Origin of the sequence: Psychroflexus salis, from assembly GCF_014640175.1 — a bacterium.
GTDB lineage: Bacteria > Bacteroidota > Bacteroidia > Flavobacteriales > Flavobacteriaceae > Psychroflexus > Psychroflexus salis.
Genome location: NZ_BMGL01000002.1, coordinates 230,687 through 288,357, shown reverse-complemented (window position 1 = coordinate 288,357; position 57,671 = coordinate 230,687). Strand labels below are relative to the sequence as shown.

At 32.6% G+C, this 57,671-nt stretch carries 54 protein-coding genes (1 of these 54 cut by a window edge); 34 read left to right on the top strand and 20 right to left on the bottom strand.

Annotation, left to right across the window (positions count from 1 at the left end; genetic code table 11):
* Positions 1-89 carry the 5' portion of an ATP-dependent helicase gene (locus IEV63_RS02545; protein ID WP_188405182.1) on the bottom strand. It extends 2,230 nt beyond the left edge of the window, so 89 of the gene's 2,319 nt are visible here — the first part of the coding sequence; it begins with the start codon at positions 87-89; its stop codon lies off the left edge, out of view.
* Between the two features lie 136 nt (positions 90-225).
* Here IEV63_RS02545 and IEV63_RS02540 point away from each other — a divergent pair, with 136 nt between their 5' ends.
* On the top strand, positions 226-744 hold the full coding sequence (locus IEV63_RS02540; RefSeq protein ID WP_308419922.1) for a DUF7935 family protein: 519 nt from the start codon (positions 226-228) through the stop codon (positions 742-744).
* A gap of 18 nt (positions 745-762) precedes the next feature.
* On the opposite strand, the gene rfbC is transcribed toward IEV63_RS02540, so the two are convergent.
* The 6 genes from rfbC to IEV63_RS02510 form a co-directional block, all read right to left on the bottom strand.
* On the bottom strand, positions 763-1,317 hold the full coding sequence (gene rfbC / locus IEV63_RS02535) for a dTDP-4-dehydrorhamnose 3,5-epimerase (RefSeq protein WP_188405181.1): 555 nt from the start codon (positions 1,315-1,317) through the stop codon (positions 763-765).
* Positions 1,318-1,409: 92 nt separating this feature from the next.
* Positions 1,410-3,512, bottom strand: coding sequence for a M1 family metallopeptidase (locus IEV63_RS02530; RefSeq protein ID WP_188405180.1), 2,103 nt, complete (start codon positions 3,510-3,512; stop codon positions 1,410-1,412).
* Positions 3,513-3,557: 45 nt separating this feature from the next.
* Complete coding sequence (locus IEV63_RS02525) at positions 3,558-4,556, bottom strand: ABC transporter ATP-binding protein (protein WP_188405179.1); 999 nt, start codon at positions 4,554-4,556, stop codon at positions 3,558-3,560.
* Positions 4,549-6,204: an ABC transporter permease gene (locus IEV63_RS02520; protein ID WP_188405178.1), complete on the bottom strand. Its 1,656-nt coding sequence runs from the start codon at positions 6,202-6,204 to the stop codon at positions 4,549-4,551. Before IEV63_RS02520 ends, IEV63_RS02525 begins: the two co-directional genes overlap by 8 nt.
* Positions 6,185-7,225, bottom strand: a complete 1,041-nt coding sequence (locus IEV63_RS02515) for a Fe(3+) ABC transporter substrate-binding protein (RefSeq protein WP_188405177.1) — start codon at positions 7,223-7,225, stop codon at positions 6,185-6,187. The genes IEV63_RS02520 and IEV63_RS02515 overlap by 20 nt, the downstream gene beginning before the upstream one ends.
* A 73-nt stretch (positions 7,226-7,298) precedes the next feature.
* On the bottom strand, positions 7,299-7,640 hold the full coding sequence (locus IEV63_RS02510; protein WP_188405176.1) for a DoxX family protein: 342 nt from the start codon (positions 7,638-7,640) through the stop codon (positions 7,299-7,301).
* A 202-nt stretch (positions 7,641-7,842) separates the two neighbouring features.
* Here IEV63_RS02510 and IEV63_RS02505 point away from each other — a divergent pair, with 202 nt between their 5' ends.
* Genes IEV63_RS02505 through IEV63_RS02495 form a run of 3 tightly spaced genes read left to right on the top strand, consistent with a single transcriptional unit; the run spans position 7,843 to position 9,627 of the window.
* Entirely contained in the window at positions 7,843-8,559 is a 717-nt protein-coding gene (locus IEV63_RS02505; RefSeq protein ID WP_229737156.1) for a DUF481 domain-containing protein, read from the top strand.
* 33 nt (positions 8,560-8,592) lie between these two features.
* Positions 8,593-9,372 (top strand): PhzF family phenazine biosynthesis protein, encoded by a 780-nt coding sequence (locus IEV63_RS02500; protein ID WP_188405174.1) that lies wholly within the window; start codon positions 8,593-8,595, stop codon positions 9,370-9,372.
* A gap of 27 nt (positions 9,373-9,399) precedes the next feature.
* Positions 9,400-9,627, top strand: coding sequence for a putative signal transducing protein (locus IEV63_RS02495; protein WP_188405173.1), 228 nt, complete (start codon positions 9,400-9,402; stop codon positions 9,625-9,627).
* A 73-nt stretch (positions 9,628-9,700) separates the two neighbouring features.
* On the opposite strand, the gene rpsA is transcribed toward IEV63_RS02495, so the two are convergent.
* Positions 9,701-11,530: a 30S ribosomal protein S1 gene (rpsA, locus tag IEV63_RS02490; protein WP_188405172.1), complete on the bottom strand. Its 1,830-nt coding sequence runs from the start codon at positions 11,528-11,530 to the stop codon at positions 9,701-9,703.
* A 406-nt stretch (positions 11,531-11,936) separates the two neighbouring features.
* Between rpsA and IEV63_RS02485 the strand changes: the two genes are divergently transcribed.
* The 7 genes from IEV63_RS02485 to IEV63_RS02455 all read left to right on the top strand — a co-directional run bounded on the left by IEV63_RS02485 (position 11,937) and on the right by IEV63_RS02455 (position 23,845).
* Positions 11,937-18,740 (top strand): T9SS type B sorting domain-containing protein, encoded by a 6,804-nt coding sequence (locus IEV63_RS02485; protein ID WP_188405171.1) that lies wholly within the window; start codon positions 11,937-11,939, stop codon positions 18,738-18,740.
* Between the two features lie 6 nt (positions 18,741-18,746).
* Positions 18,747-19,688, top strand: a complete 942-nt coding sequence (locus IEV63_RS02480; RefSeq protein ID WP_188405170.1) for a PorP/SprF family type IX secretion system membrane protein — start codon at positions 18,747-18,749, stop codon at positions 19,686-19,688.
* Between the two features lie 28 nt (positions 19,689-19,716).
* Positions 19,717-22,044, top strand: coding sequence for an OmpA family protein (locus tag IEV63_RS02475; RefSeq protein WP_188405169.1), 2,328 nt, complete (start codon positions 19,717-19,719; stop codon positions 22,042-22,044).
* A gap of 81 nt (positions 22,045-22,125) precedes the next feature.
* Positions 22,126-22,659, top strand: a complete 534-nt coding sequence (gene idi, locus IEV63_RS02470) for an isopentenyl-diphosphate Delta-isomerase (RefSeq protein ID WP_188405168.1) — start codon at positions 22,126-22,128, stop codon at positions 22,657-22,659.
* Between the two features lie 4 nt (positions 22,660-22,663).
* Positions 22,664-23,074: a 6-pyruvoyl trahydropterin synthase family protein gene (locus IEV63_RS02465; protein ID WP_188405167.1), complete on the top strand. Its 411-nt coding sequence runs from the start codon at positions 22,664-22,666 to the stop codon at positions 23,072-23,074.
* 1 nt (position 23,075) lies between these two features.
* Positions 23,076-23,531, top strand: coding sequence for a peroxiredoxin (locus IEV63_RS02460; RefSeq protein ID WP_188405166.1), 456 nt, complete (start codon positions 23,076-23,078; stop codon positions 23,529-23,531).
* Between the two features lie 50 nt (positions 23,532-23,581).
* Positions 23,582-23,845, top strand: coding sequence for a hypothetical protein (locus IEV63_RS02455; protein WP_188405165.1), 264 nt, complete (start codon positions 23,582-23,584; stop codon positions 23,843-23,845).
* Between the two features lie 55 nt (positions 23,846-23,900).
* Here IEV63_RS02455 and IEV63_RS02450 read toward each other — a convergent pair whose 3' ends face one another.
* The 3 genes from IEV63_RS02450 to IEV63_RS02440 are packed head-to-tail and all read right to left on the bottom strand — an operon-like array spanning position 23,901 to position 26,849.
* Positions 23,901-24,656, bottom strand: coding sequence for a DUF4369 domain-containing protein (locus IEV63_RS02450; protein ID WP_188405164.1), 756 nt, complete (start codon positions 24,654-24,656; stop codon positions 23,901-23,903).
* Between the two features lie 6 nt (positions 24,657-24,662).
* Positions 24,663-25,991: a DUF819 family protein gene (locus IEV63_RS02445; RefSeq protein WP_188405163.1), complete on the bottom strand. Its 1,329-nt coding sequence runs from the start codon at positions 25,989-25,991 to the stop codon at positions 24,663-24,665.
* Between the two features lie 45 nt (positions 25,992-26,036).
* Complete coding sequence (locus tag IEV63_RS02440; RefSeq protein WP_188405162.1) at positions 26,037-26,849, bottom strand: Cof-type HAD-IIB family hydrolase; 813 nt, start codon at positions 26,847-26,849, stop codon at positions 26,037-26,039.
* 93 nt (positions 26,850-26,942) lie between these two features.
* Here IEV63_RS02440 and IEV63_RS02435 point away from each other — a divergent pair, with 93 nt between their 5' ends.
* Positions 26,943-27,725 carry a S1/P1 nuclease gene (locus IEV63_RS02435; RefSeq protein WP_188405161.1) on the top strand — a complete coding sequence of 261 codons (783 nt, stop codon included), beginning with the start codon at positions 26,943-26,945 and terminating at the stop codon, positions 27,723-27,725.
* A gap of 43 nt (positions 27,726-27,768) precedes the next feature.
* Here IEV63_RS02435 and metK read toward each other — a convergent pair whose 3' ends face one another.
* A complete protein-coding gene (gene metK, locus IEV63_RS02430) occupies positions 27,769-29,025 on the bottom strand; it encodes a methionine adenosyltransferase (protein ID WP_188405160.1) in 1,257 nt (418 codons plus the stop codon).
* 226 nt (positions 29,026-29,251) lie between these two features.
* On the opposite strand from metK, the gene IEV63_RS02425 reads away from it, so the two are divergent.
* A complete protein-coding gene (locus tag IEV63_RS02425; protein ID WP_188405159.1) occupies positions 29,252-29,677 on the top strand; it encodes an OsmC family protein in 426 nt (141 codons plus the stop codon).
* A gap of 85 nt (positions 29,678-29,762) precedes the next feature.
* On the opposite strand, the gene IEV63_RS02420 is transcribed toward IEV63_RS02425, so the two are convergent.
* From IEV63_RS02420 to IEV63_RS02410, 3 genes are all read right to left on the bottom strand, one after another.
* Positions 29,763-30,494: a T9SS type A sorting domain-containing protein gene (locus tag IEV63_RS02420; protein WP_188405158.1), complete on the bottom strand. Its 732-nt coding sequence runs from the start codon at positions 30,492-30,494 to the stop codon at positions 29,763-29,765.
* 12 nt (positions 30,495-30,506) lie between these two features.
* Positions 30,507-31,088 carry a hypothetical protein gene (locus IEV63_RS02415; RefSeq protein ID WP_188405157.1) on the bottom strand — a complete coding sequence of 194 codons (582 nt, stop codon included), beginning with the start codon at positions 31,086-31,088 and terminating at the stop codon, positions 30,507-30,509.
* 279 nt (positions 31,089-31,367) lie between these two features.
* A complete protein-coding gene (locus tag IEV63_RS02410) occupies positions 31,368-32,564 on the bottom strand; it encodes an exo-beta-N-acetylmuramidase NamZ family protein (protein ID WP_188405156.1) in 1,197 nt (398 codons plus the stop codon).
* Here IEV63_RS02410 and IEV63_RS02405 point away from each other — a divergent pair, their 5' ends adjacent.
* The 7 genes from IEV63_RS02405 (at position 32,565) to IEV63_RS02375 (ending at position 40,327) form a co-directional block, all read left to right on the top strand.
* Positions 32,565-33,800, top strand: coding sequence for an ABC transporter permease (locus tag IEV63_RS02405; RefSeq protein WP_188405155.1), 1,236 nt, complete (start codon positions 32,565-32,567; stop codon positions 33,798-33,800).
* A gap of 77 nt (positions 33,801-33,877) precedes the next feature.
* Entirely contained in the window at positions 33,878-35,707 is a 1,830-nt protein-coding gene (locus IEV63_RS02400; protein ID WP_188405154.1) for a tetratricopeptide repeat-containing sensor histidine kinase, read from the top strand.
* A complete protein-coding gene (locus tag IEV63_RS02395; protein ID WP_188405153.1) occupies positions 35,704-36,330 on the top strand; it encodes a response regulator in 627 nt (208 codons plus the stop codon). Before IEV63_RS02400 ends, IEV63_RS02395 begins: the two co-directional genes overlap by 4 nt.
* The gene (locus IEV63_RS02390) at positions 36,330-37,256 is read left to right on the top strand and encodes a 2-hydroxyacid dehydrogenase (protein ID WP_188405152.1); all 927 of its coding nucleotides are present in this window, start codon (positions 36,330-36,332) and stop codon (positions 37,254-37,256) included. Before IEV63_RS02395 ends, IEV63_RS02390 begins: the two co-directional genes overlap by 1 nt.
* Positions 37,257-37,532: 276 nt before the next feature.
* Positions 37,533-38,915: a sugar transferase gene (locus IEV63_RS02385; RefSeq protein WP_188405151.1), complete on the top strand. Its 1,383-nt coding sequence runs from the start codon at positions 37,533-37,535 to the stop codon at positions 38,913-38,915.
* Positions 38,916-38,921: 6 nt separating this feature from the next.
* Positions 38,922-39,707, top strand: a complete 786-nt coding sequence (locus tag IEV63_RS02380; RefSeq protein ID WP_188405150.1) for a hypothetical protein — start codon at positions 38,922-38,924, stop codon at positions 39,705-39,707.
* Between the two features lie 5 nt (positions 39,708-39,712).
* Positions 39,713-40,327, top strand: coding sequence for a deoxynucleoside kinase (locus IEV63_RS02375; protein WP_188405149.1), 615 nt, complete (start codon positions 39,713-39,715; stop codon positions 40,325-40,327).
* A gap of 3 nt (positions 40,328-40,330) precedes the next feature.
* Here the strand turns inward: IEV63_RS02375 and IEV63_RS02370 are convergent, their stop codons facing one another.
* Positions 40,331-40,720, bottom strand: a complete 390-nt coding sequence (locus IEV63_RS02370) for a pyrophosphohydrolase domain-containing protein (protein ID WP_188405196.1) — start codon at positions 40,718-40,720, stop codon at positions 40,331-40,333.
* Between the two features lie 36 nt (positions 40,721-40,756).
* On the opposite strand from IEV63_RS02370, the gene IEV63_RS02365 reads away from it, so the two are divergent.
* From IEV63_RS02365 to IEV63_RS02355, 3 genes are all read left to right on the top strand, one after another.
* Positions 40,757-40,945 carry a hypothetical protein gene (locus IEV63_RS02365; RefSeq protein ID WP_188405148.1) on the top strand — a complete coding sequence of 63 codons (189 nt, stop codon included), beginning with the start codon at positions 40,757-40,759 and terminating at the stop codon, positions 40,943-40,945.
* 62 nt (positions 40,946-41,007) lie between these two features.
* A complete protein-coding gene (locus IEV63_RS02360; protein ID WP_188405147.1) occupies positions 41,008-41,301 on the top strand; it encodes a Bor family protein in 294 nt (97 codons plus the stop codon).
* 331 nt (positions 41,302-41,632) lie between these two features.
* On the top strand, positions 41,633-42,613 hold the full coding sequence (locus IEV63_RS02355; RefSeq protein WP_188405146.1) for a PLP-dependent cysteine synthase family protein: 981 nt from the start codon (positions 41,633-41,635) through the stop codon (positions 42,611-42,613).
* Positions 42,614-43,103: 490 nt separating this feature from the next.
* On the opposite strand, the gene IEV63_RS02350 is transcribed toward IEV63_RS02355, so the two are convergent.
* Positions 43,104-44,690: a peptide chain release factor 3 gene (locus IEV63_RS02350; RefSeq protein WP_188405145.1), complete on the bottom strand. Its 1,587-nt coding sequence runs from the start codon at positions 44,688-44,690 to the stop codon at positions 43,104-43,106.
* A gap of 549 nt (positions 44,691-45,239) precedes the next feature.
* Here IEV63_RS02350 and IEV63_RS02345 point away from each other — a divergent pair.
* The 10 genes from IEV63_RS02345 (at position 45,240) to IEV63_RS02300 (ending at position 53,387) form a co-directional block, all read left to right on the top strand.
* Entirely contained in the window at positions 45,240-45,596 is a 357-nt protein-coding gene (locus IEV63_RS02345) for a DoxX family protein (RefSeq protein ID WP_188405144.1), read from the top strand.
* Position 45,597: 1 nt separating this feature from the next.
* A complete protein-coding gene (locus IEV63_RS02340; RefSeq protein ID WP_188405143.1) occupies positions 45,598-46,182 on the top strand; it encodes an alpha-ketoglutarate-dependent dioxygenase AlkB family protein in 585 nt (194 codons plus the stop codon).
* On the top strand, positions 46,182-46,469 hold the full coding sequence (locus tag IEV63_RS02335; RefSeq protein ID WP_188405195.1) for a TIGR03643 family protein: 288 nt from the start codon (positions 46,182-46,184) through the stop codon (positions 46,467-46,469). The genes IEV63_RS02340 and IEV63_RS02335 overlap by 1 nt, the downstream gene beginning before the upstream one ends.
* 403 nt (positions 46,470-46,872) lie before the next feature.
* The gene (locus IEV63_RS02330) at positions 46,873-48,654 is read left to right on the top strand and encodes an AMP-dependent synthetase/ligase (RefSeq protein ID WP_188405142.1); all 1,782 of its coding nucleotides are present in this window, start codon (positions 46,873-46,875) and stop codon (positions 48,652-48,654) included.
* 105 nt (positions 48,655-48,759) lie between these two features.
* On the top strand, positions 48,760-49,302 hold the full coding sequence (locus IEV63_RS02325; RefSeq protein ID WP_188405141.1) for a DUF1599 domain-containing protein: 543 nt from the start codon (positions 48,760-48,762) through the stop codon (positions 49,300-49,302).
* Positions 49,303-49,306: 4 nt separating this feature from the next.
* The gene (locus tag IEV63_RS02320) at positions 49,307-50,404 is read left to right on the top strand and encodes a BT_3928 family protein (RefSeq protein ID WP_188405140.1); all 1,098 of its coding nucleotides are present in this window, start codon (positions 49,307-49,309) and stop codon (positions 50,402-50,404) included.
* A 6-nt stretch (positions 50,405-50,410) separates the two neighbouring features.
* Positions 50,411-51,481, top strand: a complete 1,071-nt coding sequence (locus tag IEV63_RS02315; protein ID WP_188405139.1) for an ABC transporter permease — start codon at positions 50,411-50,413, stop codon at positions 51,479-51,481.
* Positions 51,482-51,492: 11 nt separating this feature from the next.
* On the top strand, positions 51,493-52,245 hold the full coding sequence (gene tpiA, locus IEV63_RS02310) for a triose-phosphate isomerase (RefSeq protein ID WP_188405138.1): 753 nt from the start codon (positions 51,493-51,495) through the stop codon (positions 52,243-52,245).
* A complete protein-coding gene (gene prmA / locus IEV63_RS02305; protein WP_188405137.1) occupies positions 52,246-53,076 on the top strand; it encodes a 50S ribosomal protein L11 methyltransferase in 831 nt (276 codons plus the stop codon).
* A 35-nt stretch (positions 53,077-53,111) separates the two neighbouring features.
* The gene (locus IEV63_RS02300; protein ID WP_188405136.1) at positions 53,112-53,387 is read left to right on the top strand and encodes an ATP-dependent Clp protease adaptor ClpS; all 276 of its coding nucleotides are present in this window, start codon (positions 53,112-53,114) and stop codon (positions 53,385-53,387) included.
* Positions 53,388-53,455: 68 nt separating this feature from the next.
* On the opposite strand, the gene azu is transcribed toward IEV63_RS02300, so the two are convergent.
* The 3 genes from azu to eno all read right to left on the bottom strand — a co-directional run bounded on the left by azu (position 53,456) and on the right by eno (position 56,737).
* Positions 53,456-53,986, bottom strand: a complete 531-nt coding sequence (azu, locus tag IEV63_RS02295; RefSeq protein WP_188405135.1) for an azurin — start codon at positions 53,984-53,986, stop codon at positions 53,456-53,458.
* A gap of 22 nt (positions 53,987-54,008) precedes the next feature.
* The gene (locus IEV63_RS02290) at positions 54,009-55,289 is read right to left on the bottom strand and encodes a citrate synthase (RefSeq protein ID WP_188405134.1); all 1,281 of its coding nucleotides are present in this window, start codon (positions 55,287-55,289) and stop codon (positions 54,009-54,011) included.
* A 155-nt stretch (positions 55,290-55,444) separates the two neighbouring features.
* Positions 55,445-56,737, bottom strand: a complete 1,293-nt coding sequence (eno, locus tag IEV63_RS02285; protein WP_188405133.1) for a phosphopyruvate hydratase — start codon at positions 56,735-56,737, stop codon at positions 55,445-55,447.
* Positions 56,738-57,125: 388 nt separating this feature from the next.
* On the opposite strand from eno, the gene IEV63_RS02280 reads away from it, so the two are divergent.
* On the top strand, positions 57,126-57,638 hold the full coding sequence (locus tag IEV63_RS02280) for a fasciclin domain-containing protein (protein WP_188405132.1): 513 nt from the start codon (positions 57,126-57,128) through the stop codon (positions 57,636-57,638).
* Positions 57,639-57,671 lie beyond the last annotated feature (33 nt).

Genomic DNA, 57,671 nt, shown 5'->3' with positions numbered 1-57,671 from the left:
CCTGCACCCGCAATAACAATCATCGGACCGTCTTTTTGTAAAACAGCTTCTCTTTGGGCTTCATTAAGTTGAGCTAAATATTCTTGCAATTTTTTGAATTTTATGGTAGAATTCCAAAATTAGCAAAAAATGATGGAGTAAACTTGATAAACTAAAAAGTGTTTTTATACAGAATAGATTATAGTATGTATATTTGAAATCTTTAATTTAAAATTGAAAATAAGCGTGGAAAATGTATTAGATTATTTTGCTTATGTCTTGCCAAGTATTGTTGTAGCTGCAATTGCTTATTATTTTTTTAAAACACACACGCAGCATTTTGAACAATTAAAGCACTTTGAAATTAATGCAACACTAAAAAAAGATGCGTTACCGCTTAGGTTACAAGCTTATGAACGTTTAGCCCTTTTTTTAGAACGCATTTCTCCAGGGAATTTGTTGCCTCGTATTCAGCCTTTTAGTGAAGATAAACGCCAATATGAAGAATTACTTATAAAAACAATCGAACAGGAATTTGAGCATAATTTGGCTCAACAAATCTATGTAAGCAAAAAGTGTTGGAGCATAATAAAAGCTTCAAAAAATGCTACCATTAATTTAATTCGGCAAATTGGAATGAAAGAACACGTAACCAATGCTCAAAAACTAAGGGAAGAAATTTTAACTCAATTAATGGACCAAGAATGCCCAAGCGATACAGGTTTAGCTTATTTAAAAAATGAAGTTGGGCAAATGTGGAGATAAATAATTTTGATTTCAAGCTTAAAAGATCCCACTAACAAATGTTTTCCATTTTGGGTTTTTTACATCTTTATCAGATAATTTTGCTTCTCCTTTTGCCAGACCCCAATCTATCGCTAAATCTTCATCTAAAGGATAAACGCCTATTTCACTACTCGGGAGATAAAATTCATCACATTTGTAGGTAAAAATTGTTTCATCTTGCAATACCGAAAAACCGTGCAAGCAACCTTTAGGCACAAAAATTTGATATTTATTGTATGCACTAATTAAAGATGAATAAACTTCTCCAAAACTAGGTGAGTCTTTTCTAGCATCTACAATTACATCGAGTACTTTACCTTGCACAACTCGTATCAATTTCGCTTGGGCAAATTTACCTTGTTGTGCGTGCAAACCGCGAATTACTCCATAATTTGACATGGATTCATTATCTTGTATAAAGTTTGTTTTTATGTGGGTTTGCTTTTCAAATTTTTCTTGATGAAAGGACTCGAAAAAATAACCGCGTTCATCTTTAAAAACCTTTGGTTTAATTAAAAAACAATCCTTTATATTAGTTTTTTCTACAATCATTATATGTTTCAATTTAATTCACTTAACCTGTGGTTATTTTTTATTTTACTAAATACTTGCTAAAATACTTAACAAATTTAAAAGCATTACTTTCATTGATGCATGAATTCTTCAATTAGTTCTTGTTTTTCATTCGAAAGCGTAGTACTTAATCTCTCAATTTGATTTTTATGTTCATCATATATCAACAATTGCTTCAACAACTCTCGAGCAAATTTTCTAAAGGTCCAAAGCTGATGTAAACAAGCATCGATTAAATTTAAATAAGCTTCATCGCTAAATCGATCTACTTGATACAAATAATTGAAACTGTTTTCTCTAATTTGAAAATTATATTTAGATGAAGTAAATTGATTGAATTCTTTAAAATATTGCATTGCCATTTCTGGCCGATGTTCTGGTGTAACCATACTTAAAAATCGCCAAAGCAAATCCATGTTTTGATCTTTAAATCCGTAAATTTCTTTTGTGTTTTCTAAGTAATCTGAACGTTTTTCTGGAAAACTAAGCCACATTTTTAGCAACAAGTTTTCTAACAAAGTATAAGATTGGGTTTGCACTAATAAAGTTTCAAACTCTTTTTGAAACTTTTGGGGTATAGCTGGTATTTCGGCTATTAAGGCTTGTTGCGCTAACACAAAATCCGAGTCAATGAGTTGCTTCACTAAAGTTTCAGCATCAGAATTTTCTATGTGGGCAGAGAGTTGCAAAGCAATTTCTTCAACAATATATCTATTGGATAACTGATTTATTTTCCGTTGAAAAATAGGTAATTTTACATCGATTGGCTCTTCTCGCAGAGCAATAATACTAAGCAATTCTTGTATAAAAGGTGATTTTTTTAAAGTTGCCAAAGCTTCTTCTGCTTGAAAAGCAGTCTGCAAAAGCCAATTCCGCTTAAATGTTTGTATATCTATAATTGAAACGGCTTCTATTTCATTTAAAAAATCATCGGTACTTACATTTTGAAAAGCATACTTTTTTAAGTAATTTTTTACAGCTAACCGAAAAGCTGTATCGCCTATTTTTTCTTTTAAAACATGTAAAGCCCAAGCTCCCTTTTGGTAAAAAGTAAGCGAACTCGCTTTGGGATTCATAACCGCTTCACCTTTGCCTTTATCGCTTTCTGCTTTTAAACGTTCGGCTGAATTATACAATTTATTATAAAAATAATCATCTCCAAACAATTGTTTTTCGGCTAATAAAGCATAATAAGTTGCAAAACCTTCGTGCAACCAATGGTGTTTAGCTTCGGTTTCAGTAACTAAATTTCCAAACCATTGGTGCGAAAGTTCGTGTGCATTTACGTTTACATAATTAAAATCTTCAAAACCGAGAGAATCGACCATAAATTGATTCGAAAAAATGGTTAAGCTGGTATTTTCCATACCTGAATATAAAAAATCGCGAACTGGTACTTGCTTATAGTTTTGCCAAGGATAAGCAATACCAATTTCTTCTTCAAAAAAATTGAAAATAAAATTAGTATGTCGATAAGTGGGTTCAACTAATACAGAGTCTGTAATTTCATAATAATTATATATAGGAATTCCTGTTGATGTGAATTCTTTTTTATAATGGTAATTACCAGCAGCTAATGCTACTAAATAACTACTCATAGGCTTTTGCATTTTGTATTCCCAAACTTTAGTTGAAGCATTTCTCGTTGCATTTACTTTTTTTCCGTTAGCAATCAGATTAAGGTAATCTGGAGCTTTAATGGTTAAATTAAAAACAATTTTGTCGTTCATGTCGTCTATACTAGGCAACCAATGCGAAGTATATTTCCCTTGTCCTTGTGTCCAAATTTGGTGATATTCCTTAGCAAAATCGAAACCTAAAAAGTATAAAGCTTGCTTGGGTTCGGCTTCAAAAGAAATGGATACTGAATAAGATTGATCTGCTTTAAATTTTCCTTTTAAAATGAAATAAGCTGGTGTAGTTTTTAAACTGGCTCTTTTAAATGAAGCATTAATTAACTCAGCTTTCATATTTTTAGCATCTAAAAAAACAGAATCCGTTGCTTTTAAAATTTGAAATGTATATTCAATTTCACCTTTTACTTTTTTTTCTTGGGGAAGCAACTCTATAAAGGCATTTGCTTCTAAAAAATCGACTGCATCAACCTGAGTTTGTTGCGCATTCAATTGAAAAGCAAAACACAACAAAAACAAAAGACTAAAATAAAATTTCATAACAAGCTTAATTATAAGCGGAAAGGTAGGAAAAGAAACTAAAATTTATTCATCGAAAGCCAATATATCATTCGAGTTAAAACCTATTTTCAACTCGTCTCCCAAAACAGCTTCGTTGGTAACTACACTTAAATTTTCGCCATTATCGAGTTTTAAAAGCAACTGCGAATGTGTTCCTAAAAAAGTTCTTTTAATAATTTTAGCGGTAGTAACAAACTCGCAGTCTGAAACATTAATGCTAATATTTTCATTGCGAATTGCATGGCAGCAATCTTCCTTTAAAGGACATCGAAATGCATTTTTTAAACCTTTATTTAATTGAACGGTATTACCAAACAAAGATGCTACATAAATAGATTGTGGTTTATGGTATAATTTTGAAGCTTCGTCTTTTTGAACCAACTTCCCGTTCTGAAGTATTAAAATTTCGTCGGCTACTGCTAATGCGTCTTGTGTGTCGTGGGTAACAAAAATAGCTGTAACTCCTGTTTTTTTAATAATATTGAAAATTTCATTTCGCAGTTGTGTACGCATCATAGCGTCTAAATTACTAAAAGGTTCATCTAAAATTAACAACGAAGGTTCTGGAGCTAAAGCACGAGCTAAAGCTACGCGCTGTTGTTGGCCACCAGATAACTCGTGAGCATAACGCTCTTTATATTCTTTTAAACCCACTAAAGCTAAAACTTCTTCCGCCCGTTGCTTTTTGTCCTTTCGTTTTGCTAAACCATACATTACGTTTTCTAATACATTTAAATGCGGAAATAAAGCATATTCCTGAAACACCATGCCTATGTTTCGTTTTTCTGGCACCAAAACTTTTTTAATGGAAGAAACTTCTTTGCCTTTAATTATAATTTTGCCTTGATCTGGGTTTTCTAAACCTGCTATTAAACGAATTAGTGTAGTTTTTCCGCTTCCACTCTCGCCAACAACTGCACAAATATCGCCCTGATTTACGTAAAAATCTACTTGATCTATTGCTTGTGCCTTACCGCCATCAAAACTTTTAGACAAATTTTTTATTTCTAGAATTTTATTCATTCTTCAAAAGTAATTTATTCAGAAAAATTACAGGGATTAAAGCTGTTAATATAATGCATAACGATGGAATTGCTGCTTGCATAACCATCTCGTCACTTGCAAACTCGTATGCCTTAACCGCCAACGTGTTTACATGATAAGGTTTAAGTATAAGTGTTAAAGGCAGTTCTTTTAAAGTATCGATAAAAACTAAAATAAACGCACTTAGCATTCCTGCGCGAATTAATGGAAATTCAATTTTATAGAAGGTTTTAAAGTTTCCCATTCCCAAAATTTTTGAAGAATCGGGTATAGAATTATTCACTTTTAGTGAAGAAGATTCGAGTGGCTGATATGCCACAGCTAAAAAACGAACCACATAAGCATAAACCAAGGCAATTAAAGTACCATTGATAAGAAATTGTGTAATCAAACCTTGATTTATAAGCCATTTATCAATTAACAACGTAGGCATCATAATTCCTATAGCTACAACCGCTCCAGGTATTGCATAACCCAAAACGCCTAATTTAGAAGCATTTTTAATGAATGTAATTTTATTCCACTTCGAGAAATAGAGCAAAACCAAGGCAAATAATACAGTAAAAAATGCAGTGATAAAGGCAATTCCAAAACTTTGTAAAGAAAGCCAAAATAAGGATGGGTTTAATACTTGTGTAAAAGTTTTAAAAGCCCAAATTAACAATTGCCAAACAGGAACAAAAAAACCTAAAACCACAGGAATTAAAACTGTAAAGCAAATAAGAAACTGTTGCCATTTTGGTAAAATAATTTTTTTATTAGGTTTTGTATTAGCAGATTTTATAGACGAATATTGAATTTTTCTGCGTTGCCATTTTTCAATTAAAATTAAACCAAAAACTAAAATAAGTAATAGTGCTGATAAGTAAATAGCAGTTTCGGGTTCTTCTAACGAAAACCACGAACGAAAAATACCAGTGGTAAAAGTGTTTACTCCAAAATATTTAGCAGCTCCATAATCGTTTAAAACTTCCATAAGCACCAAGACCAAACCAGCAACTACAGCGGGTCTAGCTAAAGGAATAATTAATTTAACAAAAGATTTCCGCTCGCTAACACCCAATAAACGGGAAGCTTCTAATAAACTAATTGCTTGATTTAAAAAAAATGCTCTGGCGCTTACATACACATATGGAAAGAGCGAAATGCTTAGGACAAATGCCAAGCCAAACACATTCATAATATCGAGTTTAGCGTTGGCAATTTCAAAAACTTCAAAAAAACTTGCGTATATACCACCATAATCAAAAAAGCCAGCATAAGCGTAAGCTACTATATAGCTAGGTATGGCAAGTGGAATAATAAGTAACCATTCTAAAGCTTTACGAAATGGAAAATGGTAACGTGTAACTAGCCAAGCAGAACTTACACCAAAAAGTATGGTAATTATACTACAAAGAATGGCTAGGTAAAATGAATTCTTTAAATAACTGGGCAACAAATAATCTGAAATATGTAACCAACTTTGTCCTGGGCCATCAAAGAGTTTAATTCCGATTGTAAAAACAGGAACAGCAATAATTAATAAAATAAACAAGGTGGCAAAAGACCACCTGTTTATATCGCGTTTTAACTTAAAAAAGCTTTCTAATAAAGAATTAATATGCTTACTTCCAGCCTGCTTCATCAAACAATATTACAGCTTTCTTATTAAGCTCTCCCAACTTACTCAGGTTAAGCTGGTCTTCTTTAAAACTTCCCCAAGATTTTAATACTTCAGCATTTTCTACATTCGGATTTACAGGATATTCATAATTAGAAGAAGCAAATATTTTTTGTGATTTTTCGCTTAACAAATAGGTTATAAATTGAATCGCAGCTTCCTGATTAGGTGCATATTTTGCAACTCCTATTCCACTTACATTAATATGTGTGCCCCGGTCTTCTTGATTGGGAAAAAAAACTTCAACTGATTGAGCAGCATCTAATTCAGCTTGATCTTTAGAATTTAACATTTTTCCAATATAATAGGTATTTACAATGGCTAAATCGGCTTCTCCTCCTGCAACTGCTTTTACTTGGTCTCGGTCGTTGCCTTTTGGACTACGAGCCATATTGTTTACTAAGGCTTCAGCCCACATTTTTGCAGCATCTTCCCCATCATTTGCAATAATGGAAGCCATTAAAGATTGGTTATAGATATTTGAAGAGCTTCTTACCACAATTTTATTTTTCCATTTTTCATCTACCAAATTTTCGTAAGAAGAAAGCTCCATAGGGTCTACTCTATCTTTTGCATAAACAATTACCCTTGCTCTTTTGGTTAAACCAAACCAATAGTTTTCTTTATCTTTTAAATGTGAAGGAACAATAGAATCGATTTTAGAATTTGTGATGGGTTGAAGCAAATTTTTTGCTTTAGCACGATGCAACCGACCAGCATCAACTGTTATTAATACATCAGCGGGAGATTGTTCTCCTTCTAAAACCATTTTTTGAATTAACTCATCTGCACTTGCATTAATTACATTTACTTTAATGCCTGATTCTTCTTCAAAAGCTTTAAATAATTCTTGATCAGATTCGTAATGCCGATGTGTATAAACATTTATTTCTTTTAAAGTTGATGCATCCTTAGTCGATTTTTTATCATTTTCACAAGAAAAAAAGGCAACTATAACTAACAATAAGTATAAGGTATTTTTCATATTTAAAATTTTATGGCAAATATAAGGAGATAAAGCTTATTTAGATTTAATTTTAATAAAGAATTCGTAGAATTTATAATTTCTGTATACTTAAGAAAAGGATGTACGTATTTACTAGCAAAAAAATAAAAGATGGCAACGACTGCCAAAATGGATCTTTAATATAAATTCTGGTACCAAAGCCCAATAACATTAATAAACTTAGGCCAGCAGCAGAAATAATTAATAACGGAAGATACAACAGACCAAGAAGTAAACCCATCCCACCTATTATTTCTAAACTGCCTGTCAATATTCTAAACTGAGTTAAACCGTAACGTTTAAATTCATTTTTCATAGTTTCAGTAGTTAAGGATCGGTAACCGTATAACAGGAAAGAAATAGCCGAAAAAAGCACTAAAGCAGATAATGTCATTAATTTTTGAAGCAAAGAAAATGATTAAAGATGAAGTCTTTGCGTCTTTTATAGAAAGTTTTGGATTGATTATTAAAAACACCTTGTATTTTAAATTTGGTTTCTACATTTGTAAGCCTTTTTAAAATAGATTGAAGAACTAATTATTTATTAATATATGAAATTGCACTTTCTATTTCTATTTTTAGTTCCATATTTTGCAATGGCACAAATTAACGAAAGCGACACCTTAAATGTAAAAGCTAGTCTTTCTTTAACGGGTTTATATCAGGGTGGAAATGTAGAAACTATAATTTTTAGAGCAAAATCAGATTTTAGTGCCAAACTTTGGAAAAACTGGGTATACAAAAACCAAAATTCGTATGTATATCAAGCATTCAACAAAGAAAAAGCAGACGAAGATATTTTAAGTCTTAACTTTTTATACCTCAACCCAAATCGAAAAATTTATCCTTTTGTTTTGGGTTTTGCGAGCACGAATTATCGCCGCGAAATAAATCTGCGGTATTTAATAGGAACAGGAGTAACTTTTCAAGTTTTGAATAAAAATAAAAATTGGCTTAAATTATCCATCTCGGGTGAATATGAAAATACAGATTACGACCAAGCCATATTTAATTATGATACATTCAACGGAAACGAATCTATAAATACATTTCGGGGTACAATTTGGATGAATGGCAAATACCATGTTTTTAAAGACAAAATTATAGTAAACCATGAAATTTACGTACAACCTTCTTTAGAACAAGAAAAAAATTACCGCTGGCAAGGCGATATTGGGGTAGAGTTTCCTATATGGAAATATTTGAATTTCAAAATTAACTACCGACATACATTTGAAAGTTTAGTTATTCTTAATCAAGAGCAAGATGACCGATTTCTAACTTTTGGTTTTACCTTAAAATCATTTGAATAAAGCAAATAAAAGCCTAAATTATAAACTAAAAGTATGAAACTAAAAATATATCAAATAGATGCTTTTACCCAACAGGTTTTTGGCGGAAATCCTGCAGCAGTAATCCCGCTAGACAACTGGCTAGATGATCTTGTTTTACAACAAATTGCAACAGAAAATAACCTATCGGAAACTGCGTTTTTTGTTATGAAGAAAGAATTTATAGAACTACGCTGGTTTACTCCTGTAGCTGAAGTAAACTTATGTGGTCATGCTACATTAGCTGCGGGTTTTGTAATATTTGAAGAATTAAAATGGAGTACTGAAGTTATTTCGTTTTCAACCAAAAGTGGATTACTTCATGTACGAAAAAGAAAAAATACATTCGAATTAAATTTTCCAGTTGATGCCATTGAAGAAATAGATAAAAAAACTTACAACAACCTATTTAACCAAGAACCTACTGAAGTTTGGCATGGAAAAGAAGACTTATTATTTCTGTTTAAATCTGAAAAAGAAGTAAGAAGTTTAAAACCCAACCTACATAAAATTAGTCAAGTTCCATATCGTGGTGTTATTGCAACATCAATAGGTGAGAATGTAGATTTTGTTTCTCGCTTTTTTACACCACAACTTGGCATTAATGAAGATGCGGTTACGGGCTCAGCTCATACCACGCTAACTCCATTTTGGTCTAAAAAATTAAATAAAAATAATTTTAATGCTAAACAAATTTCTAAACGTGGTGGCGACTTAATTTGTTGGCTTAACAAAAATAAGGTTCATATTTCTGGCCATGCCATATGCTATTTAAAAGGAGAAATTGTAATTTAGTTGATTAAGAAAAATAACACATTAATTATGGACGAATCAAACTACGAAAAAATATATGCTGGTGGGGAAACAGATAGCCTAGCAGTAAAAGACGCTTTACATCAAAATGATATTAAATTTATCGAAAAAAACAATATAGAATCGGGTTTACGAGCTGGTTTTTACGGTGGCACAAAAGGAGTTGAAATTTATGTTACTGAAGAAAATGCTTCAAAGGCTAAGGAAATTATCAATCAAATTTTTGATAATCAATAAAAGATTATTAACTATACAATAAAAAAACTCCGATTTTCATCGGAGCTTTTTGTTTATAAGACGTAAAGAAAGATTATTTCCCTTCCATTTTATCTTTTAAAGCTTGAAGTTCTGCATTAGCATCACCTAAAGTGGTTTTTTGCTGATCTTCTTTAGCTTTCTTAGCAGCATTTTTAACAATTTTCTGCTCTTCTTCTCTATATACAGAAGTGTGAGAAGCAACAACTCGCTTAAATTCTTTATTGAATTCAATTACAATAAACTCTGCTTCTTCACCTTTTCCTAATTTAGTTCCGTCTTCTTTTTCTAAGTGACGTGTAGGAATAAATGCTGTTACATCTTCATTAAAGTCGATTGTTGCACCTTTATCTACCATTTCAGTAATAGCAGCAGTATGTTTCGTACCTACTGCAAATTCAGTAGCGTATTTATCCCATGGGTTTGTTTCTGTTTGTTTGTGTCCAAGGCTTAATTTTCTACCTTCAACATCTAACTCTAAAACAACAACTTCAAGGTTATCTCCTACTTTACAGAATTCTGATGGATGCTTAATTTTCTTTGTCCAAGACAAGTCTGAGATATAAATTAAACCATCGATACCTTCTTCAAGCTCAACAAAAACGCCAAAATTAGTAAAGTTTCTAACTTCACCTTTGTGTTTAGAACCAACAGGATATTTAGAGGTAATATCAGTCCAAGGATCTGGAGTTAATTGTTTAATACCAAGCGACATTTTGCGCTCTTCTCTATCTAAAGTCAAAATTTTAGCTTTCACTTTATCTCCAACTTTAACGAAATCTTGCGCTGAACGTAAGTGAGTACTCCAAGACATTTCAGAAACGTGAATTAAACCTTCAACACCTTCTTCAACTTCAATAAATGCACCATAATCTGCAATTACAGTAACAACACCTTCTACTTCATCGCCTTCTTTTAGGCTTTCGTTAAGTGCTTCCCATGGATGCTTGCTTAATTGTTTTAATCCAAGTTGAATTCTAGTTTTGTCTTCGTCGAAATCTAAAATAACAACATTTAAGGTTTGATCTAATTCAACTACTTCATTTGGATGATTAATTCTAGACCAAGATAAATCGGTAATGTGGATTAATCCATCTACACCGCCTAAGTCTACAAAAACTCCATAAGAAGTTATGTTTTTAACTACACCTTCTAAAACTTGACCTTTTTCTAATTGACCAATAATTTCTTTTTTCTGTTCTTCGATATCAGCTTCAATAAGTGCTTTATGCGAAACCACAACGTTTTTAAATTCGTGATTAATTTTCACTACTTTAAATTCCATTGTTTTACCTACATAAGCATCGTAGTCTCGAATTGGTTTCACATCAATTTGCGAACCGGGTAAGAAAGCTTCAATACCAAAAACGTCTACAATCATACCACCTTTGGTTCTGCATTTTACAAGACCATTTACAATAGTACCATCGGCTTGTGCATCGTTAACACGTTCCCAAGCCTTAATTACTCTTGCTTTACGGTGTGATAAAATTAACTGTCCTTCTTCGTCTTCTCTTACATCAATTAAAACATCTACTTTATCGCCTACCTTTAAATCTGGGTTATAACGAAACTCATTTAAAGAGATAACACCTTCACTTTTAGCATTAATATCGATAATTGCATCTTGGTCAGTTAGGTTAACAACTTCACCTTTAACAACTTCATTATTAAGTGTTTCAACAAAATTCTCTTCAACTAATTTTTCAAATTCAGATAATTTATCGTCTTCAACTTCTTCGATACCTTCTTCGTAACGATGCCAATTAAAGTTTGATAAAAATTCTTCTGGGTTTTGTTGTTGCTCAGACGGAGCTACTTTTGGAGATTGATTTTCTTTGCTTTCAACTTCTTGTTGTTCAGCTTTTTTTGTTTCTTCAGCCATTGAAGATTAATTTTTGTATCCTACACATCTTGGAAAAATTAAGTAAAAAACGCATAGAAGATGTTTCTTTTCTATTTAATTGTCCTTCAAGCTTTTCCTTTGTTACACTTAAGGGACTGCAAAATTAGTTTTATTCTATTTAATAAACAAATATAACTTCTTGTTTTTTAGCACCTAATCCTATAAACCGTATAAACAAGCAAAACTCACCTTTTTATTAAACTTATTTTTGCAAAAAAAATAGTAATGTGTAATGCTATTGCTACAAATCACATATTAAATTAAATATAAATGTTTAATTTTCAATATTTTAATTTAAATAAATTAAGTATTAATATTTACAAAATTTTTTGCTAATTTGCGATTTAATTTATTTTTAATAAAAAGTAATAGCAACTAACAAAAAATGAAAAATCTACATATACTTTTATTTCTCATCCTTACTTTTTTAAGTTTCCAGAATTATAGCTATTCACAGTCTCCTTTAGAGATTTTCTTAGAAACTTTAAATACAGACACTTCAGCGATTGCAGGAAGAGTGTATTTAGATAGTAACGGAAATGGAACGCAAGATATAGGCGAACCTGGAATTGAAGACGTCACTATGTTAATTATAAATAGCAATAACACTGGGCAATTTGCTACTACTAACCAAGATGGAGATTGGTTAATAAATGTAATTCCAGGTACTACTCAAATATTTGCAGCTATAAATAGTCTTCCTGTTGGGGTTATTCAAACAGAAGGCACCAACCCTACTATAATTAATGTTCCTGAACCAAGTAGCGAAGAAGACCCACCAACTATTAATATAGGAAGTTACGGTTTTTTCTTAGTTGGAAATTTACAAGGAAAATTATATTTAGATGTTAATGGAAATGGAACACAAGATATAGATGAACCTGGTATTGAAGACGTGGAGATATTTCTTACTGATCAATTCGGGACTGTGCAGAGTGTTGTTACAAATGAACTTGGTGAATGGGAGTTTCAAATCGGTGCTGGTGAAGTTATTTCCGAGATTAACCAAAACGACCCCAACTTTCCAACAGGTGCTTTTCAAACGGAAGGAACCGACCCAACTACTACAACAATAAACCCAGGAGAAACTGTGTTTTCTGAAAATGATGGTTTTTTTGATGCTGGTATTATAGATGGTACATTGTATTTAGACGCGAATGGAAATGGCTCTCAGGACCCTGATGAGCAAGGCATAGCCAATGTTGATGTAGAAATTGAAACAAGCTTAAACACAATAATAATAGTTACTACAGATGCAAATGGAAATTGGTCTGTAACAACTGCAGTTGGAAACACAACTGTAAATATAGACGAAACTCAAACAAATTTCCCAACGGGCGCAGATCAAACACAAGGAACTAATCCTACTATTTACGATATTGAAACCGGCTTAACTTACCAACAAACTGACGGATTTTATGAATCAGGTAACTTAGAAGGAAGGGTTTATTTAGACGAAAATGCAAACGGAATACAAGATGCAACCGAACCGGGTATTGAAAACGCATCTATAGAAATTCTTAAAAGTACTGGCGAAACTGAAATTGTTACAAGTAATGTAGATGGCGATTGGTCCCTAGAAGTACCTATTGGAGAAACTACATCTACCATCGATACTTCTTCTCCTAATTTCCCTACTCTTTTTATTCAAACTGAAGGAACAAATCCTACAACTAATACTATTTTAACTAACCAAACCACTAGCGAATTCGATGGTTTTGTAGAAGCAGCTGAAATTAGCGGAACAGTATATGAAGATGCCAACAATAATGGAAATCAAGATCCCGAAGAAAATGGATTTAACGGAATCCAAATTTTAATTGAAGATGAATTTGGTAATACGCAAATTATAACTACAAATGCTGACGGAAGTTGGACAGCTTTAGTACTTGCTGGAAATACTACTATAAGCATAGATGAGAATCAACCCAATTTTCCAGATAATGCCATACTTACCGAAGGTAGTAACCCCGAATCAATACTTACGCTTCAAGGAGAAACATACACTGCTAATTTTGGCTATTTTATCTTAGATGAAGAAACTGCTGAAATTAATGGAAATATATATTTAGACAGCAATGGTAATGGAGCACAAGACGTTGGAGAAGCAGGAATAGCAAATGTTGAAGTTGAAATTACAGATGCTAGTAACATCCCTTTTATTGTTGAGACTGATGCTAATGGTAATTTTACTGCAATTGTTACAATCGATTTTACAGGCGAAGTTACTTATGCTATCAATGAAAATGACCCAGATTTTCCTATTGGCGCTATACAAACCGAAGGAACAAACCCAACAAATGTTGTTGTATCTGAAGGCATTTCAAATTTTGTAGGAAATAATGGTTATTTTGTTCCCGATCCAAATGACGAAGGCAGCTTAAATGCAAGAGTCTACTTAGATGCAAATGCTAACGGCATACAAGACACTGGTGAAGTAGGCATAGCAAACATCGATATTTTTATAACAGACAACTTTGGAAACACACAAATTATCGTAACTAACGTAGATGGAGACTTCTCTGTTACTGTCCCAGCCGGGAATATAACTTACGAAATCGATGAAAATGATCCTGATTTTCCAGTAGATGCAATCCAAACAGAAGGAAACAATCCAACTACTGTTTTTGTAGCTCCAGATACGGATACTTTTGGAGGTAATAATGGATACTTTATTCCAGACCCTAATCTAATAGCAAACTTGGAAGTTCATTTATATGTAGATGAAAATGGAGATGGAACACAACAACCTACCGAGACAAATTTACCTAATGTAGACATTCAAATTGAAGACATTTTTGGAAACATTCAAGTAATCGAAAGTGATGCAAATGGAAATATAAATACTGCAATAATTGCAGGAGATTTGACCTACACAATAGATGAAAGTGATCCAGACTTTCCTATTGGCGCCATACAAACCGAAGGAACAAATCCAACAAGCCTATTTGCAGCTCCAAACACCAATACCTTTGGAGGAGATAATGGTTTTTTTACTCCAGACGAAAACATACAGGCTATACTAAATATACATTTGTATGTAGATGAAAACGGAAATGGTAGTCAAGAACCATCGGAAGCAAACTTACCTGATGTGGAAGTAGAATTTGTAGATTCATTTGGAAACACTCAGGTAATTGAAACAAATGCAAATGGGGATATTTCAACAAGCTTAATTTCAGGAGATATAACTTACGAAATTAATGAAAATGACCCTGACTTTCCAGTTGATGCCATTCAAACAGAAGGCACAAATCCAACTTCTCTATTTCTTCCACCTAATACCAATACCTTTGGTGGAAACAATGGATTTTTTATTCCAGACCCAGCTAATATAGGTACTTTAAGTGTTCATCTTTATTTCGATGAAAATGGAAATGGTAGCCAACAAGCTACTGAACCTAATATGCCAAATGTAGGAGTTGAAATTACAGACTTATTTGGAAATACTCAACTCGTCGAAACGGATGCTAATGGAGATTTCTCTATCAATGTAGTGGCTGGAAATGTTGCTTACGAAATTGATGTAAACGACCCTGATTTTCCTACTGGAGCAATTCAAACAGAAGGCACAAACCCAACCCTGGTCTTTGTAGCTGCAAACACCACCACATTTGGCGGTAACAATGGGTTTTTCGACTTTTCGGATAGTGAAGATGAAGGGGTAGTAAATGGCTTAGTATATTTAGATGGAAATGGAAATGGAACTCAAGATGCAGGAGAAAATGGTATTGAAAATATTGAAATAATTTTAGAAGATGTAAATGGGAATATTACTAGTGTTTTTACAAATATCAATGGTAGTTTTGAAAGTTTAATCACAGAAGGGAATGCAATTATAACAATAAATGAAGATGACCCTGATTTTCCTACTGGAGCAATTCAAACGGAAGGCATAAACCCAACCAATGTTTTAATTAGCGCTGGTAATACAATAAATTCAGGTAATTACGGTTATTTTTTACCTGATCAAAACATCACTACAACCGTATCAACACATTTATATGTAGACGAAAATGGAAACGGGAGTCAAGATATAGATGAAGATGATCTAGCTGATATTGATGTTATTTTCACAGATACGTTTGGAAATACTCAAACCATCACATCAAATGCTAATGGAGATGCACAAGCTACTGTTCCAACTGGCAATGTAACTGTCTTAATCGATGAAGATGATCCTGAATTTCCAGAAAACGCCATCCAAACCGAAGGAGTAAATCCAAACACAATTATAGCTTTAACTAATCAAGATAATTTTGAAGGAAACAATGGTTTCTTTGTACCTAATAATGAAGATGAAACTATCCTGAGTGCTCATTTATATCTAGACGAAAATGGAAATGGAACACAAGATATTAACGAAGCTAATCTAGAAAATGTAGCTGTCGAAGTTATTGATAACGCAGGTACAATTCAAAACATCTTTACAGATGCAAATGGAAATATTAGCTTGGTAGTCGCTGTAGGTAACTTAACCTATACAATTGACGAAGACGATCCTAATATTCCTGAAAATGCAATTCAAACCGAAGGCACTAATCCTACTACTTTAGTGGCTGTTGCTAATCAAAATAATTTTGGGGGTGATAATGGCTTTTTTGTACCTAATGAACAAACAAGCACTAATGTGCTTATGAATGTGTATTTAGACCAAAATGGAAATGGCACGCAAGACAACAACGAACCTAATTTACCAAATATAGATGTTAACTTCTCAGATAGTTTGGGCAACAACACAGTACTAACTACTAATGTAAATGGTGAAATTAATACTGTACTTTTAGCTGGTGAAATCACCTATTTAATCGATGAAAATGATGCTGATTTTCCAGCAGATGCAATACAAACGGAAGGTACTAATCCTACTACTTTCATAGCATTAACTGGTCAAGTTAACCAAGGCGGAAGCAATGGCTATTTTGTACCCGATAGTAATGAAGAAGCTATTTTTAGTACTCACGTGTATTTAGATGAAAATGGAAATGGAACACAAGACGATAACGAACCAGACTTAGAAAATGTTGAAATTAATATTCAAGATTTTTTAGGAAACTCGATAGATGTATTTACTGATAGTAATGGAAATATTACTTTACCTGTACAAGCAGGAGAAGTTACTTACACCATTAACGAAAACAGTGGTGGAATACCAGCAGATGCAGTTCAAACGGAAGGTACTAATCCAACCACAATTAATACCGTTGCTGGAGAAAATAATTTTGGTGGAAACAATGGCTATTTTGTGCCAGAACCTTCTGTAGGCAATGTCTTTGTTATTACACATCTTTATTTTGATGAAAATGGAAACGGAGATCAAGACGACGAAGAACCTGATATGGAAAATGTGGAAGTATTTATTTCTACACCAAGTGGTTTTCAAAGTTTCTTTTCCGATGGAAATGGAAATGTAATTGCTGAAGTTCCAGCTGGAGAAATTACAATCAACATCAACGAGCTTGACCCGAACTTCCCAATTGGGGCCATTCAAACAGAAGGCACAAATCCAAGTACTTTTAATGTAAATGAAGGAGTAACTTTATTTGCTGGAAACAATGGCTTCTTTATACCAGAAAATGAAGATCCAACTACACTTTCAGGCCATTTATATCTAGATGAAAATGGAAATGGTACCCAAGAAAATAACGAACCTAATTTACCGAATATTGATGTAATTATTACAGAAAGTGATGGAAGCCAACAAACAGTCGAAACTAATCCTAACGGAGATTTTATAGCTAATGTGGCCGCTGGAAATACAACCTACTTAATTGATGAAGACGATATAGACTTTCCTACAAATGCAGTACAAACAGAAGGAACTAATCCAACTATCGTTAACGCACTTGAAGGAGAAGAAAACTTTGGTGGTAATAATGGTTATTTTGTGCCAGAACCATCAGAAGGAAATGCTTTTATTATTACACATCTTTACTTTGATGAAAATGGCAATGGAAATCAAGATAATGGAGAACCAAACATGATTGATGTTGAAGTATTCGTAACCGATAATAATGCTACTTTAAGCTATTTCTCAGATGTAAATGGAAACATAATAGCAGAAGTTGAAGCGGGCGAAATCACAATTAACATCAACGAACTAGATCCTAACTTCCCTACTGGGGCGGAACAGACCGAAGGCACAAACCCTACTACTATAAATGTAAATGAAGGTGTGACTTTTTATGTTGGAGATAATGGATTTTTCGTAACCAATGATTTAAATACAACTATATTCGGGCATTTATACCTAGATGAAAATGCTAATGGAACACAAGATAATAACGAACCCAATCTTGTAAATGTTAATATAATAATTACCGATAGTAACGGAAATGAGCAAAATATACTCACCAATCCTAATGGTGATTTTGTTACAAATATTGAGCCTGGAAATGTTACATATTTAATCGATGAAACAAGTCCTAACTTCCCAACGGGAGCAATCCAAACAGAAGGAACCAATCCAACTACATTAGAAGCTTTACAAGCAGAAAATAACTTTGGTGGCAATAATGGTTTCTTCTTGCTTACAGGAGTAATTGATGCTTCTGTATTTGGTCACCTATACCAAGATTTGGATGGAAACGGAACACAGGATGTAGAAGAACCAAATCTTGACAATATTGAAGTTGAAATCATTGATCAAGCTGGAACTATCTACACCTTGTTTACAGATAATAATGGTAATTTTGAAACTGAACTTGCATCAGGTTTTGCTTTAATTACAATTAATGAAAACGATCCAGATTTCCCAATTGGTGCCATACAAACTGAAGGCAATAATCCAACTTCTATTCTATTACCAGTTAATGCAAATACAGACGCTGGAAACTTTGGCTTTTTTACTGAAGATAATGGTGGCGGTACTGATGGTCCAGATGAAGATGGCATAGAAGTATTTAACGCAGTTTCTGCCGACCAAGATGGAAGAAATGACTACTTTAGAATCGAAGGTCTTTCTCTTTTTCCAAACAACAATGTTAAAATATACGACCGATCTGGTGTTAAGGTTTATGAAACTAAAAACTACGGTTTTGGCGGAAATGTATTTAGAGGAATTAGTGAAGGAAGAATAAGTATTCAAAAAAACAAAAGGCTTCCGACTGGAACCTACTTCTATTTATTAGAATATGAAAATGAAGATGGAAAACAAAAAAGAAAACAAGGTTACTTGTATCTAAACTAATCAAGCATGCAAAACTCAAAGCATATATTTTACTATTTAATAATAGTTTTTATAACTAATTTGTTCGGTCCTTTCCAATTAAAGGCTCAGCAAGACCCGAACTTTACACAATACATGTATAACACCATGACCATAAATCCTGCTTATGCTGGTACCCGAGATGTATGGAGCACAGGCTTGTTGTTTAGATCGCAATGGACAGGAATAGATGGAGCTCCAGCAACGGCTACTTTTTCTACACATTCTCCCCTAAAAGACGGAACTATGGGATTGGGACTTAACATTATTCACGACCAAATAGGACCATCTAAAGACACCTACGTAAATGCTAATTATAGCTACATACTACAATTGGATCGATTTACAAAATTTAGCATGGGAATTAGTGGTGGTGCGCATTTTAGAGATATTAATTTTAATGAATTGAACATTTTTGATCCGACTGACCCCAACTTCGAAAATATCAGAAGTCAAATTTCTCCACAAGTTGGTATTGGTTTCCAATTATATAGCGAAAAGTTTTATGTAGGTTTAAGCTCACCTTTTTTGCTTAGAACACAACATTTTGATGATGGAGGAAATCAAAGTTCGAGAATTAGAGACGAAATACATTACTACTTAACCGCTGGTTATGTATTCGATTTATCACGAAATACACAATTTAAACCTTCGATTTTAACGAGAGCTGTTCAAGGAGCAGCTTTGCGTTTCGATTTTTCTGCTAACTTTCTTTTTTATGAAAAATTTACCCTTGGTGCAGCATATCGACTAGATGCTTCTATTAGCGCAATGACTGCCATACAAGCAACAGATGCACTAATGCTTGGTTTTGCTTACGATTATGATACCACTGAATTTACAGAGTTCGGAAATGTAAGTTTTGAAGTATTTTTACGCTACGAATTGTTTAAACGCTACAAAAAAATGTATACACCACGGTTCTTTTAAAAAAACAGTGGAAAATTAAAACGAAAAAATGAAAAATTATACATACATCATATACCTAATACTGTTTTTGGGAATTTTTCAAAACCATGCTACTGCTCAAGTAGATCTTCTTGAAGAAGCAGACAAAAAATTTGAGCGCTTTGCTTTTATAGATGCACAAAATATATATTTAGAAGTAGCTAAAGCCGGATATAAATCAGAAAATCTATTTAAAAAACTTGGAGACTCCTATTATTTTAATGGCGATTTAACTAATGCTGAGAAATGGTATACAGAATTATTTCAACTAGATGCTAACCTAACTGAAGAATATTATTACAGATATGCACAAGCTTTAAGAAGTGTCCAAAAATATACTGAAGCCGATCAGCTTATGATTCAGTATGATGAGATGACAGAAAGTGATGATTCTAGAGTAACACGTATTAAAAAAGAAAAAAACTACTTAGAACTAATCGAATTACAATCTGGTAAATTTGAGATTGATACCTTAAACATCAATTCTGATTTATCTGAATTTGCACCAACACTTCTAGATAGTACACTCGTTTTTGCATCTAACCGCGAAAAATCTTCAGCAGTAAAAAGAGTGCATGAATGGAATAATCAACCTTACTTAGATTTATACCAAGTAGAACTTGACGATGATTATAAACCAAAAGGAAATCCTAAGATTTTTTCGGAAGAACTAACTACTAAATTTCACGAAGCTTCGGCAACTTTCTCAAAAAATGGAAGAACAGTATACTTTACCCGTAACAACTTTAGTAATAACAAATACGGTGAGAGCGAAGATGGAATTAACTATTTAAAAATATATAAATCTAAATTCGATCCATTTGAAAAACTATGGTCCAAACCTATAGAACTTCCTTTTAATAGTAATGAATTTACATGTGCTCACCCTAGCTTAAGCCCTGATGAAAAGCAATTGTATTTTGCATCAGATATGCCTGGAAGTATAGGCATGTCTGATATTTACGTAGTTGATATTTTAGGAGAAGATACTTACAGCGAGCCGAGAAATCTTGGAAATGAAATAAATACAGAAGGAAAAGAAACCTTCCCATTTGTTAGTAATGATGGGCTCTTATTTTTTTCATCTAATGGGCACGTAGGTCTTGGCGGATTAGATGTTTTTGTATCCGTAATTTATTCTGAAAAAGAATATGGAGAAGTTTTTAACTTAGGTAAACCAATTAACACTTCCTTAGACGATTTTAGTTTTATTATCAATTCTGAAAAACAAACTGGCTTTTTTGCTTCTAATCGTAGCAAAAACAATACAATTGGGGCAGATAATATTTACAGATTTAAACAAAATGAAGATTTAATTACCGAGTGTAAACAATATTTAAGTGGTATTATTTCTAAAGTAGATGAACAAACTAAAATACCTGATGTAAAAGTTGATTTGTACGATGAAGAACTTAACTTTATTGAATCTACACAAACTAACATCGATGGCAAATATACATTCTCAGTAGAATGTGATAAACGTTACGTAGTCCGGGTTTCTAAAGAAGGGTATTTAACATTTGAAGACCTAATTAGAGCTGGCGGCACTTATGAAGATTCATTTCAGCAAAATCTTCAACTTCAGGAAGGAGACGATTTAGGAGTTACTCAAGCTGGAAAAGGAGACGATTTGAGTGACTTACTTCAATTAGACCCTATTTATTTCGACTTAGATAAAGCTAACATTCGTACAGATGCAGAAGTTGAACTTCAAAAAGTAATTGCAGTATTAAAAGCTTATCCAAAAATGAAAATTGATGTTCGCTCGCATACCGATAGCCGAGCTGGAGATGCTTATAACAAAATTCTTTCCGATAAACGTGCAAAATCTACAGTAGCCTACATAGTTAATAAAGGTATCGCTGCAAACAGAATCTCAGGAAAAGGATACGGAGAGACGCAACTTGTAAATAATTGTAGTAATGGTATTGATTGTACCGAAGAAGAACATGCGCTGAACCGAAGAAGCGAGTTTATAATTTTAAATGAAAACGAAACGCCGGTCGAAGTTCGTAAAAGCATAGCTGACAAAACTAAACTCGTTGCCAATGCTAAAAAAACTGAAAAACAAGTTACTACAACAAAAGACCTCTACGATTTTAATGCTGCAACACCAAAGGAAATTTACACCGTACAAATTGGTGCATTTGGTGTTATGTCTGATGTAAATTTTGATGCACCCAATGTTTTTAGCCATGCGTTTAACGATGGTTATAAACGCTATTTTTCTGGAGTTTTTAATACAAGAGCAGAAGCTGACCAGCACAAAATACAACTTCGTAAAAATGGAATTGAAGGTGCGTTTGTAGTAATCTTAAAAGGAGAAGAACGCTTCTAAATTTATAAGAAATTGATAAATTATTCATAAATGGAGTTCAGTGTAAGTAAGTAGTTTTTTCTTTGTGAGAAAACTATTAGAATGCCCAGAGAACAAGAAGAAAAAGTAATTTTAGTGAATAGAAAAGACGAAGTTTTGGGTTTAATGCCTAAGATGGAAGCCCACGAAAAAGCAAAACTACACCGCGCTTTTTCAGTATTTATATATAATGATAAAAACGAATTAATGCTGCAACAACGAGCATTAAGCAAATATCACACACCAGGCTTATGGACGAATACATGTTGCAGCCATCAAAGACTTGGCGAGACTAACATAGAAGCTGGAAAACGAAGATTACAAGAAGAAATGGGCTTTACAACCAATCTGCAAGAAACCATTTCTTTTATATATGAAGCACCTTTCGAAAATGGATTAACCGAACATGAGTACGACTACATATTAGTTGGAAAATACAATGATGATCCAAATCCAAATCCAGATGAAGTAGCCAACTGGAAATGGATAAGCTTAGAAGACGTTAAAAAAGACATTAAAGAAAATCCTAACTTATACACTGCATGGTTTAAAATAATTTTTGAAAAACACTACGAAAACATGCTAAGCAAAAAATAAAACTATGGAAGTAAGTGTACATCGTAAAGCTCATTTTAATGCAGCACACAGATTATATAGAAAAGATTGGAGTTTCGAAAAAAATGAAGACGTATTCGGGAAATGTAACAACCCATCATACCATGGCCATAACTACGAATTAATTGTAAGTGTTACTGGAGAAATAGATCCAGAAACAGGCTACGTAATGGATATGAAAATCTTAAAAGACATTATTAAAAGTAAAATTGAAGATGCTTTTGACCATAAAAATCTAAACGAACAAGTACCTGAATTTGAAAATTTAAATCCAACTGCAGAAAATATTGCTGTTGTTATTTGGAATAAAATAAGAGAAGAAATTGACACCAATAAGAAATTAGAAATAACTTTATACGAAACCCCTAGAAATTTTGTAACCTATAAAGGAAATTAATATGGCACTAGAAATCGGAGACATCATGCCAAATTTTAAGGCAAAAAATCAAAAAGGAGAAGAATTTGACTCTTCTACAGTAATTGGTAAAAAACCTGCAGTTATTTATTTCTACCCAAAAGATTTTACCCCAGGTTGTACCAAAGAAGCTTGTAATTTTAGAGATAGCTATCAAGATTTTCAAGATGCTGGTGCAGAAGTTATTGGCATAAGTGGTGACTCAGAACAATCGCATCAAAAATTTGCAAAAAAATATCAATTACCCTTCGTCTTACTTAGCGATGCTAGCGGAAAAATTAGAAAAAAACTAGGCGTAAAAAAGAGTCTTTTAGGTTTAATTCCTGGCAGAGAAACATTGGTTATCGATGCAAAAGGCGTAGTACAAATGAAGTTTAACAACCTAGATGCCTCCCGCCACATGAAAAAAGCACTTCAAAAAGTGAAAGACTTAGGCTAAACATTACTAAGCTTTTTATGCTTAACTTTGCAGTATATTAAAAAATAGATATGGCAAGTATAAAAAACTTAAAGCAAGACTTAAATAATGCAATTGGCGAAATTATTGAAGGAAGTATGCTTCAACAAATTGTTGGAGATGAAAAAAACAATAAAAAAGCAGATGAATTAGTAGATGAAAGTATCGCTTTTTTTGACGAAATGATTTCAGAAATCAATAAAAAAACAGAAAATCGAAAAAAACACTTAAAAGGTGTTAACCAAAAAATTGACAATAAACTCGAAGAGTTTGTAGACCGATTAAACAAATTGTAATTAAAAACCCGCTCAAAAATTGAGCGGGTTTTTTGTTAATAAATATTTTCTTCAATTAAGAATCCATTTCTTCATCAATAGTTTTTACTTCAATATTTTGCTGTTTAGCTTCTTGAGCTCTCAATTCAATTAAATTTTCCAATTCTTTACCATATTTTGAATTACGTACTTTTGGCGTAAGAGAATTAAAAACTGTATCTAAAAACTTTTTATTGGCATCGTAAGCTTCAGATAGCATCAAAAAAGGAGCTATTTCGTGCGCATTATTTTTCATTGCATAATTAATGGTATACAAATATTTTCTACGCAATAAACTAGCATATTTTTCATTTAAAGTACGCATTGCCAAAGTATCATTTTCGTTAGTTTGTATACGTTCGGATATTAAATCTAAATTTTGATCATTAAACCTTTTTAAAGTAGCTAAGTAAGTTTGGTATTTCAACTGGTTTTCGGGTGCCTTTTCTGCAATTGCTTGATTAAAACCTTCAGCATTAAGCTTAAATTGAAATTCTCCAGCTTCAGCAAAAAAATCAAAATACTCAGCATCTTCTTCACTTCCAAATTGTTTTAAATACAAAAACATAAGCTGTGGTTCTTCAACATAGGTTTCTAACTCAAAGTTTTCATTTCCTAATAAAGCAACAGAATCTAAATCTACAAGTAATGTATCTTGCATTTTTTGTAAATAAATTGTGGCCTTCCTAACACCTTCTATTTTACCTTTTACAAAAAGATTTGGTTTTGGGCTTTGCTCACAGGAAAATAAACTTAAAGCAATAATCGAGATTCCTAAAATTAATTTGTTCATATGTGTTTATAAATTTGATGCATATTCCATTAATATTGCGCAACCTAAAGCTGCATAAGTTCCTACTACATAACCAAAAACGGCTAATAAAACACCTACACTGGTTAAGGATGGGTGAAAAGCTGAAGCAACTACTGGTGCAGACGCAGCACCACCAACATTAGCTTGACTTCCTACAGCTAAGAAAAAATAAGGCGCTTTTATTAGTTTTGCAACACCAATTAACAAGCCAGCATGTATGGTCATCCAAACCATACCTATAGCTAGTAAACCTGGGTTTTCAAAAACGGTAGATAAATCCATGTGCATACCAATGGTAGCTACTAAAAAGTAAATAAAAATACTTCCTATTTTAGTTGCTCCTGCTCCTTCGTAAGATTTGGCTTTTGTAAAAGATAATATAACTCCTAAAAATGTTGCAATACTAACCAACCAAAAGAAGGTTGAAGCAAAGGAGTGCAGAGCTGAAGTTTTATCCGCAAATACAGTAAAATTAAAAATTAAAAAGTCTGAGATTTCTATAGCAAGCCAATGCGATATTCCTACTGCTACAAAAGCAAAACTTAGAATAATCATATAATCTGCTAAGCTTGGATTGCGGGTAACACTAGCCGAATAATTCGATACTTTTTCTTTTAATTCTTCAATGGCTGTATTATCAGCTTTTAACCATTTATCGATGCGTTTGCGTTGACCAATGCCTAGCAAAATAACAGCCATCCAAAGATTAGCAACTAAAATATCTACTAAAACCATACCGCCATATTTGTCGCGGTTATATTCAAAAATTTCGAGCATGGCTGCTTGGTTTGCACCACCACCAATCCAGCTTCCTGCAATAGTAGCTAAGCCACGCCAAACAGCGTCTGGTCCTGCTCCACCAACGGTTTCAGGTGAAAAAATAGAAATTATTAAAATAGCAATTGGTCCGCCGATTAATATTCCAATAGTTCCTGTAAAAAACATGATTAAGGCTTTGTAACCTAAATTTACAATAGCTTTTAAATCTATAGTTAAGGTTAATAAAACTAAAGCTGCAGGCAAAAAGTATCGACTGGCTATGGGGTACAACTGCGATTTAAAATGAACTTCTTCTTTATTGTCGTAAACAATTTTCCATTCGGCTGAAATAATATCTAAAGAATTAAAAATAGCTGGGATTAAATAGCATAACAATAAGGCAGGTACAATGCCATAAAACTTTTTCCAAAATCCGGTTTTTAAGGAAGATGTATAAAAAATTAAACCCAAGGACAGCATTAAAATTCCTAAAACAACCGCATCATTTGTAATATAAGGAGTTGTGTCTTCTACAATACGCAAGGTTTTATCCATGATTAAAATTTGTGTAAAAATATAAAATTGCTAGACGTGGTTAGGCTAAAGTTGAAAAAGCTGTGCTAAGTGTTTTGCTACTCCGTCTTCTTTACTGCCAAAAGTGTGTTGATTTGCTATTATTTTTACAGGCTCAACTGCATTAGCTACTGCAACACCAAGACCTACTCCATCTAATAATTCAACATCGTTATAATTATCGCCATAGGCTATTATTTCATCTAATTTAAATTGGTAAACTTGCTCTGCAATTGTAGCAATCCCCGTAAGTTTTGAAATTGCTTTCGGTGCAATTTCTATATATGTGGGTTTTGAACGATACAAGTGTAAACTTTCTGAAAATACTTCACTTAAAATAGAAAATACCTTACCTACTTTTTCTTCATTACCCATACACATAAGTTTGTGTGCTGCTTTATTTTCATGTTCCCATTTAGCTAAAACTTTATTTGGAGATAAAACAATTGGTGTTACCTTGGTATTGTTTTCTTCTCTCTCCGCCCATTCATCTTGTTGTGAAACATACCATTCGTCTTGATGATACATTCCAAAGTGTAAATCTTCATTTAATACAATTTGAGCCACTTTTCTCGAAATTTCTAAAGAAATAACTGTGCTTCCTAAAATTTGATTCCCATGCAAAATTAAACCACCATTATAACAAACCATCGGAGCATCTTTAATACCTAAGTCTTGTTGAATATGACGCATTGCACTAGGCATTCGAGCAGAGATGAGTACAAAAGGAAACTGTTTTAGTATCTGTTTGACGATTTCTATGGTATAACTCGATACTTCTCTTTCAGTGTTTAAGAGTGTTCCATCAATATCGCTGCAAATTAATTTGTAGGAGTTCATCTATTAGAATTTAAACTTAATTTAAAAAAAACATTAAGCTTTCAAAAGTAAACGGATTTAACTAAAGTGAATTCATATTTTTGACAAAAAAACATGAAAAATACCTTATTAATTGTTCTAAGTTTTTGCCTAACTCCCTTTTTCTGTTTTGCAGAAGATGATTGGGGACAAAATGGCCATCGAGCAGTAGCTGAAATTGCTTTTCAATATCTTGATGAAGATGTAAAACAAAAAATTTTAGACTTATTAGATGGTGAAAGTTTAGCTACAGCTTCAACTTTTGCCGATGAGATAAAAAGTGATAAAAAATATGATGCTTACAAAGTTTGGCATTATGTAAATATACCACTTAATAGTAATTATAATGAAGCTGAAAAAAATGAAGATGGAGACCTAATCATTGGAATTCAAAAGAGTATTGCTATTTTAAAAGATGAAACCTCAGCAAAAAACACAAAGCAATTTCATCTAAAAATACTGATTCATTTAATCGGCGACTTGCATCAGCCCTTTCATGTTGGTTTAAAAGAAGACAGGGGCGGGAATGATTTTGATGTTTTTTGGTTTGGAGAACATACTAACATTCATAAACTATGGGATACACAACTTATTGAAAGTTATAACATGAGTTATACAGAATTGGCTACTAATAAATTTCCCTTTAGGGAAATTGAAGTAAACCAATTTAAAGAAAAAACCTTGTTGGAATGGTTGGCAGAAACGCATAAGCTTACTAACCAAGTCTATGCTTCTGCTCTACCTAACGAAAATTTAAGCTATGCCTATACCTATAAATGGTTTCCTGTTTTAAGACAACAATTACATAAGGCTGGTATTCATTTAGCTGCCCAACTCAACAAAATTTTTAAAATATAAAAAAGCGACCTGTTCAGGTCGCTTTTTTATTTGGTAAATAAATTTAAATTTTAAACTCCTTTTGAAGTCGCTCTACATAATCTAATTTTTCCCAAGTAAATAGCTCGACTTCTTTGGTAACTTCTCCTGAATAATTAGAAGAATAATTTTTAGTTACTGTTATTGGCGATTTACCCATATGCCCATAAGCCGCTGTTTCTAAATAAATGGGGTTTCTTAGCTTCAAGGTTTTTTCGATTCCTGCTGGTGTTAAATCGAAGATGGACAGTAATTTTTTAGCAATCTCTCCATCACTCAAATTCATCTTTGAAGTATTATACGTATTTACGTAAACAGAAGTTGGTTCTTTTATACCAATAGCATAGGAAATTTGGACTAAAATCTCGTCTGCTAAACCAGCCGCCACCATATTTTTAGCAATATGTCTTGCGGCATAAGCTGCAGAACGGTCTACTTTACTCGGGTCTTTTCCAGAAAATGCACCTCCACCGTGTGCGCCTTTTCCACCATAGGTATCTACGATTATTTTTCTTCCAGTTAGTCCGGCATCGCCATGTGGACCTCCAATAACAAACTTTCCTGTTGGATTGATGTGATAGGTAATATTATCATTAAAAAGCGATTGAATTTCTGTGGAGTATTTAGCTTTTACCTTAGGAATTAGAATTTCAACGATATCTTTTTTAATTTGGGCAAGCATCTTTTCGTCGTTTGCATTAAAAGCATCATGTTGCGTAGAAACTACAATGGTATCAATTCTTATAGGGCGATTATCATCATCATACTCAATGGTAACTTGAGCTTTTGCATCAGGTCGCAAATAAGAAATCTCTTTAGCTTCTCTTCTTAGTGCAGCGAGCTCTTCCAATAATTTATGCGAAATATCTAGGGCTAGCGGCATATAATTATCAGTTTCATTGGTTGCATAACCGAACATCATACCCTGATCTCCAGCACCTTGCTCTTCTTTAGAAACTTTGTCTACACCTTGATTAATATCTGGAGATTGTTCATGTATTAAAGAAATTACGCCACAAGAATCTCCACTAAATTGATATTCGCCTTTTGTGTAACCAATCTTATTGATTACATCTCTAGCAATTTGCTGTACATCTAAATAGGTTTTACTTTTTACTTCACCGGCTAAAACCACTTGACCGGTAGTTACTAAAGTTTCACAAGCAACTTTTGATTCTTCATCAAAAGCTAAAAAATAATCGAGTAAAGCATCACTAATCTGATCTGCAATTTTATCGGGATGTCCTTCAGAAACACTTTCTGATGTAAATAAATAAGGCATTCGTTTGAATTTTAAATTGAACTAAAATGAAAAATAAATCTGCGCGACTTCAAACGAAAAAAGAAAAGTTCTGTTTTAGCATTTTTTAGAGGTCGCAATCAGTCAAATTTTTCCTCAGTGCAAATTTAATAAATTACAATGTTTCAAATCATTCTTAACTAATTTTTATTAGGATGATTCAATTTGAAGAATTGCTTATTCCTATTTTTGCTTCAAATACATTATTATGCAAATTAAACTTCAAAAAAAACAAAATAGCGACTTTGAATATGTGGCTGAAAACCATTTAGGACACCAAGTAGAACTTTGCAATTCGAGTATGGAAAACCCATCATCGGCGAGTCCTATGGAATTGGTTTTAATGGCTATTTCAGGTTGTAGTAGTATTGATATTGTGCATATTTTGAAGAAGCAGAATTTAGTAATTGAAGATTTACAAGTTGAAACTTTAGGTACTCGTAAAGAAACAGAACCCAAAGTGTTTACTGTAATTGATTTATTGGTAAAACTAAAAGGAGAAATTCCCGCTAAAAAAGCCTTGCGAGCTGCCCAACTTTCATTTGAAAAATATTGCTCAGTTTCTAAAATGTTAGACCAAACCGTAGAGATTAAGTATCAAGTTGAATTGAATGGAAATTTGATTGAAGTTTGAAGTGATTTAAAAAAATGAATTCATAAAAAACCTGCAAGGTCTTAGAGCCCTTGCAGGTTTTAAATTTTCTTAAGGATGTGACTTATTATTCTTTAATCATTTTCTTTGTCAAACTGCCATTTTCTGTTTGTAATTTTACCAAGTACATGCCTTTAGCTAAACTACTTACATCAATGGGCTGATTTTCTTGAAAATCGACTTTCAAGATTTGCTTACCGTTTAGATTGTAAATTATAATTTGCTCAATCTTTGCTAGATCACTTACGATACGCAATTCATTAACCACTGGATTTGGATAAATTGAAAATTTAGTTTTATCGATATCATTATTGCTTAAGGTGCTTGCCCAAAAAGTAGCTACACTGCCCTCAGTATTAGTGATGTCTAAATAAATGAAATCACTTTCGTATCTGAATTCATAATTGAATGGACCATAAGCATCTGGTACAAACTCATTATCTAATGTAACTTCTTCTGAACTTTGTATAAAAACATAGTTGTAATATTCTGCAATATTTGAGCTGTCTGAAGATAATGTACAGCCTAAATGATTATAAAAAGATTGGTCGTTTTCTTCAAAAAAAGTGTAATTGATACAAGACGCAAACCAAAAATCATAATATGATGGATTTTCTCCTACAGTAAACTCTAACAAGTTAAACTGATCATATTCTCCAAATGCATTTAAATCTGCCATGATAGTTTCATCTTGAGTAACATTTTTTTCAATGGTCCAAGTATGGTCAAGTATAGGAGCAACTTGTGCAGTTGTATTAATGAAAAAAAATAATAGTATTGTTTTTATAATCGTTTTCATGTTTTCTATTTTTTAATTAATAATTAATTGCTTTGCATCCAACATATTTCCATTGGCAATAAGATTGACTATATAGGTGCCTGTTGGTAATTGGTTTGTAGGTATGCTTATGCTATTGTTTTCTGCGTTTAAAATATAATTGTAATATACACCTGTAGTAATGTTCCAAGCTCGCCTTGCTTTTATCAATTCTAAATGTTCATAAGCCCTAAAATTAGTAGTTTTAAAAGGTTGTACAGGTCTTACAAAACCATTTATTGTATCATAAGTACCATCTGGTAGCCAATATTCTGATATATGCTCATGGTCATAATAATCATTTGGTGTACCTAATGTTTGATTATCAATATCTTCATCGGTACCAATATATTCAGCCAATACAATATTAGCATTTGATAGTAAAGGATTTACTTGATTAGCACTTTCAATTCCAATTATATAATATTTGTGTAAGGAAGTAAATCTAGACCACTCAAATTCTCGATTATAAAGGTGGATTTTATATTGATTTAAAAAACTTTGTGTAGTATTATCTCTAAATTCTAAAGTTTTAGTACCATTAGCATTTTCAATTATTTTAGTAGGATTTAGCAAACTCGGCTTGCTTCTTCAATATAATAGTAATGTATTACAGGGTTAGAGCTTTGTGCAAATAGATTTGTTGTATTCATTACACAACATATTAGCACAATAATAATTGAAGACAGTCCGTTAATTGCGGTGTTGCGGTATTGCTGTTTTTCATAATATTAAGTTTAATAATTTCTTAGAATTATAACTTTTTTTTCAAATAATCGAATTAAAACATAAATAAAATGTCAAATAATTTGGTTATTAAAAATTTTAAATTGGTCAAGTTTTCATTTTTTAAAGTTACTCATACAACAAATACGGCTTAATTCGTTTATTATAATCAGCTAAATCATCCTGCCAACTTGCTTTGATTTCTTCAGCAGATTTTCCAGCTTTTATGGCTTCTTGTAAACTTGCATTACCCGCTAGTTTATTAAAAAAACTATTGAAAAACTCATTTTTATTTTCTGTATTTTGATAAGCTTCAATTAACCAATCTAGCTGCAGATAGTTCAAATTTTCAGAATTGGAAAGATTTTTACCATAGCAGACTTTCCCCAAATGCTTGGGCGACTTTGATCCTTCATTTGATTGCGGTGTGTATTCAAAATTAAAAACTTCAGCACTTAAATAAGGAGAACCAAATACTTGAAACTGTAAATTTGTACCTCGACCTGCGTTTACATTGGTTCCTTCAAAAAAACACAAACTAGGATACAAATTTATAGCTTTTGCATTGGGTAAATTAGGAGATGGTTTAATAGGCAATTTGTAAGTTTCATTTTTGTTATAGTGCTTCAAATTAACCACCCAAAGTTTAACTTGAATTTTGTTTTTCAAAAAACCTTCACCATTCATCATTCTAGCATATTCACCAATGGTTAAACCATGAACTACAGGAACAGGATGCATACCTACAAAACTGGTAAATTCTTTTTCTAAAATAGGTCCATCGATGTAATTTCCATTAGGATTGGGACGATCTAGCACCAAAACTTCAATATTTAGTTCTGCACAAGCTTCCATAACGTAATGCAAAGTAGATATGTAAGTATAAAAACGCGCGCCCACATCTTGAATATCGAAAATGACTACATCTATGTTTTTTAGTTGTTCAGCAGATGGTTTTTTATTACTCCCGTACAAGGAGATAATCGGTAAGCCCGTTTTGGCATCTATACCATCTTTTATGGTTTCTCCGGCATCAGCTTTGCCACGAAAGCCATGTTCTGGCGCAAATACTTTGGTAACTTTAATATTTGAATTCAATAAGGTATCTACCAAATGTACAAATTGGCCAGATGTGCCTGGTATCATTGAAGTTTGATTACCTACCACAGCTACTTTTTTGTTTTTTAACAATGGTAAATAGGCTTGGGTTTGCTCAATACCGAGTTGCAGATGTTCACTTTTAATTTGGGAAACTGAATTGCACGAAATGCAAGCCAATAGAAAAAATAAAAATGTATTTTTGAACCAACGATAAAATAGCTTCATTTGAAATTTGAATTATTTGTATCTCGCCGTTTAATCAGCGAAAAAGATTTTAAAAGTAGTATATCTGCGCCAATAATAAAAATTACAACCGCGGCAATTTCGGTGGGCGTGATTATGATGCTAGTTGCTTTTGGCACAGGCTTGGGTTTACAAGAAAAAATTCGCGATAAAATTGCAGCTTTTAATGGGCATATTCAAATCCATGGTTTCACAAACCAAAATCAGCAAATTAATCAAAATTCAATTCCAAAAAACCAAGATTTTTATCCGCAGTTCTCTAATATTGAGAATATTGAACACACTCAGGCGGTGGCTACTAAATACGGAATTATTCGAACAGAAACCGATTTTGAAGGTGTTTTAGTAAAAGGAGTTGGTAACGACTACCGTTGGAATTATTTTGAAGAATATTTAATACAAGGGAAACTTCCAGATGTAAAAACTAAATACAGCACAGAAATTTTACTATCCGAATCTTTGGTCAATAAACTTCAATTAGAGTTAAATGAGCAGGTAGTAGTCTATTTTTTAAACGAAGATGCTTCAGCTAAACCACGATTAATCGCTTTTAACTTAGTAGGAATTTACAACTCGGGTTTTAAGGAATTCGACGATCAATTTTTAATTGCAGATATCGACCAAATTCAGCGTATCAATAAATGGAGTGAAAATGAAATTGGCAATTTTGAAGTATTTGTTTCCAATTTTAATGAGCTCCAACAAACTTCTAGACAAGTTTATAAAGAAATTGATTCTTTTTTAAATGCCACCAGCATAATCGAGCAATATCCTTCAATTTTTGAATGGCTTTCAATGTTCGATATGAACATTGCTTTAATTATTGGGATTATGATTTTAGTTGCTGGAATTAATATGATTACGGCTTTGCTAGTCTTAATTTTAGAACGAACCCAAATGATTGGTATTTTGAAAGCCTTAGGAGCTACCGATTGGAACATAAGGAAAATATTTTTATACAATGCAGGCTATATTATTTTGCGGGGTTTGTTTTGGGGAAATTTAATTGGTTTAGGCATTTTATTAATACAAAAATATTTGAAGCCCATACAGCTTAATCCTGAAACATATTATGTTACTGAAGCGCCAATTAGTCTTCAGCTATATTACATTATAGCTGTAAATGTTGGAACGATGGTATTGTGCGTTTTAATGCTAATCATACCTTCCTTAATAATCTCAAAAATTTCGCCCATAAAAGCCATGAAATTTGATTAATAAAATCTTTTAAAAAAATTGAATTAGTAGCCAGGTGTTTTTTTTCTTATTTTTGTTTACACATCAGTACTAAAAACATGAAATACCTCTACTTCCTAAGCTTTATTATGCTTATTCAAACATCGTATGCGCAATATGACCAGGTTTTAGATTTACTGTACTATCGAAAGTTTGAAGAAGCAAACAAAATAATAACCGAAGATTTTGACGGATACGACGAAAAGTTGCTCACTGCCATGACGGCCTGCGAAAAAAACGATTTAGCAACATCTTTTAAAATTTTATTTGAAATAGATACCTTACAACTCAACGATTATCAAAAAGCTTTTTATTACAAATTTTTAGCACATACTTACGATAATAATGTTGAAAGAGGCCTATCTCTGAAAAACTTTAGTATTGCACAAAAAAAACTAAAAAAGCTTAATTTAGAAGATTTTTATAATGAAATAAATCTCTACATCTACTTCATTTACGATTCTAATGAGCCTTTTAAAGAAAAAGCACCTGCCGTTTTACAAGAAATGTATGAAAATGCAGTAGAAAATGATAATAAAAGGCAGACTATTCAAGCCTTAATTGAATTAGGATTTAATGAATATTTTAAAGGTAATGAAGCTGGATTTTTTGAAAAATTTGATGAAGCCTTTGCTATAGCCAACAAAACCAAAGACGTAATGGATTTGGCTAAACTGCATTCGTTTTACGGAATAATTTATGGCGAATATATTGGCGATTACGATAAAGCAGAATTTCACTACGAAAAGTCTTATGAGTTATACAGTCAGGTTTCAGACAAATACAAAGGTAAACCCCTATTGCTAAGTCAATCTTATATTTATGCCTATCAAGAAGACTTTAATACTGCTATTCAATATTTACTTAGAGCCGATAAAGAGCCAGATACCGAATTAAATCTAAATGTTAACGAATACATTTACAAAGAATTAGCTAACAATTATGAAGAAATTGGAAAAACCGATTCAGCTTTATATTACACCAAAAAATATGTAAAACTCAGAAATGAGATTAATGAAAAACAACAATTTATAAATATTACACGCTTTGAAGCTGAAAAGAAAGAAAAGGAAAACACTATTTTAATTCAAGAAAACCAAAGAAATACAATATTATTAATCTTCTTTGGTGTTGTTCTCTTAGCATTGCTTGTTGTGGGATATTTAATTTATGCCAATTCGAAAAGAAAACAAGTTCTATTAACGAAAGAACGAGAATTAGCAGAACAAAAAAACAAGAGCTTACTTAAGGAGCAAGAACTAAAATCGATTGACGCCATGCTTGAAGGGCAAGAAAAAGAAAGACAGCGCTTGGCTTCGGATTTGCATGACAATATTGGTTCGAGTTTAACCAGTGTTAAAATGCACTTTAACAAAATTAAACAACAGCTTAAAGACAAAACCTACGACGAAAATTTATTCGAAAAAACCGATAATTTACTCGCAGAAACTTATCAAGAAATTAGAAACTTAGCACACATAAAAAATGCGGGGGTCTTAGCTAAAGACGGCTTAGTGCCGGCTTTAAATAAATTGGTAGATAAATCTTCTAACCCACCGAGTTTTATAATTGAACTAAATATTTTTGATTTAGACAAACGCTTAAAAAATGCCCTAGAAATTGGGATCTTTAGAATTATACAAGAATTAATTACCAACGCCATAAAACATGCCAAGGCATCTAAACTAAGCATAGCAATTACAAATCACGGAGACTTGATTAGTATTATTGTTGAAGATAACGGGGTTGGTTTTAATGTACAAGACAATATTAATGAAGGCTTAGGTATAGAAAGTATTCAAAAAAGAGTAAAGCATTTGAGCGGCGAAATAGAAATTGAAAGCACCGCAAATAAAGGAACCACAGTACTAATAGATTTACCTTTATGATAAGAATTGCCATTGCAGACGACCACCAGTCTTTAATAGATGGAATGCTCTTAATGTTTAGCAATTTCCCCGACATGGAAGTGGTTTTAACAGGAAATAACGGAAAGGAAATTTTAGATCAAATTCCCTTAAAGAAGCCAGATGTAATACTAACAGACATTAAAATGCCAGTTATGGATGGTATTGAGTTGTGCAGTCGTGTTAAGCAAGAATACCCTCAAATTAAAATTATTGCATTTACAATGTTTACTCAAGATGAACCCTTTGAAAACATGAAGAAAGCTGGTGTAAACGGCTATATTTTAAAAAATGCTCACTTAACCGAAATTATTGATGCTATTCAATTTGTATCGCATAACGATTATTTTTATAGACCTAACCATACAAAAAGAGAAGTAAAAGAAGAAAAACAATCGCACGCCTTATTAAGAAAACTAACCCAAAGCGAACAAGAAATCTTAAAACATATTGCACAAGGTAAGTCTTCAGCAGAAATTGCTGAAATTCGTTATTCTGCTATATCTACAGTAGAAAAACATCGAAAAAATATGATGCGAAAACTCAATTTAAACGGAAAAGGAGAATTAATAAAATTTGCGTTCGATTTAAAATATGAATTATAATGAGTATAGTTTTAATACACCAAAGAGCTGACTTAACCGATTTTAAAAAATTACTACAAAACAAACTTCCAAACACCAAAATAGAGCTATTAGATGAAGTTGAAAAGCCAGACGATGTCGAGTTTGCTATTTCATGGAAGCATCCACACGGAGTTTTCAACCAATTTAAAAATTTACAGGTAATAGCAAGTTTTGGAGCTGGTGTAGATCATATTTTTAGCGATCCTAATTTACCTCAGCACATTCGAATTACCAAAATTGTAGACCAACAACTTACCAAAGACATGTGCGACTTTGTACTTATGCAATGCCTAAACCACCTAAGGCATACTGCAACTTATCAAAGAAACCAGACCAAAGAAGAATGGAATGCAAAAAAATATAAAAACCCTAGTGAAACTCAAGTTGGTATTTTAGGTCTAGGTACTTTAGGGTCCGCTGTGGCAAAAACTTTAGTAAGTAGAGGGTTTAATGTTGCCGGATGGTCAAATTCAGAAAAAAACATACTTCAGGTAAAAACTTTTTCTAAGGATGAACTCAATGAATTATTAAGCACATCAGAAATTTTGGTTTGTTTATTACCCTTAACTAAAGCAACTCGAGGCATTTTAAATCGAAATTTATTTAATGCATTACCCAACAAAAGTTGCCTTATAAATATAGCGCGTGGCGAACATTTAAATGAAGATGATTTAAAAAGAGCACTAAAAGAAGAAAAAATATGTGCTGCATTTTTAGATGTTTTTGAAGAAGAACCTTTGCCACAAAGCCATTGGTTTTGGAAGCACAAATCAATTCATATTACACCACATGTGGCAAGTGTAACCAATCCTAAAACTGTCGTTAATCAATTAGCTGAAAATTATAAGCGCTTTAGAGATGAAAAAAGTTTGAAATTTGAAATAGATATAGAGAAAGCATATTAGTACGCCATTAGAAGTGATAAAGAATATTATTTTAAATCCACTTTGCTCTTACTCCATAAAATCACAGATAAATTCCTTGTCGCACCTACAGATTAAAATAAATTTAGTTAAACAAAGTTATTTACCATACGTATTAACTGATGCTTTGTACAGCATTTTTGCCCTTTCAAACAATTATTTTAAAAAATCAAACTTTAAAATTTCTCATGTCAATAAATTTGGTATTTTTATCCTTGAAATTATTTTCCTTTTCGGCGATGTTTCTGTTAACTAACTATGCAATCTAAGAAGTCTACCCATTTTGAAATTTCAGAACGCAAAATATTATTGCGCATAATCGATGCAGTAGTGGCATGCTTTTCAATTTATTTTGCAAAAGAAGTAATTGGTTTAAGCTACTTTAGTACCGACGATAATTATGTGATATGGTTTATTGTAATTGCCTTTTATTTCTTGCTTTTTGGCACCATATTAGAAATGTACGACCTGCAAAAAGCAGAATCGCGCTATAAAATTTTCAAGGGCCTTACTATAACTTCTTCTTTGGTTGTAGTTTTCTTTTTAATGACGCCCATATACACACCACAATTACCAGCAAATCGACTTCAAATTATTTATTTTTTTTTTAGTCTATTAGGCTTTATTTGTGTTTGGCGTTTTGCTTATGTAGGGCTAATTACAGCTCCAAGATTTTACAAAAGGGTATTAATTGTTGGAGAAAACTTCGATATTAATGCCATTATATTAGATTTAGAAAAAAAAGATCCCAATTACGAAATTGTAGGCTATGTAGATTCAGACCTAAATAATGTTAGCATTAGTAAATGCAATAGGTATGATGTTGATGAGCTACAAAATGCAGTTGAAGATTTAAAGATCAGCGAAATTGTTGTAACCAATTCCTTACAAGGTGTTGGTTTAAAATTATACCAAAATTTAATTCCTTTACTTAAAAAAGGATATCCAATAAAAGCCTATACCCAAGTTTATGAAGAATTGACTGGAAAAATTCCTGTCGAAAATGTAAAAAACGATTTTTATTGTTATTTCCCTTTTAGCAGAAGCAATCAAAATAAATTATATTTAAGTTTTACTCGGTTAGCTGATGTACTTATTGCATTGTTGGGTTTAGTATTTTTAATTATAGTTATTCCATTTGTTCTCGTTATTAATTTATTTAGCAATCCAGGACCATTATTTTATAAACAAGAACGTGTAGGAAAAAATGGGAAAAAATTTAAAATTGTAAAGTTAAGAAGTATGGTAACCAATGCTGAAGAAAAAGGGGCACAATGGGCTGTACAAAACGATACTAGAATTACGCAATTTGGAAAAGTTTTACGAAAATCTAGATTAGACGAAATACCGCAATTTATCAATGTCCTTAAAGGAGAAATGAGTTTTATTGGACCTCGCCCTGAACGACCTGTTTTTGTTGAAGAGTTAAGAAAAAAAATTCCTTTTTATGAAATAAGACATGTTGTAAAACCTGGACTAACAGGATGGGCTCAGGTTAATGCAAAGTATGCATCTTCTGAAGAAGATAGCCTAGAGAAGCTTCAATATGATTTGTACTATATAAAAAGAAGAAATATTTTCTTAGATTTACGCATATTCTTAAAAACACTAAGTACCATCGTGTTTTTTAGAGGCCAATAAATTAATTTGATAAAATTTATATTTCTTTTCATTAGCTTATTTGTTGTAAATAAAAATTTTGCACAGGATTATATTGTCCAAAAAATAAGTAGCGTTCCACTTGAAGCTACTCAATTTATAGGTGTAGACAAGTTTAATAACATGTACTACGTTAAGCAGAACACTTTATTTAAAAAAAACAGAGAACAATTAGTTGAATTTAAAGATTTACAACTTGGAGATATTTATTATGTAGATTTACTAAACCCACTTCAAATCACACTATTTTATAAAGAAGCAAATACAACTTTAATATTAGATAACCGATTAAATGAGCTTAAACGCATTTCGTTTGATCGGTTAGCAGATTATAAATTAGTTGATTTTTGTACTACAGCAAACGACCAGAGTTTGTGGATTTTTAATGCGGACTTACAAGAACTTGAAATTTTTAATTACCAACGCCAAAAAACAGAATTACAAACACTTCCTATAGCTGAAGAAGTTTTGCATCAAAAAAGTAATTTTAACTTTTGCTGGCTTCAAACTACATCAGGATTATATCAATTTAATACCTATGGAAGTTTAATTAAAAAAATCGAAAAAGTGTTTGACGTCTTAGAAGTATACAAAAACAATATTTTACTAATTAACAAAGATGGAGAAAGTTATTATTTTAATCAAAAACAAAATAAACTGAACACTTTAAAATTACCCAAAATTGAGTTCAATCAAGTACACTTAAATGATGAAAAACTTTATCTTTACGACGGAGAAATGATTCATATTTATCAAATTACCCCTAATAATTAAAATTTATGCACGTAGCAATTGCTGGTAATATAGGAGCTGGAAAAACAACATTAACTAAGTTTTTAGCCAAACATTACAACTGGGAACCTGAGTATGAAGACGTACTAGAAAACCCATATTTAGAAGATTTTTACAACGATATGTCGAGATGGTCTTTTAATTTACAAATCTACTTTTTAAACAGCCGTTTCAGACAAATTCTAGACATTAGAGAGAGCGGTAAAGATGTAATTCAAGATCGTACCATTTACGAAGATGCTTATATTTTTGCTCCTAACTTACATGCCATGAGCTTAATGAGCAACCGAGATTACAGCAATTATAAGTCATTATTCGATTTAATGGAATCGGTTACCAAAGCTCCAGATTTATTAATTTATTTGCGTAGCTCCGTACCTAATCTAGTGAACCAAATTCAGAAACGCGGTAGAGATTATGAAAATTCAATTTCTATAGATTATCTTAACCGTTTAAACGAACGCTACGAAGCATGGATACATGATTACAACAAAGGCAATTTGCTTATTATAGATGTAGACAATATGGATTTTGTATCCAATCCAGAAGATTTAGGAAACATTATCAATAAAATTGATGCTGAAATTAACGGTCTCTTTTAAGCTTTATTTCTTTTCAAAAAATTGCGCAATGTTAGGTTTAAAATAATTGGGGCCTTTTAACACTTTACCATCTTCACGGTAAATTGGTTTTCCATCTTCACCAAGTTTACTCATGTTGCTACTTTGTATTTCATCAAATACTTCTTCAATTTTATTTTGCATTCCATGCTCAAGCATTGTACCGCACAAAATATAAAGCATATCGCCAAGTGCATCGGCAACTTCTATAAGATCGTTGGCATTTGCAGCAGCTAAATACTCTTCGTTTTCTTCTTTCATTAAATTAAAACGGAGCAGGTTTTTAGCCTTTCCAAGACTAGCAACTGGATCTTTACTTACACCCAAACCATAGGTTTCATGAAATTTTTTAACGGCATCTAAAGGTTTATTTATCATTTTAAAACTACTTTTGTTTGAAATATCAAATATATGTTTTCTGAAGGACAATGGTGGTTTGCTGGATTTTTTGTGATTGCTTTTGTAATCCTGATGATTTTTAGCTACAAAGGCGATAAAAAATTACACAAAAAACAGTATAAAGGAAGTTTAAAAATTCTCTTAGGATTTGTAGCTTTTGTTATTCTTTTGTTTGCTCTAAAAATTTTACTGAAAGAATAATTGAATAAAAATTTATTATAATTTAACTTTTTAGTATTTTAGTAAAAATTTAAATTATTATCATGAAAAAACAAGTAACTAAAATTTGCATGCTTTTAGCATTCGCTTTTGTAATGACTTCTTGCTACACTTACACCTACAACGTAGGAAATGGTTCACAAACTGGTGTTGAAGTTAAAAAGAAAAATCATTATTTAATTTATGGTTTAGCAAACATTAGCCAATCTGACCCAGTTGAAATGGCAGGCGGTGCTGAAAACTACCAAGTAACTATTACGCATACGTTTGTAGATGGGTTAATTAACAGTTTAACTTTTGGTATTTACAACCCAACAACTACAAAAGTTACTAAGTAATTTTTAAACTAATTTAAATGCTGGCTCTTTAACTTAAAAGTGAGCCAGCATTTGTATTTCACTACTTTTTCTACATGAAAATATTCTATTTCATTATCGCTTGTATTTTATTATTATATTCGGGCTCAATTCTTTATAAATATATTCTTGATTATTCTGTAATTACCAATTATGGCAAAGGCTATGTTTGGGGTGGAGCAATTGTATTTTTAATTAGTATATTCTTTTTTTACCTAAGCATTAAGAAAAAGAAAACTACATAAACTTTATCTTTTTCGTTCTTAACAAAGTGCTTTATTACATTTGCATTTAAAAAATAGCAAGCAAAAGAATGAAATACGCTAATAATATTATTGAAACCATTGGAAATACTCCTTTGGTAAAAATGAATTCTATTGTTGAAGAAATCGATGCTTTAGTACTAGCCAAATACGAAACGTTCAACCCAGGAAATTCAACCAAAGACCGTATGGCTTTACAAATGATTGAGGATGCGGAAGCTGATGGAAGATTACAACCTGGCGGAACCATTATTGAAGGTACATCTGGAAATACTGGAATGGGTTTAGCATTGGTTGCCATTGTAAAAGGCTACAAAGTAATTTGTGTATTGAGCGATAAACAAAGTAAAGAAAAAATGGATATTTTAAAAGCCGTTGGTTGCAAAGTACACGTTTGCCCTACCGATGTAGCTCCAGATGATCCGCAGTCTTACTACTCCACATCAAAGCGTTTAGCAGAAGAAACTCCAAATTCTTGGTACGTAAACCAATACGACAATCCATCGAATTGTAAAGCACATTTTAAAACTACTGGTCCCGAAATTTGGGAACAGACTGATGGTAAAGTTACGCATTTTGTTGTTGGCGTTGGAACTGGCGGAACCATTTCTGGAGTGGGCAGCTACTTAAAAATGAAAAATCCAAATGTAAAAGTTTGGGGAATTGACACCTATGGTTCGGTATTTAAAAAATACCACGAAACAGGAGAATTTGATGAAAAAGAAATTTATCCCTATGTTACTGAAGGAATTGGCGAAGACATTTTACCTTTAAATGTTCGTTTTGAAATTATTGATGGTTTTACCAAAGTAACCGATAAAGATGCAGCAGTCTATACCCAAAAATTAGCTAAAGAAGAAGGTATGTTTTTAGGAAATTCTGCTGGAGCAGCAGTAAAAGGTTTGCTACAATTAAAAGATCATTTTAAAAAAGACGATGTGGTAGTAGTCCTTTTTCACGATCACGGTAGTCGATATGTTGGCAAAATGTACAACGACGATTGGATGAAGAAAATGGGGTATTTGGATTGATGTTTTAGGGACGTACGACGAACTAACGAGTAAAAGATTCCACATCAAGTACGAAATTACAGTTGTTGATGATCACTTTTTTAATCCGAATCAAGTGCGAAGTAAAAACTTCGAATAACTTAGTGTTTTTCTTGAAACATTTAAGCTTCACTCAAAAAATAGATTTGAAGATTTAAATTTAGTCTTGATTGTATTAGAAGAGAATTTTTGTAATCCTTGCACTAACTATTCCATTAGTAAAATCTATGTATTGTTCGTATTTCCCATTTTCAATTCATTCAATCTAAAATCGTAAACACCCTTCTTTTTTGAACTAAAAGTAGAATGCCCTAGCCCTGATTGAAGTGAAAATCCCGTAAAGTTTGAAGTTAGAAAAACACAAGCAACAAAGCGACCAAAGGAAGCTCTTGTTGTGCTGATGTTTTGCTTGCTGAAAACTGCGGAATTGAAACGGAAAGCAGGTTCTTGGCTTCTAAAAAATCGAGAAAAATTAAAATTCTGATGTAAAGTGAAAATGTATATTTGGATATTTCTGTTGCGTCATTTGTAAGGAAAAAGACGAATCTGCTAAAAATACCAATTGACCCTGCTTATCTGTAGCCAGGTATTTAGATTTTACGCGTTTAAAATCAGCAAACTCTTGGCTTTTTGGGTCTTTGGGTTCTATCCAACAGGCTTTGTGCACGTTGATGTTTTCGTAAGAACATTTGGCTCCATATTCGTGTTCGAGGCGATACTGAATTACTTCGTATTGCAAGGCGCCAACTGTACCAATAATTTTTCTTCCGTTGAGCTCTAGTGTAAACAACTGCGCGACACCTTCGTCCATTAGCTGTTCTATACCTTTGTACAATTGCTTGCTTTTCATCGGGTCGGCATTGTTAATGTACCTAAAATGCTCTGGCGAAAAATTGGGAATTCCGCGGTAGTTGAGTTGTTCACCTTCGGTGAGTGTATCGCCAATTTTGAAGTTTCCAGTATCGTGTAATCCCACAATATCACCGGGATACATTTCGTCTACCACTTGTTTTTTTTCTGCAAAAAAAGCGTTTGGGCTAGAGAATTTTAAATTTTTTCCGTGGCGGACGTGCAAATAGGGTTTATTGCGTTCAAATTTTCCTGAGACTACTTTTACAAAGGCAAGTCGATCGCGGTGTTTGGGATCCATATTGGCGTGAATCTTAAATACAAAGCCTGTAAATTTATCTTCGTCAGGTTTAACCAATCGGATATCGCTTTCTTTGGTTCGTGGAGATGGAGCAATTTCTACAAAGCAATCGAGTAGTTCGCGTACGCCAAAATTATTTAAAGCAGAGCCGAAAAAAACAGGTTGTAAATTTCCATTTACGTATTCATCTTTGCTAAAATCAGGATAAACGCCTTGAGTGAGTTCTAGTTCTTCTCTAAGATTTTCGGCAGCATCTGTTCCAATTAAATCGTCTAATTCTGGTGTAGATAAATCGCTGATTTCTACAGTTTCTTCAATATCTTTTTTTGGGTCGCCCGTAAATAAGTTTACATTGCTTTCCCAAATATTATAAATTCCTTTAAAATCGTACCCCATTCCTATTGGAAAGCTTAATGGCGTAACTTTTAAACGTAATTTTTGTTCAATTTCATCTAGCAATTCGAATGCATCTTTCCCTTCTCGATCTAATTTATTAACAAAAACGATCATTGGTATTTTACGCATTCTACAAACTTCTACTAACTTTTCGGTTTGTTCTTCGACTCCTTTGGCAACATCAATTACAACAATTACGCTATCTACCGCAGTAAGTGTTCTAAACGTATCTTCTGCAAAATCTTTGTGACCAGGTGTGTCGAGAATATTTATTTTGATGTTTTTATATTCGAAACCCAAGACCGAAGTAGCTACCGAAATGCCACGTTGACGTTCAATTTCCATAAAGTCACTGGTAGCTCCTTTTTTAATTTTATTGCTTTTTACGGCACCAGCTTCGTTAATAGCTCCACCAAAAAGCAGTAGTTTTTCAGTTAAAGTAGTTTTACCCGCATCAGGGTGAGATACAATTCCGAAGGTTCTTCTTCGGTTAATTTCTTGCTTAAATTTCATGGCTGTAAAGGTACTATATCAATTTGAAAATGGGTCAATTTGTAGATTTGAAAATATGCAAATTTAAAAATAAGCCTATTTAAAAATATAGCAATTTGGAAATGTAAGAATGGGCTAATTTAGCAATTTGAAAATGACTTGATTTGATGATTTGAAAATTTGAAAATATGCTAGCAAGAATACTCAAACTTAGTGCTGCATTTCCCATCCCTAAAGGGTGCGCATCTTTGAGGTAAATTTTAGTTCAGCATAAAAATAGATATGTTTTATTTTTAAATTAAGGTATTTGGTTAGAATGTTTTGTTTTCTCCCTTTAGAGCTAGGAGCAAAAAAACAAAGAGATTTGAAAAACATAACAATATTTCAATTTAAAAATCTTAAAAACGGTAAACTCTAATCAGGGAAGCTCGAATTGCTAATATCTACTAGCCAAAAGCTCTCTCCCAATTCAAAATTTAGAATTTAGAATTGAAAATTTAAAACTAATTTTTCAGGTTAATGTTTTTACAAAAAAACATACTTCAATTATAACATTAGTAATTTAGCATTATGACAGAAGATTGGGGTTTAAACAGCATGGCTATAATGTATATTTTTGCTGGTATAATGCATTTTATTAAGCCAAAAGCATATCTGCGGGTAATGCCAAGATTTTTACCGTCACATAAAACACTTGTGTTTTTAAGTGGAATTGCAGAAATAATTTTAGGAGCTGCTTTGTTTTTTAAAGAAGTTAGAAATGTGGCTATCATCGGAATTGTATTGATGTTGCTTGTTTTTTTATTGGTACACTTTAATATGTTACGTGGTAAAAAAGAAGCGGCAGGAATACCAAAATGGATATTAATTTTACGCATACCTTTACAATTTGCATTGATTTGGTGGGCGCTATATTATTGGGTATAAAATGAATAAAGAAGTATATAACTTACCTGATGCGCAATTGGTTTTTTATCCTAATTTTTTTGAAACAAATGAAGCAAATAAATTTTTTAAATACTTAGAAAAAAACATTCCTTGGCAACATGATCAAATTAAAGTGTTTGGAAAAATATACGACCAACCTCGACTAACGGCTTTATATGCAACAAATAATAAGCCGTATTCGTACTCTAACATCACGATGTACCCACATGTATTTGAAGGAGAATTACTAAAAATAAAAGAAAAAATTGAAAAAGTGAGTCAGTTAGAATTTACCACTTGTTTATTAAATTTATACAGAAACGGAAAAGACAGTAATGGTTGGCATGCCGATGATGAAAAAGAATTGGGGAAATTTCCACAGATTGCATCGGTGAGCTTTGGGGTAACTCGGAAATTTAAAATGCGAAGGAAAGACCATCACAAAGAAAAATTCGAATTGAATTTAAGTCATGGGAGTTTGCTATTAATGTTGGGCAAAACACAAGCATTTTGGCAACATCAAATTCCTAAAACCAAAAAAGAAATCAACGAACGAATAAATTTAACTTTTAGAATTATTGAATGATGGATAACTACAAAGAAAAATTTACTGAACGAGAAATCGACCGTATTATTGAAATGGCTTGGGAAGACCGTACTCCTTTTGGAGCTATAGAATTTCAATTTGGCGTAAAAGAAGCCGACGTAATCAAAATTATGCGTTTGGAAATGAAAGCCTCCAGTTTCAGAATGTGGCGCAAACGCGTACAAGGCCGAAAAACAAAACACCGCAAACTCAGAAATGATGATGTAAATGGTTTTAGATGCTCTAGGCAACGGCATATTACTGGTAATAAAATTTCTAAACGGTAAATTTTGGATTAATGATTTGAAAATTGCTGATTTTGGATTGTTGATTTTATGATTTTTGGTTGTATAATTTACACTTAATCTACTCATTTTTTATGTTGTATAAAATGCACAAAATTGTTAATTTCAAAAAACAAAAAACACTATTGTTTACTGTAGAAAGCAATATTCTTAATGACAAATTAAAGACTTTGGAACTGCAGACTTCAGATTATTGATTATAGATTTCAGATTGTAGATTTCAGAAATCGCATATCGGAAATCACCTATCAGAATTCAGCAAATCGAAAATCATAAATCTGAAATAGTAAGTCGATAAAGTCCATAATTCTTATTTAACAAGACAATAAAATATTGAAAATCTGAAAAATATTCTTATTTTGCAAGGTAAATCAACATTGAAAAGATGACGACAATTAAAAGACTATTCGATTTTCCTAAATATCAACTGGAAAAATATAATTTAGAAGCAGCTTTAGTAACCAAATACGATGGCCAATGGAAAGCAACAAGCGCTAAAGATTTTGTAGATAAAGCCAACAAAATAAGTCGGGGTTTATTGGAATTAGGTGTGCAGCCTAACGATAAAATCGCCATTATTTCAACTAACAATCGTACCGAATGGAACATTGTAGATATTGGCGTTATGCAACTTGGAGCGCAAGATGTGCCTATTTATCCAACTATTTCGGAAGACGATTATCAATATGTGTTAAACCATAGCGAATCGAAATATTGTTTTGTCTCCGATCAAGAAGTGTACGATAAAGTAATGGCGATTAAAGACCAAGTGCCCAGTTTAAAAGATGTTTATTCTTTTGATGATATCGAAGGCGCTAAAAGCTGGAGGGAAGTTTTAAAATTAGGAGAAAGCGATGTACGCCAAGCCGAAGTTGAAACTTTAATGAGCAAAGTAGACGAAAACGATTTAGCAACTTTAATTTACACTTCGGGAACCACTGGTAGACCCAAAGGTGTAATGTTATCGCACAAAAATATTAGCAGTAATGCCATTCACAGTTCTACGCGTTTGCCTCTCCACGAAGGCCAAGCCAAAGCTTTGAGTTTTTTACCCGTTTGCCATATTTACGAACGCATGCTACAGTACATGTATATGTATAATGGCGTGAGTGTTTATTTTGCTGAAAGTATCGAAACCATAAGCGATAATCTTAAAGAAATAAAACCCGATGTAATGTCTGCTGTGCCAAGACTTCTTGAAAAGGTTTACGATAAAATTATTGCCAAAGGAGCTGATTTAACAGGCATTAAAAAGAATTTATTTTTCTGGGCTGTAGAGCTCGGTTTAAAATACGAACCCTATGGACAAAATGGAGCCTGGTACGAATTTAAATTAAAAATAGCGCGTAAATTAATCTTCAGTAAATGGCAAGAAGCACTTGGCGGTAACTTAAAAGTTATTGCTTCTGGAAGTGCAGCTTTACAATCTAGATTAGCACGCGTTTTCAATGCTGCCGATATACGTGTAATGGAAGGTTATGGATTAACTGAAACTTCTCCAGTAGTTGCCGTAAACGACTTACGAAACAATGGCTTTAAGATTGGAACCGTTGGTAAACCCATTCCTGAAACGCAAGTAAAAATTGCAGAAGATGGCGAAATACTTGTAAGAGGTCCACAAGTAATGATTGGTTATTACAAAAACAAAGAAAAAACAGACGAAGTTATAAAAAACGAATACTTCCACACAGGCGACATTGGTGAAGTAGACAGTGAAGGCTTCCTGCGTATAACCGATCGTAAAAAAGAAATGTTTAAAACATCTGGCGGTAAATACATTGCTCCGCAAGTAATCGAAAACATGATGAAGCAATCGCGTTTTATAGAGCAAATTATGGTTATTGGCGATGGAGAAAAAATGCCAGCTGCACTAATTCAGCCTAATTTTGAATTTATTGAAGAATGGACAAAACGAAAAAACATCAGCTATTCAAATCATGAAGACTTAGTAAACAAATCAGAATTAATCGATAGGATACAAGAAGAAGTAGACTTCCACAACCAAAAATTTGGTAAATGGGAAAAAATTAAAAAATTTGAACTCACCAAAGACATTTGGTCGGTTGAAGATGGACACCTCACCCCTACTATGAAAATAAAAAGAAGAGAAATTAAAGCAAAATATATAGATCTGTACGAAAAGATATACGGACATAGACCGAACTAATCCTTAAAATCCTGAATCGACAAATTCAGGATTTTTTTTGAAATAAAGTCTACTTGTTTGTAAAGCAATTTATTTTAAACGAAATTTGTTTTTTATGAACAAAGTATGGAAAAAACTATTAATCAATACGATAAAGTAATTGAAGTCTGCAGTCAACTTTTTGCTAAAAAACTAAAAGACTATGGTTGTGCTTGGCGAATATTGAGATTACCTTCGTTAACCGATCAGATTTTTATTAAAGCACAACGCTTAAGAAGCATTCAACAAAAGAAAACACAAAAAGTGGCTGATGACACCAACGGAGAGTTTATCGGTATTATTAATTATTCCATCATGGCTTTAATTCAATTGGAGCTGGGCATAGCCGAGCAGCCTGACTTAGATACCAAAAAAGCAATGGAACTTTTCGAAAAACACAGTCGGAAAACCAAAAACCTTATGCTTAACAAAAATCACGATTATGGTGAAGCTTGGCGAGACATGCGCATAAGTTCATTAACCGATTTAATTTTGCAAAAACTTCTGCGCGTAAAACAAATTGAAGACAACCAAGGTAAAACTGAAGTAAGTGAAGGCGTTGATGCCAATTATCAAGATATGATTAACTACGCTGTTTTCGCCCTAATTTTAATCGAAGAAAAAAAGTAATAATATGAAAAATGCAATTGTACAATTTGCCAGAATATTTGTTGGAGTACTATTCATTTTTAGTGGATTTATTAAGCTAAACGACCCAATTGGCTTTTCCTACAAACTAGAAGAATACTTTGGCGAAGGTGTCTTAAATTTAGAATTCTTAATTCCGCATGCTTTATTACTAGCTTTATTTATTGTTATTTACGAAATGCTTCTCGGAGTAACTTTACTATTAGGTATTGCCAAAAAAGTAACCAATTGGAGTTTACTACTTATGATTGTGTTCTTTACTTTTCTCACGTTTTATTCAGCTTACTTCAATAAAGTAACCGATTGTGGTTGTTTTGGCGATGCCATTCCGTTAACTCCATGGCAATCTTTTTATAAGGATGTTATTTTATTGATTTTGATATTAATTTTATTCTTCAATCAAAAACTAATTAAGCCGTTATTTTCTGAGAAGCTAAATTGGGGCTTATTTGGAGTTATTTTTATTTTCAGTTTTTGGTTTGGAAATTATGTATTGAATCACTTGCCGTACTTCGATTTTAGAGCTTATAAAATCAGTACAAATATTCCAGAAAATATGAAAATACCAGAAGATGCACCACAAGCCGAATACCGATACGATTGGAAATTCAACATCAATGGTGAAGAAGAAGTTATAAGCAACCAAGGAAGCTATCCAGAAATTGCAGGTGAATTTATTGAAGTGAATACGGTTTTAGTAGATGAAGGCTTTGTACCTAAAATTAAAGATTTTGGTTTTTATAAAAAAGGAGAAGACTACACAGAAGAAATTTTAAGTGAACCTAAACTGCTTGTTATTTCTGCTTATAATTTAAGCAAAAGCGAAAATGATGCTTGGCAAAATATTCAAAAAGTAATTGAGAAAGCTGAACAAAAAAACTTTAAAGTAATTGGTTTATCGGCTTCTGGAGATGAAGCTATTCAAAAGCTTCAAAAAGAACATAATATCCAAATTCCGTTTTATTTTACCGATGAAACTGCCATAAAAACCATCGTTCGTTCAAATCCAGGTATCTTGATTATAGAAGATGCGGTAATCAAACAAAAATGGCATTGGAATGATAGTGACCAGACCAAATTATAATATTTAATGCCGATAATTCAGAAAATAGCCTACGCTTTATTCACCTTATTTGGGGTAGTTAGTGTAATATTTTTTTTATTCACTGTTTTACCCGGCGACCCGGCGCAAATGATGTTGGGACAAAACCAAAGTAAAACACAAATTGAAAACATCAACGCCAAATATGGGTTCGATGAATCACTAGGAAAACAATATGTACTGTATTTAAACGATTTATCTCCGTTGTCATTTCACAGTACAAAAGCTTCAGATTTTACTTCTTTAGCTTCAGGAAAATATAGAGCTCAATCGCTAGTTTGTACAGCTTCAACTTGCCTTGTATTAAAATTTCCACACTTACGCGAATCCTTTCAAAAAAATGGAAAATCGGTAAACAGTGTTATTTCAGAAACACTTCCCAATACCGCTATTTTAGCTATTTCAGCAATAAGCTTAGCCTTGCTATTTGGTATATTTTTAGGCATAATTTCGGCGGTAAATAAAGGTGGAATTTTAGACAATTGCATTCAAGTATTATCAACCTTGGGAATGAGTGTTCCTTCGTTTTTTAGCGCCATTCTTTTTGCTTGGCTTTTTGCCTTTGTATTACAAAAATATACTGGTTTAAACATGAGTGGAAACTTATACGAGCTAGACGATTACGGTGAGCAAAATCAATTAGTGTTGAAAAATTTAATTTTACCAGCCGTGGTTTTGGGTATTCGGCCTTTAGCAGTGGTAAGCCAATTAATGCGCAATGCTTTATTAGAAATTATGCATCAAGATTATATCCGGACTGCTAAAGCCAAAGGACTGAGCAATTATCAAATAATTAAAAACCACGCCCTTAAAAATGCCTTAAACCCAGTAGTTACTGCTATTTCAGGATGGTTTGCGTCGATGTTAGCTGGTGCTGTTTTTGTAGAATATATATTTGGCTGGAATGGCTTAGGAAAAGAAATTGTAGATGCCTTAAATGCCTTAGATTTACCAATTATAATGGGAGCTGTTTTGATGATTGCCTTTTTATTTATTTGCATCAATATATTGGTAGACTTAATTCATGCTTACCTTGACCCGAAATTAAAACTAAACTAAATTATATACATATGAGAAGTAAAATTGTAGCTGGAAACTGGAAAATGAATTGTGATCTTTCTGAAACCAAAGTGCTTTTAGAAGGACTTACAGGGAAAATTAAAGCGAATAATCAAAACAAAGTGGTAGTTGCTCCACCTTTTACCAACTTACATTATGCATTTGAAAGTTTAAAAAACACAAACATTTCAGTAGCTGCTCAAAATATCAATGAAAATGAATCTGGAGCCCATACAGGAGAAATTTCGGCTAAAATGTTAAAAGGCGTTGGTGTAGAATATGTTATAATTGGTCATAGCGAACGTCGAGCGATATACAAAGAAAGCGATGAAACTTTAGCAGCTAAAACCAACCAAGCGGTAAAAGAAGATTTTCAAGTCATGTTTTGCGTAGGAGAAGAATTAGCAAGCCGTAAAGCAGGAAAGCATTTTGATGTGGTAAAAACACAATTAGAAAAGGGACTTTTTCAATTATCTGCCAGCGAAATGCAAAACATAATTATAGCCTACGAACCAGTTTGGGCAATTGGTACAGGAGAAACTGCAAGTCCAGAGCAAGCGCAAGAAATGCATGCATTTATACGAAGTTTATTAGCTGAAAAATACAACAACGGAGTAGCAAAAAATACGAGTATTTTATATGGTGGTAGTGTAAAACCAAATAATGCTAAAGAAATTTTTGGAAAAGCTGATGTAGATGGTGGTTTAATTGGTGGAGCTTCACTTAAAGCAGAAGATTTTTTAGCCATTATTGATAGTTTATAAATGAATTATATTGCTTATCATTTTCATATTTTGCCAAAAGAACCTTTTACCGATATTCTGTTAGCAGAATTAAGTTTGTTCAATTTTGAATCTTTTGAAGAAACTGAAGAAGGTTTATCGGCCTATGTGCAAGAAGAACTAGATGAAGAAGGTTTTGAAAACAAAATTGAACTTTTTAAAAATGAAAAAGTTCAAATTAACTTTCAAAGAGAAAAAGTAGAAACCATTAATTGGAATGAAGAATGGGAGAAAAATTTTTCTCCTATTGAAGTTGGTAGTCAATGTATGGTTAGAGCACCTTTCCATAAGAAAAAAGAAGTTGAATTTGATATTGTTATCGAACCCAAAATGTCTTTTGGCACTGGTCATCATGCCACCACTTTCCAAATGATTCGGTTGATTTTAGAAGATGACTGGACCAATAAAAAAGTGTTGGACATGGGTTGTGGCACTGGTGTTCTGGGTATTTTAGCGAATATGAAGGGAGCCAAAGAAGTTATTTATATTGATATTGACAATTGGTGTATAGAAAACACCACTGAAAATTTAGAACGTAACTGCGTTAGCGGAAAAGTAATTTTAGGTGGCGCAGAACAAATCGACACTAAATTTGATGTTATCCTTGCCAACATTAATCGAAATATCTTAATTGAAGATATGGCTACTTATGCTAAATTTTTAAAGCAAGATGGTGCCATTTTTTTCAGTGGATTTTATAAAAAAGATTTGCCTATCATTCAAAATGAAGCTAACAAGCACAAGCTTACTTTTATTAAAAATCTAGAAAAAGAAAATTGGATAGCTGCTAAATTTGTTAAAGCAATTATCTAGAAAAGCTATATTTTATATTTTTGCAACAAAAAAGCATGGGATACAAAGAGCAAGTATATGAAGAAGTAGAAGTTGCTGAGCAAATAGATAAGGAACATGAGCTAATTGTACATAATGATGAAGTTAATACTTTTGATCATGTAATTGAAACGCTAATTCAAGTTTGCGATCATTCTCCAACTCAAGCAGAACAATGCACCATTTTAATTCATTATAAAGGCAAATGTGGGGTAAAAACGGGAAGTTTTGAAGATTTGCGAGAGCGTTGCATAAAAATATTAGATGCTGGCATTTCAGCCGAAGTTATATAAGTAATAAGCATAAATTAAAAAAGCCGATTTCAATTGAAATCGGCTTTTTTAATTTGATTTAGTTAGAATTAATTCACAATAAACTTCCCTTTCATTAAAGCAACATGACCTGGAAAAGAGCAAATAAAATCATACTCACCTTTTTCAGTCGGAGCAGTGAATTTTAAGACTGTAGATTCACCACCACCAAGCATTTCGGTATGTACAATTACTTCATAAGTATCTTGTGGAATGTAGTCGTTATCTACTGCACCAGCTGCTTTTTCACCAAAAGCCATGATATCTGTTCCTTTTTTAAGTAGCACAAAATTATGTCCCATAGCTTGCTTAGACATTTCACCTACGTGTTTAAATGTAAGTTCCACTTCGGCACCAGCTTTAGCTCTTAAACGTTTTTTATTGTACTTCATTTGGTCATTACCTTCTAAAGAAAGCTGAATTACTCCATTTTCTTCTTCTGTACTTTCTGTACTTTTTTCATCTTTAACTTCGGTTTCATTCCCACCGATAGTCATTTTTGAATCTTCCTTTTTTTCAGCTTCGCCACCACAAGCTATTAGTGAAAGTGATAGTAAGCTTAATATTGCAATCTTTTTCATATTTATTTTTATTTAATTTCAATTATCTTTTATTCGCTTCAACAAATGGTCGGTGTGTTTTACCTGTATACACTTGTCTTGGTCGACCGATTGGTTCTTTTTGTAAACGCATTTCTCTCCATTGAGCAATCCAGCCTGGTAATCTTCCCAAAGCAAACATTACAGTAAACATATCTGTTGGGATTCCTAATGCTCTATAAATAATACCTGAATAAAAATCAACGTTTGGATAAAGTTTTCTATCTACAAAATATTGGTCTTCTAGAGCTTCTTTTTCAAGACCTTTAGCTATATCTAATACAGGGTCTTCAATGCCTAAGCTTCCTAAGACATCATCTGCAGATTTTTTAATAATTTTAGCTCTTGGGTCGAAATTTTTATACACACGGTGTCCAAAGCCCATCAATCTGAAGCTATCATTTTTATCTTTTGCTTTAGCCATATATTTTTTAGTATCGCCTCCGTCTTCTTTAATACCTTCAAGCATTTCGATAACAGCTTGGTTTGCGCCTCCATGAAGGGGACCCCAAAGTGCAGATATACCCGCAGATATAGATGCAAATAAACCAGCATGGGAAGAACCTACAATACGAACTGTTGAAGCTGAGCAGTTTTGTTCATGATCTGCATGCAAAATTAAGAGCTTGTTAAGTGCAGATGAAACCACAGGATTAACTTTGTAATCTTGGTTTGCTTTTTTAAACATCATTTTTAACACGTTGTCTACATAACTTAAAGATGAATCGCCATAATCTAAAGGTTGTCCGGTTCTTTTACGTAAAGCCCAAGCACATAATACTGGAAATTTAGCGAGTATTTTTATAATTGCATTGTACATATCTTCTTCAGAATCGACATTTACTGAAGATGGATTAAATGCAATTAAAGCATTAGTTAAGGAAGAAACAACTCCCATAGGATGGGCAGATTTCGGAAATCCATCTAGAATTTTTTTCATTTCTTCATCAACGTGCGATTCTTCTTTTATATCTGCGTAAAATTTGTCAAGTTGGGTAGTATTTGGCAACTCTCCGAATATTAACAAATATGCAACTTCGAGAAAGCTTGCATTTTCGGCAAGTTCTTCAATGGCATAACCGCGGTAACGTAAAATTCCTTTCTCACCGTCTAAAAAGGTTACGGCACTTTCGCAAGAACCAGTATTTTTAAAGCCTCTATCCAATGTAATTAAACCTCCGGTAGAAGCTCTTAATTTAGAGATATCTATTGCATTTTCGTTTTCTGTACCTGTTACAACAGGAAGTTCATATTTTTTTCCTTCAAACTCAATTGATGCATTCATATATTTACTGTATTATGTGTTAAAATTGATTTTTACAAATTTACAAAAAGCAGTGTTAATTACAGGTTAATACCTTAATAAACAAAGCGGCAAGAAGCATAACTTTATGTTAATTACTCCTTGCCGCTTTTTACAAAAAAAAATTAGTCTATAATTTAAAACTTTATCTTAAAAGCTTTCTTTCCTAAAAATATGGCTTGGTCGCCTAATTCTTCTTCAATTCTTAATAATTGATTGTATTTCGCCATACGATCACTTCGTGATGCTGATCCTGTTTTAATTTGTCCTGTTTCTAAAGCTACAGCTAAATCTGCAATAGTATTGTCTTCCGTTTCTCCAGAACGATGAGAAATAACAGCAGTAAATCCTGCATTATGTGCCATATTTACAGCATTAATAGTTTCTGTAAGAGTACCGATTTGGTTTACTTTTACTAAAATAGAATTTGAAATTCCTTCCTTAACACCACGTGCCAATCGTTCAACATTAGTTACAAACAAATCATCTCCAACCAATTGTACTTTATCTCCAATTTTATCTGTCAAGATTTTCCATCCATTCCAATCGTTTTCATCCATTCCATCTTCAATAGAAATAATTGGGTATTTTGAAGCTAGTTCAGCTAAATATTCAGCTTGTTCTTCAGATGTTCGCACTTTTCCATTTTCACCTTCAAATTTGGCATAATTATATTTACCATCTTCAAAAAATTCTGCAGCCGCACAATCTAAGGCAATAAAAATATCTTCACCAAAAACATAACCTGCATTTTCAACAGCTTTTTGAATGGATTCGATAGCGTCTTCTGTTCCATCAAGTTTTGGAGCAAAGCCACCTTCATCTCCAACCGATGTGGTTAAGCCTCTTTTTTGTAAAACTTTTTTAAGGTGGTGGAAAATTTCTGTACCCATTTTTAAAGCTTCTGTAAAGTTATTAGCCGAAACTGGCATAATCATAAACTCTTGAAATGCAATAGGCGCATCACTATGCGAACCACCGTTAATAATATTCATCATTGGTAAAGGCAAAACGTTAGAACTTACACCACCGATGTATCTGTATAATGGCAAGCCTAACTCTTCAGCGGCTGCTTTAGCACATGCAATTGAAACACCTAAAATTGCATTAGCTCCTAATTTAGCTTTGTTAGGCGTTCCATCTAAATCTATAAGTAATTGATCTATTTCTGACTGTTCAAGCACTGAGAAACCTAATAATTTATCAGCTATTAAATTATTAACATTATCTACCGCCTTCAAAACTCCTTTACCGTGATAATCATCTCCTCCATCTCTTAACTCAACCGCTTCGTGCTCTCCAGTTGAAGCTCCAGAAGGAACAGCAAATCTGCCTAAGGCACCTGAATCGGTTAAAACATCAACTTCAATGGTTGGGTTTCCTCTCGAATCGAATATTTGTCTAGCATGTACGTCTAAAATTGAACTCATTTTTGTGTATTTAAAATTTACTGCAAAATAATCTATTCTTAGGACAATTAAAAAATATGCATTGATAAATTAATAACTATAACGTTAGAGAAATCAAATATTTACATTATACACTTCTCTTTATTGTGAAATAACATAAGCTAGATTATTTGTTTATCCTATTTGAAATAATTACGATAATTTGATGAAAAAATTTTGTTGAAAAGAGGTAAATAATGAACTGTTGAATAAAAAATTAATTCATCGATACTTATAATTGATTAAGATATAAATAAAAATATTGTTTAAGATTAAACGTTTTAATACTGCAAGTTAAAAAAGTTAAGTATCTACTAATTTTAATTTTTAGACTAAAAACTTGTTGAAATTTGAATAAAATATTTATATCATGAAAATACAAAAATTACTATTAGTTGCAATTACGTTAGTAACTTCCTTAGGGTTTAGTCAGAATAAGGATGTGGTCGATGTTGCTATTGGCTCAGAAGATCATACTACATTAGTAGCTGCGGTAAAAGCTGCAGATCTTGTTGAAACTTTAAAATCTGATGGACCATTTACAGTATTTGCTCCTACAAATACTGCGTTTACAAACTTACCTGATGGCACAGTAGATTATTTATTGAAAGCTGAAAATAAATCTAAACTACAAATGGTGCTTACTTATCATGTAGTTGCAGGAAAATTGACTGCAAAAGATGTTATTGCTGCCGTTGAAAAAGGTGGCGGCACAGCAGAAGTAAAAACTGTTCAAGGTGCTAGTCTAAGTATTATGCTAAAAGATGGAAAAGTTGTAGTTAAAGATGCAAATGGCGGTCTTTCTACAGTAACTGTTTCTGATCTTGAAGCTTCAAATGGAGTTATCCATATAGTTGATTCTGTTTTATTACCAACATGGTAATTTTAAATACTTAAATTTAATAAAAAAAGCCGT

Excerpts from the sequence above, each read along its gene's own strand:
- IEV63_RS02520 (WP_188405178.1), bottom strand. The coding sequence starts at position 6,204 with ATGAAGCAGGCTGGAAGTAAGCATATTAATTCTTTATTAGAAAGCTTT.
- IEV63_RS02530 (WP_188405180.1), bottom strand. The coding sequence starts at position 3,512 with ATGAAATTTTATTTTAGTCTTTTGTTTTTGTTGTGTTTTGCTTTTCAA.
- IEV63_RS02485 (WP_188405171.1), top strand. The coding sequence starts at position 11,937 with ATGAAAAATCTACATATACTTTTATTTCTCATCCTTACTTTTTTAAGT.
- IEV63_RS02300 (WP_188405136.1), top strand. The coding sequence starts at position 53,112 with ATGGGATACAAAGAGCAAGTATATGAAGAAGTAGAAGTTGCTGAGCAA.
- IEV63_RS02390 (WP_188405152.1), top strand. The coding sequence starts at position 36,330 with ATGAGTATAGTTTTAATACACCAAAGAGCTGACTTAACCGATTTTAAA.
- IEV63_RS02410 (WP_188405156.1), bottom strand. The coding sequence starts at position 32,564 with ATGAAGCTATTTTATCGTTGGTTCAAAAATACATTTTTATTTTTTCTA.
- IEV63_RS02425 (WP_188405159.1), top strand. The coding sequence starts at position 29,252 with ATGCAAATTAAACTTCAAAAAAAACAAAATAGCGACTTTGAATATGTG.
- IEV63_RS02385 (WP_188405151.1), top strand. The coding sequence starts at position 37,533 with ATGCAATCTAAGAAGTCTACCCATTTTGAAATTTCAGAACGCAAAATA.
- IEV63_RS02445 (WP_188405163.1), bottom strand. The coding sequence starts at position 25,991 with ATGGATAAAACCTTGCGTATTGTAGAAGACACAACTCCTTATATTACA.
- IEV63_RS02475 (WP_188405169.1), top strand. The coding sequence starts at position 19,717 with ATGAAAAATTATACATACATCATATACCTAATACTGTTTTTGGGAATT.
- IEV63_RS02355 (WP_188405146.1), top strand. The coding sequence starts at position 41,633 with ATGAAATACGCTAATAATATTATTGAAACCATTGGAAATACTCCTTTG.
- eno (WP_188405133.1), bottom strand. The coding sequence starts at position 56,737 with ATGAGTTCAATTTTAGACGTACATGCTAGACAAATATTCGATTCGAGA.
- IEV63_RS02375 (WP_188405149.1), top strand. The coding sequence starts at position 39,713 with ATGCACGTAGCAATTGCTGGTAATATAGGAGCTGGAAAAACAACATTA.
- IEV63_RS02460 (WP_188405166.1), top strand. The coding sequence starts at position 23,076 with ATGGCACTAGAAATCGGAGACATCATGCCAAATTTTAAGGCAAAAAAT.
- IEV63_RS02440 (WP_188405162.1), bottom strand. The coding sequence starts at position 26,849 with ATGAACTCCTACAAATTAATTTGCAGCGATATTGATGGAACACTCTTA.
- prmA (WP_188405137.1), top strand. The coding sequence starts at position 52,246 with ATGAATTATATTGCTTATCATTTTCATATTTTGCCAAAAGAACCTTTT.
- IEV63_RS02480 (WP_188405170.1), top strand. The coding sequence starts at position 18,747 with ATGCAAAACTCAAAGCATATATTTTACTATTTAATAATAGTTTTTATA.
- IEV63_RS02345 (WP_188405144.1), top strand. The coding sequence starts at position 45,240 with ATGACAGAAGATTGGGGTTTAAACAGCATGGCTATAATGTATATTTTT.
- IEV63_RS02395 (WP_188405153.1), top strand. The coding sequence starts at position 35,704 with ATGATAAGAATTGCCATTGCAGACGACCACCAGTCTTTAATAGATGGA.
- rpsA (WP_188405172.1), bottom strand. The coding sequence starts at position 11,530 with ATGGCTGAAGAAACAAAAAAAGCTGAACAACAAGAAGTTGAAAGCAAA.
- IEV63_RS02515 (WP_188405177.1), bottom strand. The coding sequence starts at position 7,225 with ATGAAAAATACCTTATACTTATTGTTAGTTATAGTTGCCTTTTTTTCT.
- IEV63_RS02340 (WP_188405143.1), top strand. The coding sequence starts at position 45,598 with ATGAATAAAGAAGTATATAACTTACCTGATGCGCAATTGGTTTTTTAT.
- IEV63_RS02365 (WP_188405148.1), top strand. The coding sequence starts at position 40,757 with ATGTTTTCTGAAGGACAATGGTGGTTTGCTGGATTTTTTGTGATTGCT.
- metK (WP_188405160.1), bottom strand. The coding sequence starts at position 29,025 with ATGCCTTATTTATTTACATCAGAAAGTGTTTCTGAAGGACATCCCGAT.
- IEV63_RS02360 (WP_188405147.1), top strand. The coding sequence starts at position 41,008 with ATGAAAAAACAAGTAACTAAAATTTGCATGCTTTTAGCATTCGCTTTT.
- IEV63_RS02315 (WP_188405139.1), top strand. The coding sequence starts at position 50,411 with ATGCCGATAATTCAGAAAATAGCCTACGCTTTATTCACCTTATTTGGG.
- IEV63_RS02510 (WP_188405176.1), bottom strand. The coding sequence starts at position 7,640 with ATGACATTATCTGCTTTAGTGCTTTTTTCGGCTATTTCTTTCCTGTTA.
- rfbC (WP_188405181.1), bottom strand. The coding sequence starts at position 1,317 with ATGATTGTAGAAAAAACTAATATAAAGGATTGTTTTTTAATTAAACCA.
- IEV63_RS02400 (WP_188405154.1), top strand. The coding sequence starts at position 33,878 with ATGAAATACCTCTACTTCCTAAGCTTTATTATGCTTATTCAAACATCG.
- IEV63_RS02450 (WP_188405164.1), bottom strand. The coding sequence starts at position 24,656 with ATGAACAAATTAATTTTAGGAATCTCGATTATTGCTTTAAGTTTATTT.
- IEV63_RS02505 (WP_229737156.1), top strand. The coding sequence starts at position 7,843 with ATGGCACAAATTAACGAAAGCGACACCTTAAATGTAAAAGCTAGTCTT.
- IEV63_RS02280 (WP_188405132.1), top strand. The coding sequence starts at position 57,126 with ATGAAAATACAAAAATTACTATTAGTTGCAATTACGTTAGTAACTTCC.
- IEV63_RS02320 (WP_188405140.1), top strand. The coding sequence starts at position 49,307 with ATGAAAAATGCAATTGTACAATTTGCCAGAATATTTGTTGGAGTACTA.
- IEV63_RS02525 (WP_188405179.1), bottom strand. The coding sequence starts at position 4,556 with ATGAATAAAATTCTAGAAATAAAAAATTTGTCTAAAAGTTTTGATGGC.
- IEV63_RS02500 (WP_188405174.1), top strand. The coding sequence starts at position 8,593 with ATGAAACTAAAAATATATCAAATAGATGCTTTTACCCAACAGGTTTTT.
- tpiA (WP_188405138.1), top strand. The coding sequence starts at position 51,493 with ATGAGAAGTAAAATTGTAGCTGGAAACTGGAAAATGAATTGTGATCTT.
- IEV63_RS02325 (WP_188405141.1), top strand. The coding sequence starts at position 48,760 with ATGGAAAAAACTATTAATCAATACGATAAAGTAATTGAAGTCTGCAGT.
- idi (WP_188405168.1), top strand. The coding sequence starts at position 22,126 with ATGCCCAGAGAACAAGAAGAAAAAGTAATTTTAGTGAATAGAAAAGAC.
- IEV63_RS02455 (WP_188405165.1), top strand. The coding sequence starts at position 23,582 with ATGGCAAGTATAAAAAACTTAAAGCAAGACTTAAATAATGCAATTGGC.
- azu (WP_188405135.1), bottom strand. The coding sequence starts at position 53,986 with ATGAAAAAGATTGCAATATTAAGCTTACTATCACTTTCACTAATAGCT.
- IEV63_RS02290 (WP_188405134.1), bottom strand. The coding sequence starts at position 55,289 with ATGAATGCATCAATTGAGTTTGAAGGAAAAAAATATGAACTTCCTGTT.
- IEV63_RS02420 (WP_188405158.1), bottom strand. The coding sequence starts at position 30,494 with ATGAAAACGATTATAAAAACAATACTATTATTTTTTTTCATTAATACA.
- IEV63_RS02495 (WP_188405173.1), top strand. The coding sequence starts at position 9,400 with ATGGACGAATCAAACTACGAAAAAATATATGCTGGTGGGGAAACAGAT.
- IEV63_RS02330 (WP_188405142.1), top strand. The coding sequence starts at position 46,873 with ATGACGACAATTAAAAGACTATTCGATTTTCCTAAATATCAACTGGAA.
- IEV63_RS02465 (WP_188405167.1), top strand. The coding sequence starts at position 22,664 with ATGGAAGTAAGTGTACATCGTAAAGCTCATTTTAATGCAGCACACAGA.
- IEV63_RS02435 (WP_188405161.1), top strand. The coding sequence starts at position 26,943 with ATGAAAAATACCTTATTAATTGTTCTAAGTTTTTGCCTAACTCCCTTT.
- IEV63_RS02350 (WP_188405145.1), bottom strand. The coding sequence starts at position 44,690 with ATGAAATTTAAGCAAGAAATTAACCGAAGAAGAACCTTCGGAATTGTA.
- IEV63_RS02335 (WP_188405195.1), top strand. The coding sequence starts at position 46,182 with ATGGATAACTACAAAGAAAAATTTACTGAACGAGAAATCGACCGTATT.